This window comes from Lentzea albidocapillata (assembly GCF_000719115.1).
GTDB classification, from domain to species: Bacteria; Actinomycetota; Actinomycetes; order Mycobacteriales; family Pseudonocardiaceae; genus Lentzea; species Lentzea albidocapillata.
Genome location: NZ_JOEA01000031.1, coordinates 1 through 57,671 on the forward strand (window position 1 = coordinate 1; position 57,671 = coordinate 57,671).

44 protein-coding genes (1 of these 44 running past the window's edge) are annotated in these 57,671 nt (G+C 68.9%); 16 read left to right on the top strand and 28 right to left on the bottom strand.

Translation table 11 applies throughout. From position 1 onward, the window contains the following. Positions 1-609: 609 nt before the first annotated feature. The gene (gene tyrS / locus IG04_RS0138545; protein ID WP_030481698.1) at positions 610-1,884 is read right to left on the bottom strand and encodes a tyrosine--tRNA ligase; all 1,275 of its coding nucleotides are present in this window, start codon (positions 1,882-1,884) and stop codon (positions 610-612) included. Positions 1,885-1,951: 67 nt separating this feature from the next. Between tyrS and IG04_RS0138550 the strand changes: the two genes are divergently transcribed. Both IG04_RS0138550 and IG04_RS44615 read left to right on the top strand, forming a co-directional pair. After that, entirely contained in the window at positions 1,952-2,389 is a 438-nt protein-coding gene (locus IG04_RS0138550; RefSeq protein WP_144065432.1) for a hypothetical protein, read from the top strand. Between the two features lie 12 nt (positions 2,390-2,401). After that, complete coding sequence (locus IG04_RS44615; protein WP_051771690.1) at positions 2,402-3,445, top strand: toll/interleukin-1 receptor domain-containing protein; 1,044 nt, start codon at positions 2,402-2,404, stop codon at positions 3,443-3,445. On the opposite strand, the gene IG04_RS0138560 is transcribed toward IG04_RS44615, so the two are convergent. Genes IG04_RS0138560 through argC form a run of 9 tightly spaced genes read right to left on the bottom strand, consistent with a single transcriptional unit; the run spans position 3,437 to position 11,305 of the window. Then, the gene (locus IG04_RS0138560; protein WP_030481701.1) at positions 3,437-4,039 is read right to left on the bottom strand and encodes a DNA-3-methyladenine glycosylase; all 603 of its coding nucleotides are present in this window, start codon (positions 4,037-4,039) and stop codon (positions 3,437-3,439) included. The genes IG04_RS44615 and IG04_RS0138560 overlap by 9 nt on opposite strands. Further along, positions 4,029-5,420, bottom strand: a complete 1,392-nt coding sequence (gene argH, locus IG04_RS0138565; RefSeq protein WP_030481702.1) for an argininosuccinate lyase — start codon at positions 5,418-5,420, stop codon at positions 4,029-4,031. The genes IG04_RS0138560 and argH overlap by 11 nt, the downstream gene beginning before the upstream one ends. Positions 5,421-5,432: 12 nt before the next feature. Beyond that, positions 5,433-5,699: a hypothetical protein gene (locus IG04_RS49045; RefSeq protein WP_084401610.1), complete on the bottom strand. Its 267-nt coding sequence runs from the start codon at positions 5,697-5,699 to the stop codon at positions 5,433-5,435. Beyond that, positions 5,692-6,177: an arginine repressor gene (locus tag IG04_RS0138575; RefSeq protein WP_030481704.1), complete on the bottom strand. Its 486-nt coding sequence runs from the start codon at positions 6,175-6,177 to the stop codon at positions 5,692-5,694. The genes IG04_RS49045 and IG04_RS0138575 overlap by 8 nt, the downstream gene beginning before the upstream one ends. Beyond that, entirely contained in the window at positions 6,174-7,106 is a 933-nt protein-coding gene (gene argF, locus IG04_RS0138580; RefSeq protein WP_030481705.1) for an ornithine carbamoyltransferase, read from the bottom strand. Before argF ends, IG04_RS0138575 begins: the two co-directional genes overlap by 4 nt. Beyond that, entirely contained in the window at positions 7,103-8,236 is a 1,134-nt protein-coding gene (locus tag IG04_RS0138585) for an acetylornithine transaminase (RefSeq protein WP_051771714.1), read from the bottom strand. Before IG04_RS0138585 ends, argF begins: the two co-directional genes overlap by 4 nt. A 20-nt stretch (positions 8,237-8,256) precedes the next feature. Beyond that, entirely contained in the window at positions 8,257-9,126 is an 870-nt protein-coding gene (argB, locus tag IG04_RS0138590; protein ID WP_030481707.1) for an acetylglutamate kinase, read from the bottom strand. Then, positions 9,123-10,295 (bottom strand): bifunctional glutamate N-acetyltransferase/amino-acid acetyltransferase ArgJ, encoded by a 1,173-nt coding sequence (gene argJ, locus IG04_RS0138595; protein WP_030481708.1) that lies wholly within the window; start codon positions 10,293-10,295, stop codon positions 9,123-9,125. The genes argB and argJ overlap by 4 nt, the downstream gene beginning before the upstream one ends. Beyond that, positions 10,292-11,305 carry an N-acetyl-gamma-glutamyl-phosphate reductase gene (argC, locus tag IG04_RS0138600; RefSeq protein WP_030481709.1) on the bottom strand — a complete coding sequence of 338 codons (1,014 nt, stop codon included), beginning with the start codon at positions 11,303-11,305 and terminating at the stop codon, positions 10,292-10,294. The genes argJ and argC overlap by 4 nt, the downstream gene beginning before the upstream one ends. A gap of 118 nt (positions 11,306-11,423) precedes the next feature. Here argC and IG04_RS44620 point away from each other — a divergent pair, with 118 nt between their 5' ends. The 3 genes from IG04_RS44620 to IG04_RS0138615 all read left to right on the top strand — a co-directional run bounded on the left by IG04_RS44620 (position 11,424) and on the right by IG04_RS0138615 (position 15,205). Continuing rightward, positions 11,424-12,920: a sensor histidine kinase gene (locus IG04_RS44620; protein WP_159460480.1), complete on the top strand. Its 1,497-nt coding sequence runs from the start codon at positions 11,424-11,426 to the stop codon at positions 12,918-12,920. Further along, entirely contained in the window at positions 12,917-14,389 is a 1,473-nt protein-coding gene (locus IG04_RS44625; protein WP_051771695.1) for a sensor histidine kinase, read from the top strand. The genes IG04_RS44620 and IG04_RS44625 overlap by 4 nt, the downstream gene beginning before the upstream one ends. Before the next feature lie 174 nt (positions 14,390-14,563). Beyond that, entirely contained in the window at positions 14,564-15,205 is a 642-nt protein-coding gene (locus IG04_RS0138615) for a response regulator (RefSeq protein WP_030481712.1), read from the top strand. Here IG04_RS0138615 and sthA read toward each other — a convergent pair whose 3' ends face one another. Together sthA and IG04_RS0138625 are read right to left on the bottom strand one after the other, a co-directional pair. Continuing rightward, positions 15,206-16,621 (bottom strand): Si-specific NAD(P)(+) transhydrogenase, encoded by a 1,416-nt coding sequence (sthA, locus tag IG04_RS0138620; protein WP_030481713.1) that lies wholly within the window; start codon positions 16,619-16,621, stop codon positions 15,206-15,208. It abuts the gene before it with no gap. Positions 16,622-16,631: 10 nt separating this feature from the next. Continuing rightward, a complete protein-coding gene (locus IG04_RS0138625) occupies positions 16,632-17,636 on the bottom strand; it encodes a hypothetical protein (RefSeq protein ID WP_144065433.1) in 1,005 nt (334 codons plus the stop codon). Between the two features lie 146 nt (positions 17,637-17,782). On the opposite strand from IG04_RS0138625, the gene IG04_RS0138630 reads away from it, so the two are divergent. Then, positions 17,783-18,451 carry a DNA alkylation repair protein gene (locus tag IG04_RS0138630; RefSeq protein ID WP_030481715.1) on the top strand — a complete coding sequence of 223 codons (669 nt, stop codon included), beginning with the start codon at positions 17,783-17,785 and terminating at the stop codon, positions 18,449-18,451. 6 nt (positions 18,452-18,457) lie between these two features. Here IG04_RS0138630 and IG04_RS0138635 read toward each other — a convergent pair whose 3' ends face one another. From IG04_RS0138635 to pheS, 3 genes are all read right to left on the bottom strand, one after another. Further along, a complete protein-coding gene (locus tag IG04_RS0138635) occupies positions 18,458-18,955 on the bottom strand; it encodes a hypothetical protein (protein WP_030481716.1) in 498 nt (165 codons plus the stop codon). Between the two features lie 385 nt (positions 18,956-19,340). Then, positions 19,341-21,818 (bottom strand): phenylalanine--tRNA ligase subunit beta, encoded by a 2,478-nt coding sequence (gene pheT / locus IG04_RS0138640; protein WP_030481717.1) that lies wholly within the window; start codon positions 21,816-21,818, stop codon positions 19,341-19,343. A gap of 5 nt (positions 21,819-21,823) precedes the next feature. Further along, positions 21,824-22,891, bottom strand: coding sequence for a phenylalanine--tRNA ligase subunit alpha (gene pheS, locus IG04_RS0138645; protein ID WP_030481718.1), 1,068 nt, complete (start codon positions 22,889-22,891; stop codon positions 21,824-21,826). Between the two features lie 137 nt (positions 22,892-23,028). On the opposite strand from pheS, the gene IG04_RS0138650 reads away from it, so the two are divergent. Together IG04_RS0138650 and IG04_RS0138655 are read left to right on the top strand one after the other, a co-directional pair. After that, positions 23,029-24,798, top strand: coding sequence for an HSP90 family protein (locus IG04_RS0138650; RefSeq protein ID WP_245816339.1), 1,770 nt, complete (start codon positions 23,029-23,031; stop codon positions 24,796-24,798). Positions 24,799-24,800: 2 nt separating this feature from the next. Continuing rightward, entirely contained in the window at positions 24,801-27,503 is a 2,703-nt protein-coding gene (locus IG04_RS0138655) for a hypothetical protein (protein ID WP_030481720.1), read from the top strand. Here IG04_RS0138655 and IG04_RS0138660 read toward each other — a convergent pair. The 5 genes from IG04_RS0138660 to infC form a co-directional block, all read right to left on the bottom strand. Then, a complete protein-coding gene (locus IG04_RS0138660) occupies positions 27,500-28,381 on the bottom strand; it encodes a S41 family peptidase (RefSeq protein ID WP_036016750.1) in 882 nt (293 codons plus the stop codon). The genes IG04_RS0138655 and IG04_RS0138660 overlap by 4 nt on opposite strands. Before the next feature lie 36 nt (positions 28,382-28,417). Next, positions 28,418-29,260, bottom strand: a complete 843-nt coding sequence (locus tag IG04_RS0138665; protein ID WP_084401680.1) for a TrmH family RNA methyltransferase — start codon at positions 29,258-29,260, stop codon at positions 28,418-28,420. Beyond that, on the bottom strand, positions 29,257-29,646 hold the full coding sequence (gene rplT / locus IG04_RS0138670) for a 50S ribosomal protein L20 (protein ID WP_030481723.1): 390 nt from the start codon (positions 29,644-29,646) through the stop codon (positions 29,257-29,259). Before rplT ends, IG04_RS0138665 begins: the two co-directional genes overlap by 4 nt. A gap of 77 nt (positions 29,647-29,723) precedes the next feature. Then, a complete protein-coding gene (rpmI, locus tag IG04_RS0138675; RefSeq protein ID WP_030481724.1) occupies positions 29,724-29,918 on the bottom strand; it encodes a 50S ribosomal protein L35 in 195 nt (64 codons plus the stop codon). Between the two features lie 49 nt (positions 29,919-29,967). Next, entirely contained in the window at positions 29,968-30,579 is a 612-nt protein-coding gene (infC, locus tag IG04_RS0138680) for a translation initiation factor IF-3 (RefSeq protein WP_030481725.1), read from the bottom strand. 300 nt (positions 30,580-30,879) lie between these two features. Here infC and IG04_RS0138685 point away from each other — a divergent pair, with 300 nt between their 5' ends. After that, positions 30,880-31,221 carry a DUF1844 domain-containing protein gene (locus IG04_RS0138685; RefSeq protein ID WP_030481726.1) on the top strand — a complete coding sequence of 114 codons (342 nt, stop codon included), beginning with the start codon at positions 30,880-30,882 and terminating at the stop codon, positions 31,219-31,221. Here the strand turns inward: IG04_RS0138685 and IG04_RS0138690 are convergent. From IG04_RS0138690 to IG04_RS0138705, 4 genes are all read right to left on the bottom strand, one after another. Further along, positions 31,215-31,871 carry a hypothetical protein gene (locus IG04_RS0138690; RefSeq protein WP_030481727.1) on the bottom strand — a complete coding sequence of 219 codons (657 nt, stop codon included), beginning with the start codon at positions 31,869-31,871 and terminating at the stop codon, positions 31,215-31,217. The two genes, IG04_RS0138685 and IG04_RS0138690, sit on opposite strands and share 7 nt — an antisense overlap. Next, positions 31,868-32,458 carry a hypothetical protein gene (locus IG04_RS0138695; protein ID WP_030481728.1) on the bottom strand — a complete coding sequence of 197 codons (591 nt, stop codon included), beginning with the start codon at positions 32,456-32,458 and terminating at the stop codon, positions 31,868-31,870. Before IG04_RS0138695 ends, IG04_RS0138690 begins: the two co-directional genes overlap by 4 nt. 95 nt (positions 32,459-32,553) lie before the next feature. Continuing rightward, positions 32,554-32,913 (bottom strand): hypothetical protein, encoded by a 360-nt coding sequence (locus IG04_RS0138700; RefSeq protein ID WP_051771698.1) that lies wholly within the window; start codon positions 32,911-32,913, stop codon positions 32,554-32,556. Next, positions 32,914-42,591 carry a LamG-like jellyroll fold domain-containing protein gene (locus tag IG04_RS0138705; RefSeq protein WP_144065434.1) on the bottom strand — a complete coding sequence of 3,226 codons (9,678 nt, stop codon included), beginning with the start codon at positions 42,589-42,591 and terminating at the stop codon, positions 32,914-32,916. It abuts the gene before it with no gap. Positions 42,592-42,957: 366 nt separating this feature from the next. On the opposite strand from IG04_RS0138705, the gene IG04_RS44630 reads away from it, so the two are divergent. Continuing rightward, positions 42,958-45,021, top strand: a complete 2,064-nt coding sequence (locus tag IG04_RS44630) for a tachylectin-related carbohydrate-binding protein (protein ID WP_084401614.1) — start codon at positions 42,958-42,960, stop codon at positions 45,019-45,021. Between the two features lie 105 nt (positions 45,022-45,126). Next, positions 45,127-47,034 carry a tachylectin-related carbohydrate-binding protein gene (locus IG04_RS0138715; protein ID WP_030481732.1) on the top strand — a complete coding sequence of 636 codons (1,908 nt, stop codon included), beginning with the start codon at positions 45,127-45,129 and terminating at the stop codon, positions 47,032-47,034. Between the two features lie 59 nt (positions 47,035-47,093). On the opposite strand, the gene IG04_RS0138720 is transcribed toward IG04_RS0138715, so the two are convergent. From IG04_RS0138720 to IG04_RS0138730, 3 genes are read right to left on the bottom strand one after another with little or no spacing between them, the layout of a single operon-like run. Continuing rightward, positions 47,094-47,474, bottom strand: a complete 381-nt coding sequence (locus tag IG04_RS0138720; protein WP_030481733.1) for a RidA family protein — start codon at positions 47,472-47,474, stop codon at positions 47,094-47,096. Between the two features lie 11 nt (positions 47,475-47,485). Then, positions 47,486-48,232, bottom strand: a complete 747-nt coding sequence (locus tag IG04_RS0138725) for an IclR family transcriptional regulator (RefSeq protein WP_030481734.1) — start codon at positions 48,230-48,232, stop codon at positions 47,486-47,488. Continuing rightward, a complete protein-coding gene (locus IG04_RS0138730) occupies positions 48,233-49,198 on the bottom strand; it encodes a sugar kinase (RefSeq protein ID WP_030481735.1) in 966 nt (321 codons plus the stop codon). An 86-nt stretch (positions 49,199-49,284) separates the two neighbouring features. On the opposite strand from IG04_RS0138730, the gene IG04_RS0138735 reads away from it, so the two are divergent. The 5 genes from IG04_RS0138735 (at position 49,285) to IG04_RS0138755 (ending at position 56,277) form a co-directional block, all read left to right on the top strand. Continuing rightward, positions 49,285-50,577: an amino acid deaminase gene (locus IG04_RS0138735; protein WP_030481736.1), complete on the top strand. Its 1,293-nt coding sequence runs from the start codon at positions 49,285-49,287 to the stop codon at positions 50,575-50,577. 13 nt (positions 50,578-50,590) lie between these two features. Further along, entirely contained in the window at positions 50,591-52,174 is a 1,584-nt protein-coding gene (locus tag IG04_RS0138740; protein WP_030481737.1) for an N-acyl-D-amino-acid deacylase family protein, read from the top strand. Beyond that, the gene (locus IG04_RS0138745) at positions 52,171-53,568 is read left to right on the top strand and encodes a GntP family permease (protein ID WP_030481738.1); all 1,398 of its coding nucleotides are present in this window, start codon (positions 52,171-52,173) and stop codon (positions 53,566-53,568) included. The genes IG04_RS0138740 and IG04_RS0138745 overlap by 4 nt, the downstream gene beginning before the upstream one ends. A 4-nt stretch (positions 53,569-53,572) precedes the next feature. Further along, the gene (locus tag IG04_RS0138750) at positions 53,573-54,088 is read left to right on the top strand and encodes a hypothetical protein (RefSeq protein WP_030481739.1); all 516 of its coding nucleotides are present in this window, start codon (positions 53,573-53,575) and stop codon (positions 54,086-54,088) included. Between the two features lie 98 nt (positions 54,089-54,186). Continuing rightward, entirely contained in the window at positions 54,187-56,277 is a 2,091-nt protein-coding gene (locus tag IG04_RS0138755; protein WP_030481740.1) for an alpha-galactosidase, read from the top strand. A gap of 265 nt (positions 56,278-56,542) precedes the next feature. On the opposite strand, the gene IG04_RS0138760 is transcribed toward IG04_RS0138755, so the two are convergent. Beyond that, on the bottom strand, positions 56,543-57,671 hold the 3' portion of the coding sequence (locus IG04_RS0138760) for an FAD-dependent oxidoreductase (RefSeq protein ID WP_030481741.1). It continues 29 nt past the right edge of the window; the window shows 1,129 of its 1,158 coding nt (coding positions 30-1,158); its start codon lies beyond the right edge, outside the window — the gene reads right to left on this strand; it ends in the stop codon at positions 56,543-56,545.

Consider the following 57,671-nt stretch of genomic DNA (forward strand, 5'->3'; position numbering starts at 1 on the left):
CCGCCAGCGTTCGTCCTGAGCCAGGATCAAACTCTCCAATAAGGATTGTGTTGATCGCTCCAGACGGAAAATGTCTGGCATCTATCTTCTCAAAGGAATTACCTCGACGAGAGGTAATTCATATATTACTGGCTGTGTTTCGGCACGCTGTTGAGTTCTCAAAGAACACGCGCACACCGCAGCTAGTCTCCGAAGAGAGTTGCTTCCGGGGCTGTGTCGTACTTAAGCTTGGTTATTGAAACTTCCGACGCCCTTGGCCTCTGAGCTCAGACGAGCTACCGGCTGGGTCTTCATCGTTTCCAGATCACCCACTCTACCACACTCGGTGGAAGCTTGGTTCGTGATCCGTGTCGCGCTCCGTTCCGGTGTTCCCGGCCCGTTCCTCGCTGACATGGAGAAAGTTACACGCACGCCAACGGGGGGTCAAATCGGGGGCAACCCAGCCGCCCGCGATCTAGAAACCGCAGGTCAGCAGCCCCGTACAGGACCCTCCGACCACGCTATCGCAGCCGAAACCCGTACACACTGTGACCGCGATCACATCCAGAAACATCGAAGGCCGCCGGTCCCAGGTGGGACCGGCGGCCTTCTAGGACCAGAACAGGCAGGTCAGAGCTCTACCTGCACGCTCGCGTTGTTGCGCTTGCCGCGGCGGAGCACCAGCCACTTGCCGTGGAGCAGGTCGGACGACGCCGGCTTCCACTCCTCGTCGGTCACCTTCGCGTTGTTCACGTAGGCACCGCCCTCGTTGACCGTCCGCCGCGCGGCACCCCGGCTCTCGGCCAGGCCCGACGCGATCAGCAGGTCGACGATCGTGGGTTCGTCCGCCAGCCGCACCTGGCCCTTGGGCGCCTCTGCCAGCGCCGCCTCCAGCACCGACGCGTCGAGATCACGCAGTTCGCCCCGGCCGAACAGCGCCGACGACGCGAGGATGACCTGCTGCGTCGCGCGCTCTCCGTGCACCAGGTCGGTGAACTCCTGCGCGAGACGCTTCTGGGCGGCGCGCTGGTGCGGCGCCTCCGCGGTCTGCTTCTCCAGCTCGTCGAGCTCCTCACGCGTGAGGAACGTGAACAGGCGCAGGTAGTTCAGCACCGTGACGTCGTCGACGTTCACGAAGTACTGGTACCAGGCGAACGGCGAGGTCATCTCCGGGTCGAGCCACACGCTGCCGCCGCCGGTGGACTTGCCGAACTTGCGCCCCTCGGCATCGGTGACCAGCGGCGCGGTCAGGGCGTGCACGTGCTTGCCCTCGACCCGGCGGATGAGGTCGACGCCGCCGACGATGTTGCCCCACTGGTCCGAGCCGCCGACCTGCAGCGCGGTGCCGTACTTGCGGTACAGCTCCAGGTAGTCGTTCGACTGCAGCAGCAGGTAGCTGAACTCGGTGTACGACATGCCGTCGCCTTCGAGGCGGCGCTTCACCGTCTCCCGCGACAGCATGACGTTGATCGAGAAGTGCTTGCCGACGTCGCGCAGGAACTCGAGCGCGCTGACCTGGCCCGTCCAGTTGAGGTTGTTCTCGACGACCGCGCCCGTGGGCGAGTCGTCGAAGTCGACGAACCGTTCCAGCTGGCCGCGGATGCGCTCCGCCCACTCGGCGACGGTGTCCAGCGAGTTCAGCGTGCGCTCACCGGTGTCACGCGGGTCGCCGATCATGCCGGTGGCGCCGCCGGCCATGACGATCGGCCGGTGGCCCGCCTTCTGGAAGCGCCTGAGCATGAGCAGCGGGACCATGTTGCCGGCGTGCAGCGACTTCGCCGTCGGGTCGAAACCGCAATAGAGCGTGAGCGGGCCGGCGTCCAGGTCCTTCCGCAGTGCGTCGAGGTCGGTGGACGTCGCGATCAGGCCGCGCCAGGACAGTTCGTCAAGGATGTGCTCGCTCACGGCTCTCATTGTCGCCTACCTGGTCCAACGGGTTTCGACCTGGTAGGCGGACGGGTATGCGGAGGCCATGACGGACCCACGTGACTCGGAGTTAGGCCGGCCGACCGAGCGCATGCCGCGCGTGGACGAACCGGTGGCCGAAGAGGTCGTCGAGCGCGACGACGACTACCGCAGGGTGCGGACGGTGCGAACCGTCTGCGCACTCATCGACATCGTGTGCTGGACGTTCGCCATCGTGCTGTTGGTGCACATCTTCCTGGTGATCGCAGGTGCGAACGCCACCAACGGGTTCTTCCAGTTCATCGCCGGCTGGGCGGACGGGATCACGCTTGGCCTTGACGGTCTCTTCACACCGGACAACGCGTCCGCGGCGACGCTCCTCAACGAGGGCCTGGCCGCTGTCCTGTGGCTGATCATCGGTGCGTTGCTCACCAACCTGATCACCCGCATCGCGTTGCCCTCCGGACATCGGCGCGCCTGGTACCGCAGGTCGGTGCGCCCCTAGAACAATGGCGGGGTGGCCGAGTACGAGTTCGACGTCGCCCCTTCGTTCGCAGAGCAGGACCGCGCCAAGGTCGAGCCGATCGTGCGACGGTTGGAGGACCTTGGCGTCAAGGTCTACTACGACGAGGACCAGCTCGTCGCGCGGTGGGGCCTCGACCTGATCGAACTCACCACGGAGACGTTGACGCACAAGGTCCGCTACGTGCTGATGTTCGCTTCACGGCACTACGTCGAGCACAAATGGGCACGGCACGAACGCAAGACCGCACAAGCGCGGGCTCTTGGGCAGCAGAACGAGTACCTGCTGCCCATCAAGCTCGACGACACCGAGGTACCTGGCCTGCTGTCCAGCATCGGTTACCTGGACCTCCGCGTGCACGACACCGAGGTGATCGCGCAGTCCGTGGTGCAGAAGCTCGCCCAGCACCGCGCCGAGTTCACCCCGTCGACCCCGATCACCCCCAAGTCGGTGGCCGCGCTGGTCAGGGAGAAGCCACGCGGCTGGGAGTACCTCCTCTACGCGACCGTTGTGGCGCAAGGACTCGCTGACCTCCAGCAGAAGTACCGCGAGCACTTTCTCCGCTACTCGCCGCGCAACGGCATCGTCGAGCACGGCAACGGCATCGACCTGATCCGCGACCGCAACGTGCTGCTGGGCGAGATCATCAAGGTCGCCGTGGAGTCCGTCTTCACCGCCGAGACCCAGGAAGCCGCGTTCGGCCGGTCGGGCGAGCCGGGCGACGCGGACCGGATCGTGCACCTCGGCGAACTGTTCGTGCGCACGTTCGCCGAGATCCTCGACTGGGCGCGGGGAATCCACGGAACCAGCTACGCGCACGAGCCCGCCCGTGCCGCCGCTCGGGTGCAGGCGCGGTTCGCGGACCGGCAACTGGAGGCGATGCACGCGGTGGCGCGGGATCTGCGCGAGGTGGCGGACACGCTGGTCGAGCGGTTGACCGCCGGGGAGCGGATCGACATGACGGTGCCGCTGGTGTTCGAGGTGGAGCCGGCGTTGGAGGTGGAGTTCAAGGCGGCGCTGGACAGGCTGTCACGCTGACGGGCGGCGCTTGCCGCCTCTCTTGTAGGTCGACACGGCCGGTGAGTCGATCCAGAACCGCCAAGGCACGTCCATGGCCACGGCGACACCCACGCGCGGACCCGCGTGCACCTTCGCCGCCGGTTCACCTGCGTACAACCGCACGGGCGAGTCGGCAGACGTCAGGTCGAGGCCGTTCTGAGAGCGGTCCAGCCCGAGGACCTTGCACAACCGTGCGGGCCCCTTGGCCAGTTCGGCGGCGGAACGCGAGGCAGGGCGGCGAGAGAAGGCGATGTCCTCACCCTCAACTACCTCGCCCGCGCGCAACAACACCGCGCCCGGTACGCCGTCGGTCAAGGACACGATGTTCGCGCAGAAGTGCATGCCGTAGACGAAGTAGACGTACAGGAAGCCGGCCGGGCCGAACATGACCTCGTTGCGCGGGGTCTTGCCGCGGTAGCAGTGGGACGCCGGGTCGTCGCCGCCCCGGTACGCCTCCACCTCGACGATGCGCACGCGCACGCCGCCGGCCTCCAGGTACGAACCGAGGAGGAGCTGGGCGGCATCGATCGGGTCGACGGCCAGCTCCTCCCTGGTCAGGAGCCTAGAACTCACGTGCGGAAGCAGCCTTTGCGGCGAGTGCGTCGAGCTGTTCGCGGACGCGGACGGGTGCCGTGCCGCCGTAGGCGTCGCGCGACGCGATCGAGCCCTCGACGGTCAGCACCGCACGGACCTCGGAGGTCAGAGCGGGCGAGATCGCGAGGAACTCGTCGTCGGTCAGGTCCTCCAGGCCGACGCCGCGGTTCTCGGCCGTGCGGACGCACGCGCCGGCTGCCTCGTGGGCCACGCGGAACGGAACGCCCTGGCGCACAAGCCATTCCGCGATGTCCGTGGCCAGCGTGAAGCCCGCCGGGGCCAGCGACGCCATGCGATCGACGTCGAACCGGAGCGTCGCCACCATGCCCGCGAAGGCCGGGAGCAGCAGTTCGAGCTGCTCGACCCCGTCGAACAGCGGTTCCTTGTCCTCCTGCAGGTCGCGGTTGTACGCCAAGGGCTGGGCCTTCAGCGTCGCGAGGAGTCCAGCGAGGTTGCCGATCAGGCGGCCCGACTTGCCGCGCGCGAGTTCGGCCACGTCCGGGTTCTTCTTCTGCGGCATGATCGAGCTGCCGGTGGACCAGGCGTCGTCGAGGACCGCGAACCGGAACTCGGCGGTGGTCCAGATGATGATCTCCTCCGCGACGCGGGAGAGGTTCACGCTGATCATGGCCAGCACGAAGGCCATCTCGGCGGCGAAGTCGCGGGAGGCGGTGCCGTCGATCGAGTTCTCGACCGGGGCGTAGAAGCCCAGGTCGGCGGCCACCTTCGCCGGGTCCAGTCCCAACGAGGAACCTGCCAGGGCGCCCGAGCCGTACGGCGAGAACCCGGCGCGCTTGTCCCAGTCGTGCAGGCGGTCGACGTCGCGCAGCAACGCGTGGGCGTGCGCCAGCAGGTGGTGCGAGAGCAGCACGGGCTGGGCGGACTGCAGGTGCGTGCGGCCCGGCATGACGGCACCGAAGTGCGTCTCGGACTGCTGAGCCAGCGCGTCCACGACGTCCAGCACGCCGGACGCCACTCGACGAGCCGCGTCGCGCAGCCACATGCGGAACAGCGTGGCGACCTGGTCGTTGCGGGAACGGCCGGCGCGCAGCTTGCCGCCGAGCTCGGTGCCGGCGCGGTCGATCAGGCCTCGCTCCAGTGCCGTGTGGACGTCCTCGTCCTCCAGCACCGGGGTGAACGCGCCGGACTCGACGTCGGCGAGCAGCTCGTCCAGTGCCTTCTGCATGCCGGAGAGCTCCTCGTCCGACAGCAGACCCGCGGCGTGCAGCACACGGGCGTGCGCGCGCGAACCCGCGATGTCGTACGGCGCGAGCCGCCAGTCGAAGTGCGTCGACAGCGACAGCCGCGCCATCGCCTCGGCCGGTCCCGACTCGAACCGGCCACCCCACAAAGAACTCATCACACGCAACTTTCAGCTAGCGAAGTCGTAAAGCGATTCTTCCGAACGGGCGACGAGACCGACCACGCGCCCCTCGTACAGCGCGACGTCGACCTCGCCGGAACCCGACGGCAAGGCCATCCGCGCGACCCGCACCGCGACCGAGCCCAGACTGGACCTGACGACGCCGGCGCGGAAGTTGAGCTCGCGGACGGCCTCGGCGACGGAGACGGTCTCGCCGTCCACCGCCACCGGAACGCCCGCGTCGAACGTCAGAACGGCGTGCACGGGCTCATTCATCGACGGAACCGGAGGCCAGCGCGGTGATCCGGTCGGCGAGCTCCGCTCCGGTCATCGGCTCGCGGGCCACGACCAGGATCGTGTCGTCACCCGCGATCGTGCCGACGACCTCGTGCAACGCCGCGCGGTCCAGCGCGGAGGCCAGGAACTGCGCGGCGCCGGGCGGAGTCCGCAGCACCGCGAGGTTGCCGGAGAAGTCCGTCGACACCAGCAGTTCGCCCAGTACGCGGACCAGGCGCGTCGTTCCGCCCTGGACGCCGCGCACGGGACTGCCGTCCTCCGGGATCACGTAGACCGGCGCACCGCCGTCAGGGCCGCGCAGCTTGACCGCGCCGAGCTCGTCGAGGTCGCGCGACAACGTGGCCTGCGTGACGTCGATGCCTTCCGCCGCAAGCAGTTTCGCGAGCTCGGACTGGCTGCGCACGGCACGCTGCGACACCACCTCGACGATGCGACCCTGGCGGGCGGTGCGAGTCATGACGACTGCTCCAGCAACCACACGAGCAACGCCTTCTGGGCGTGCAGCCGGTTCTCCGCTTCCTGCCACACCAGCGACTGCGGGCCGTCGAGCACCTCGTCGGTGATCTCCCAGCCACGGTGCGCGGGCAGGCAGTGCAGCACAGTCGAGTCCGGCTTGCCCGTCGCTTCCAGCAAAGCGGCGTTCACCTGGTACGGGCGGAACGGGCCGACGCGGTCCTTGCCGTCGTTCTCCTGCCCCATCGACGTCCAAGTGTCCGTGACCAGCACGTCCGAGCCGTCGACCGACCCACGCGGGTCGTTGATCAACGCCACCGAACCGCCGGTCTCGGCGGCGCGCTTCTTGGCGTCCTCAAGGAACTGCGGGTTCGGCACGAACGAAGCCGGCGCACCGATGCGAACGTGCATACCTGCCGTGGCACCGCCGAGCAGCAGCGAGTGCGCCATGTTGTTGGCACCGTCGCCCAGGTACGTCAGCGTCAGACCGGCCAGCTTGCCGTAACGGCGGCGGATCGTCTGCAGGTCCGCGAGCACCTGACACGGGTGGAACTCGTCGGTCAGCGCGTTCACCACGGGAATGCGCGACACGGAGGCCATCGCCTCCATACGGGCCTGGGCGAACGTCCGCCACACCACGGCGTCCACGTACCCGGACAGGATCCGCGAGGTGTCCTCGATCGTCTCCTCGCGGCCCAGCTGCATCGACCGGCCGTCGATGATCACCGGGTTGCCGCCGAGCTGCGCGATGCCGACCTCGAACGACAACCGGGTGCGCGTGGAGTTCTTCTCGAAGATCACGGCGACGGACTTGGGGCCCGCCAACGGCTTCGCGGTGAACCGGTCCGCCTTGTACGCGTCCGCGAGGTCGAGAACGGCCGCCTGCTCCTCGGTGGACAGGTCGTCGTCGCGCAGGAAGTGCCTCGGGCTCACGGCGTCTCCTCGAAGAAGGTGGGGAGCGCGGCGACGAAGGCCTGCGCGTCGGACTCCTCCAGCACGAGCGGCGGGGCGAGCCGCAGCACGTCGGGCTGGATCGGGTTGATCAGGTAACCGGCCTTCTGCGCGGCCGCTGCAGCCTTCGCCGAGACCGCCTCGCGCAGCGTGATGCCGAGCAGCAGGCCGGCTCCCCGGACGCCGGAGATCGCGGGGTGGTGCAACGCCTCCACACCCGCGGCGATCTCCTTGCCCACGGACGAGACGTGCTCCAGCAGGCCTTCCGAGGCGATCGTGTCGAGCACCGCGAGCCCGGCGGCGCAGCACACCGGGTTGCCGCCGTACGTCGTGCCGTGGTGACCCGGCTTGAACAGCTCCGCCGCCGCGCCGAAGCCGATCGTGGCGCCCAGCGGCAGGCCGCCGCCGATGCCCTTGGCGAGCGTCATGACGTCCGGCACGATCCCGGCCTGCTGGAACGCGAACCACGTGCCGAGGCGGCCGATACCGGTCTGCACCTCGTCGAGGATGAACAGCGCGCCGTGCTCGGCGGTGATCCGGCGGGCCTCCTGCAGGTAGCCGGCGGGCGGCACCATGACGCCCTGCTCGCCCTGGATCGGCTCGACGATGAACGCCGCCGTGTCGTCGTCGATCGCGGCCTCAAGTGCCGCCACGTCACCGAACGGGATGTGCGAGACGCCGGGCACGAGCGGTGCGAACGGCGCGCGCTTCGGTTCCTGGCCGGTGAGCGTCAGCGCGCCCATGGTGCGGCCGTGGAACCCGCCGATCGTGGACACGACCTTGGTGCGGCCGGTGAGGCGCGCCATCTTGAGCGCGGCCTCGTTGGCCTCGGCGCCGGAGTTGCAGAAGAAGACCTTGCCGGGCTCGCCTGCGATGTCCAGCAGGCGTTCGGCGAGCTTGAGCGCGGGCTCGTTGACGTACAGGTTGCCGGTGTGGCCGAGCTTCGCGATCTGCGTGGACACCGCCTCGACGATCGCCGGGTGCGCGTGGCCCAGGGCGTTGACGGCGAGGCCGGTCAGCAGGTCGACGTAACGGTTTCCGTCCGCGTCCCACACATGCGCGCCCTCACCTCGCTCCAAAACCAGCGAAGGTGTGCCGTAGTTGTCCATCATGGACTGTTGCCACCGCGTGGTCACTTGTCCCCCAAGACCATGGTTCCGACACCTTCAGTGGTGAAAACTTCGAGCAAAACGCTGTGGGCCAGCCTGCCGTCGATCACGTGCGCCTGCGGGACACCGCCGCGCACCGCGCGCAGGCAGGCCTCCATCTTCGGCACCATGCCACTTTCCAGGTCCGGCAGGATCTTCTCCAGCTCGGAGGCCCGGATCTGGTTCAGCAGCGACGAGCGGTCGGGCCAGTTCGCGTACAGGCCTTCGACATCGGTCAGCACGACCAGTTTCTCGGCGCCCAGGGCGACCGCGAGAGCGCCTGCTGCCGTGTCCGCGTTCACGTTGTGCGGCACGCCGTGGATGTCCGGCGCGACCGACGACACGACCGGGATGCGGCCCGCACGCACGATGTCGAGCACCGCGTCCGGGTTCACCTCGGTGATGTCGCCGACGAGACCGATGTCGACCTCCTCGCCGTCCACGATCGCACCACGGCGCGTGGCCGTGAACAGATGCGCGTCCTCGCCGGAGATGCCGACTGCGTAAGGGCCGTGCTGGTTGATCAGGCCGACGAGCTCGCGCCCGACCTGCCCGACCAGGACCATCCGCACGACGTCCATGGCCTCCGGCGTCGTGACGCGCAGGCCGCCGCGGAACTCGCTGTGGATGCCGAGCCTGTCCAGCATGGACTTGATCTGCGGGCCGCCGCCGTGCACGACGACCGGGCGCAGGCCGCACAGCCGCAGGAACACCATGTCCTCGGCGAACGCCTTCTTCAGCTCGTCGTCGACCATGGCGTTGCCGCCGTACTTGACGACCACGAGCGCGCCGCGGAAACGCTCCAGCCACGGCAGCGCTTCGACGAGGACTGCCGCCTTCTCTTGTGCGTTCATGAGGAGTAAGCGCTGTTCTCTTCGACGTAGTCGTGGGACAGGTCAGTGGTGAGTACCGTGGCTTCGGCGTCGCCGACGTTGAGGTCGATGACGATCTCGATGTCGCGGCCCGACAGGTCGGCCTCGCTGCGGTCGCGGTCGCGGGTTCCGTTGCGGTACAACGACACGCCGTTGATCAGGATCTGCAGCACGTCCGGGTCGATCTCGGCGTCCGCGCGGCCCAGCGCCATCGCGATGCGGCCCCAGTTCGGGTCGCTGCCGAAGAGCGCCGTCTTCACCAGGTTGTCCTCGGCGACGGTCCGTCCGATGTGGACGGCCTCGGCCTCGGTGGCGGCCTGCCGGACGGTGATGCTGATTTCCTTCGTCACGCCTTCGGCGTCGCCCTGAAGCTGCTTGACCAGGTCGGCGGAGACCTCGGTCAGCAACGCGGTGAAGTCGTCGAACGAGGGCTCGACACCCGAAGCGCCCGAAGCCAGCACCAGCACGGTGTCGTTGGTGGACGTGCCGCCGTCGACGTCGAGCCGGTCGAACGTCCTTGAAGTGGCCAGGCGCAGCGCCTTATCCAGCGAGTCACCGGAGATCTTGGCGTCGGTGGTGATGATCGACAGCATCGTGGCCATGTTCGGGGCGAGCATGCCCGCGCCCTTCACGAACCCGCCGACCGACCAGCCCTGCTCGGACGCCTTCCACGACTGCTTCGGACGGCTGTCCGTGGTCATGACGCCGGTGGCGGCGTTGAGCCCGGCCTCCACCGAGGAGGCCAGTTCCTTCGCGGCGTTCTCGACGCCGGTCAGGATCTTGTCCATCGGGAGGCGCTCACCGATCAGGCCGGTCGAGCAGACCGCGACGTCGACGGCGCCGGTGCCGAGCACCTCGGCGACCTTCTCCGCGGTGGCGTGGGTGTCCTGGAAGCCCTCGGGACCGGTGCACGCGTTGGCGCCGCCGGAGTTGAGCACGACCGCGGTCAGGCGCCGGGACTGGATGACCTGCTGCGACCACAGCACCGGCGCGGCCTTCACCTTGTTCGTGGTGAACACACCCGCGGCGGCGTCGGACGGCCCGTCGTTCACGACGAGCGTCAGGTCGAGAGCACCGGATTCCTTGATTCCGGCGGCGATCCCGGCGGCCCGGAAGCCCTGGGGTCCGGTGACGCCCTTGTTGCGGTTCACGGAGCGACTCCAACGGTCGAGAGGCCGGTCGTTTCCGGCAGTCCGAGAGCGAGGTTCATGCACTGGACAGCGGCACCGGCGGTGCCCTTGGCCAGGTTGTCGACGACGGCCACGACCACGAGCCGGCCGAGGTCGACGTCGACGGTGACTTGCAACTGGACGGCGTTCGAACCGAGAACGGCGTTCGTCGTCGGCCAGAGACCTTCGGGCAGGAGGTGCACGAACGGCTCGTCCGCGTACGCCTTCTCGTAGGCCTCGCGAACGTTTGCGCCAGCTTTGAGCTGCGCGGAACAGGTGGCGAGGATGCCCCGGGACATCGGCGCGAGCACCGGCGTGAAGCTGACCTTGATCGGCCTGCCCGCCGCCGCGCTCAGGTTCTGGGTGATCTCGGGCGTGTGGCGATGAGCGCCACCGACGCCGTACGCGCTGGCCGAGCCCATGACCTCGGAGCCGAGCAGGTTCGTCTTCAGCGACTTGCCGGCGCCGGACGTGCCCGACACGGCGACGATGACGACCTCGTCCTCGATGAGGTCGACGGCCGGGGCCAGGGCCAGTGAGGACACCGTCGGGTAGCAGCCGGGAACGGCGACGCGGCGTGCGCCGACGAGCGCGTCCCGCCCGTTGGGAAGTTCGGGCAGCCCGTACGGCCAGGTGCCGGCGTGCTCACCGCCGTACCACCGCGTCCAGTCGTCGGCGCTGGTCAGCCGGTGGTCGGCGCCGCAGTCGATCACGAGCGTGTCGTCGCCGAGTTGCTCGGCCAGCGAGGCTGAGTGACCGTGGGGAAGTGCGAGGAACACCACGTCGTGGCCCTTGAGGGTCTCGACTGTGGTGTCTTGTAGTTCTCGGTCGGCTAGCGGCAGGAGGTGCGGCTGGTGCTTGAGCAACTTGTCACCGGCGCTGCTGTTGGCCGTCAGCGCGCCGATCTCGATGTCCGGATGGCCCAGTAGCAGGCGGAGCAGCTCGCCACCCGCATACCCGCTGGCGCCCGCGACCGCGATCCTCACTGTCATACGCATGATTATGCACTGACATGCAAACTCACTCAACAGGGAGCGTGGCCACCTGGCCACCCGATCGGGGCCACCTGGCGCTGTGGGGCGCTGAGCGCGGTCGACCATGATGATCCGCGTGAACGTGAAGGTCCGCGACGGGCTGTGGACGGCTGCCGCCTTCCTGCTGGCCATGGTGACGCTGTTCGCGCCGCTCGGCAGACCCGTCCACTGGTGGCTGGTGCTGGCGTCCGCGCTGTGGGCGGCGGCGCTGGTGCCGATCAGCGCGCGCTGGCCGCGGTGGGCGATCGTGCTCACCGCTCCCCTCAACGGGGTCAACAACCTGCTCGCGATCGCCCCGACGTCGCTGGTGGTCTTCCGTGCGGCCCGGTCGGTCCGTTCGCAGGGGCAACTGTGGACGCTGATAGGCGTCACGGCGGTGCTGCAGGCGGCGTTCGGCGGCCTGCACTCGTGGCGGGCCGGCGACAGCTTCTCCGAATACCTGCTCGGCACGCTGTTCTCGGGCGTGTTCCTGCTGATCTTCCCCGCCGTGTCCGGGGCGCTGATCGGACGGCGCAAGCCGTTGACGCAGGTGCTGATGGAGCGCAACGACTACCTGGAACACGCGCGCGTGTTGACGGCAAGCACCGCTCGTTCGGCCACGCGCGCGCACATTGCCAGCGAGATGCACGACATGCTCAGCCACCGGCTCCGGCAGCTGACCGCGCACGCGGGCGCGCTGGAGCAGTCCGCCGCCGAACACGCCCCCGAACTGCGCGAGCAGGTCGAGCTGATCCGCAAGACATCGGCGGTCGCGATGGAGGAGCTGCGCGAGATCCTCGGCGTGCTGGGCACCTCCTCCGAACACGACGAGGACGCGGGCACGCGCGTGGACGTCCAACGACTCGTGGCGGCGTCTTCCGCGGCGGGCCTCTCCGTCTACCTCGACTGGTCAGGCGCTGATCTGGCCGATGCCGACGCACGCCTGCGCAGGGCTGTGCATCGGGTCGTGCGTGAGGGGCTCACGAACGTGCACAAGCACGCCCCGTCAGCCCGGACTCGGGTGGCTGTGACCGTTGCCGACAGGGTGCGCGTCGAGGTCGTCAACGGTCCCAGCGCGGCACCGAGGGGCGCCGGCACCCGGCGCGGGCTCATCGGCCTGGAGGAACGCGTCGAGCTGATCGGCGGGGTGTTCCTCGCCGGGGTACCGGCGGGCGGCGGGTTCCGGGTGTCGGCCGACCTGCCGTCACACCCCGTCGCGCAGGAGGAGACCGGTGCGGTGGGGGCGGTGGCCGAGGCGCCGCCGCCGATCACCGCCGAGGTCCTGACGATGCCGCGCGTGGTCGGCAGCGGCTGTCTGGCCACGCTCTCGCTGGTGCCGTCGCTCGGCACGGCGTTCGTGCTGCTCCTGGTCGCGGTCTTCAGCCGCAGCGAGATCAGCCCGGAGGAGTTCGAGAAGTTCCAGGCGTCGGTCACGCACGAGCAGGAAGTCACCGAGACGTTCGGGTTCGGCGTCCCCTCGGACCACGCGGGGTGCTACCGCTACCACGTCGCGGGCTCGGACGACCGCGACTTCGAGGTCTGCTTCGACCGGAACAGCGGGCTCATGACCACGAAGAGGGAGCTCGCCCGATGAGGTACGTCTGGACGCTGCTCGCGTTCCTGGTCGGCCTGGTGCCGCTGATCGCCCCGCTGGCACCGGTCCCCCATCCCGCGCTGACCGTCGCGACCGCGCTGTGGATCGCCGCGCTGGTGTGGATCGCGCCGGACAGGCCCGAGTGGGCGCTGCTGCTCACCGCGCCGCTCTTCGCGGTGAACAACCTGTGGGCACAGGCCATCACGACGATCGTGGTCTTCACCGCGTGCCGCCGCCTGCCGCGCCTGGGCCGGTTGTGGGCGCTGCTCGGGATCATGACGCTGCTGCAGTCCGCGTTCAGCCAGTTCCAGGAGAGCTACCGGAGCATGCCGCTCTGGGAGGCCGTGGCCGGCGCGATCATCGGTTCGGTGTTCTTCGTGCTGTTCCCCGCGGTCTCGGGCATGCTGCTGGGCCGCCGCAGGCCGATGGTCCGGCTGCTGCAGGAACGCAACGAGTACCTCGAACGCGCCCGTGCCCTGACCGCCGCGTCCGCCCGTGCCGACGAACGCGCGCACATCGCCGGCGAGATGCACGACATGCTCGGCCACCGGCTCAGCCTGATCTCCATCCACGCCGGGGCACTCGAGCTCACGACCGCCCGCAAGGCTCCCCAGCTGCACGAGCAGGCCGAACTGATCCGCACCACGTCGTCGCTCGCGATGGCGGAACTGCGCGAGATCCTCGGCGTGCTGCGGACGAACCCCGAGCCCGAGTCGCTCGACGAGGACACCGGCACCCGTTCCGACATCGCCGCGCTGGTCGAGGGTTCCGGGCTCGCCGCGACGCTCGACTGGTCCGGCGACGACCTGCACGGCGCCGACCAGCGCACCCGCCGCGCGGTGCACCGGGTGGTCCGCGAGGCGCTGACCAACGTCGCCAAGCACGCGCCGTCCGCCCGCACGCGGGTGCAGGTCGCGGTCCAGGCGGGCCGTGCCCGCATCCAGGTGGTGAACGGCCCGTCGCCGGCGACGCCCGGCAGGGGCACCCGGCGCGGCCTGATCGGCCTGGAGGAACGCGTCGGGCTGCTCGGCGGGTCGTTCAGCGCCGGCCCGCCGGTCGAGGGCGGTTTCCGGGTGGCGGCGGACGTGCCGCTGAACCCACCGGCCCAGGCGGACCTGACCGCCACCGAGGCCGTGGAGGTGCCTCCCCCGCCCGCCGCCGAGGTGCTGACCGTCCCGCGCGTGCTGGGCGGTGGCTGCCTCGGGTTGCTGACGCTGCTGCCGATCGCGGGCGCGCTGATCGTGTTGCTGCTCTTCGCGTTGTTCAACCCGACGCAGATGAACGCGCCGTACTTCGACTCGTTGCGGGTGGGCGTCACGGCTGAAGGGGACGTGTACGAGGAGTTCGGCCTCGGGCAACTCGGCGTGGACGGGTGCTCGCGGTTCCGGACGTCGCACAACCCCGACCTCTCCTACAAGCTGTGCTTCCGCGACGGCAGGTTGTCCTCGAAGGAGCAGGAGCGCACGTAGGGCCTGTCTCGAAGTCTGGTTCGATGAGAGTCGCGCTTGAGGTGGTTCCTGGTGGTGCGGCCGGACGGCCCGCATACCGGTGTTGTATGTGGGTTGTCCGGCCGTGCCACCAGGGGCCGCCTCGGGCCCGGCTATCGCGGACCAGACTTCGAGACAGGCCCTAAGCTGCTGGGCGTGATCCGAGTTCTCATCGCCGACGACGAAACGCTCATGCGGGCCGGCATCCGGCTGATCCTCGAGAACGACCCCGAGATCACCGTGGTCGCCGAGGCGAGCGACGGCAGGCAGGCCGTCGAGCTGACCCTGAAGCACACGATCGACGTCGCGCTGCTCGACATCCGCATGCCGGGTGGTGACGGGCTCAAGGCCGCCGAGCAGATCGCGACGAGGACCAGCGTCGTCATGCTCACGACGTTCGGCGAGGACTCCTACGTGGCCCAGGCGCTGAAGGTCGGCGCGACCGGGTTCCTGCTCAAGGACACTCCGCCGCAGGAGCTGATCAACGCCGTCCGCAAGGCCGCGCGGGGCGAGCCGATCCTGGCCCCGCAGATCACCAAGCGCCTGATCGAGAAGCACCTGACCGCACCGAACGACGGTTCGGAGGCGCGCCGCAAGATCGACACGCTCACCGAGACCGAACGGGGCGTGCTCAAGCTCGTGGGCGAAGGGCTGTCCAACACCGAGATCGGCGAGCAGCTCTTCATGGCGACCGGCACGGTGAAGGCGCACATCAGCCGGATCCTGCCCAAGCTGGCGTGCTCCAACCGCGTGCAGGCCGCCATCGTGGCCCACGACGCCGGCCTCACCCGATCGTGATCACTGGGTCGTGAAGCGGTCCAGTGCGCGGATCTTGTTCGTGGCGTCCAGGGCCGCGACCTTGTAGGCCTCGGACAGCGTCGGGTAGTTGAAGACCGTGTCGACCAGGTAGTCGACCGTGCCGCCGCAGCCCATCACGGCCTGGCCGATGTGCACGAGGTCCGTGGCGCCGGTGCCGAACACGTGCACACCGAGGATCTTCCGGTCCACAGTGGACACCAGCAGCTTCAGCATGCCGTACGCGTCGCCGACGATCTGGCCGCGGGCGAGCTCGCGGTACCGGGAGATGCCGACCTCGTAGGGCACCGCGGACGACGTCAGCTCGGCTTCGGTGGCGCCGCAGTAGGAGATCTCGGGGATCGTGTAGATGCCGATCGGCTGCAGCGCGGTCAGTTCGTGCACCGCCTCGCCGAACGCGTGGTAGGCGGCCAGCCGGCCCTGGTCCATCGACGTCGCGGCCAACGCCGGGAAGCCGATCACGTCGCCGACGGCGTAGATGTGCTCGACCGGCGTGCGGTAGTGCTCGTCGACGGACAGGCGGCCGCGGTTGTCGGCCTCGATCCCGGCGGCGGCGAGGTTCAGCTTCTCGGTGGTGCCCTGCCGGCCCGCCGAGTACATGACGGCGGCGGCCGGGATGCGCTTGCCGGAGGCCAGCGTCGTGATGGTGCCGCCCTTGGACACCTCGACGTTCACCACCTTCTCGCCGAAGCGGAACGTGACCGCCTGGTCGCGCAGGTGGAACTTCAGCGACTCGACGATCTCGGGGTCGCAGAAGTCCAGCATCTTCTCGCGCTGCTCCACGACCGTCACGCGGGTGCCCAGGGCGGCGAACATCGAGGCGTACTCGATGCCGATCACGCCCGCGCCGACGACCACTAGCGACGCCGGGATCTCCTGCAGTGCGAAGACCTCGTCGGAGTCGAGGATCCGCTCCTCGTCGAAGTCCACCACGGAGGGACGGGCCGGCGTCGTGCCGGTCGCGATGACGATGTACTCGCCGGTGATCGTGGTGTGGTCGCCGCGGTGGCTCCCGTCGACGACGACGGTGTGCTCGTCGGCGAACCGGCCCCAGCCGTTGAGGAGGTCGATGCCGTTGCGGTGCAGTTGCGCGCGCACGACCTGGACCTCGCGGCCGATCACGTGCTGCGTACGGGCCATCAGGTCGGTGATCGTGATGTCCTGCTTGACGCGGTAGCTGGCGCCGTACAGCTCGCGCTGGCTCATGCCCGTCAGGAACATGACGGCTTCGCGCAGGGTCTTCGACGGGATGGTGCCCGTGTTCGCGCAGACACCGCCGACCATCTCCTGCTTGTCGATGATCGCCACGCGCTTGCCCAGTTTCGCACCCGCGATCGCCGCCTTCTGGCCGCCAGGGCCAGAGCCGATGACGATCAGGTCGTAGTCGTACGGCGTCATGGTCGACACCCTACTTCGACGGCTGCGATTCCACTCCGGAACTGCTGAACGGCAGCAGATCCAGCAGGCGGCCGGTGGCCCGGTAGTCCGCGACCCGCTCGGCGAACGGCCGCTGCACGATCCTGTGCACGGCGTCCCTGCCCAGCCGCTCGTAGGCGGGCACCGTGTCGTTGCTCAGGAAGTCCCAGCGCGCCACCCGGTCCGCGTAGTTGAACGCGGGCAGCGGGCCGCCGAACAACGGCCGGTACTGCGCCGGCGTCTTCCCGCCGGGCACGGGCATCGGCCCGGCGACCGTGATCGCGTACGTGACCATCTCGCCGGGCGGCAGCAACCGGGCCCGCATCCGGTCGAACTGGCCGGCGATCACCAGGTTCTGCTCGCGTGACGAGAACTCCATGACCGCCTGCGCCGGGTCCGCCCACGCCGCCGTGGTGTCCGCGTCGATGATGCCCGCGTCGCGCAGTTCCTCCACGGCCTTGATGCCGCCGTGCAGGTAGGCGGCGTGCATCGCGCCTAAGTCCATGAAGATGTGCTTCTGCATGGACATCAGCATCGACGAGAACCAGCGCAGTTCCGGGACCGTGCCGAGGTCGAGCATTCCGGCGGCGAAAGCGGGCGCGCCGATGTTCGCGAAACCCATCCACCGCAACGTGTCCGGGTGCGTCAGGTAGAGCTTCGCGTAGAAGTCGTAGACGGCGAAGATCACCGCGCGGTTGGAGTCCGCGGAGCGCTGCGGGTCCCACTCGGCCAGGTTGACGCCCGCGTCCTCGGCGGCACGCACGATCCAGTACTGCCACAGCAACGCCCTGAACCTCGCCGGCGCGATGCCCTTGGCCCGGTATCCGGCCAGCGCCTGCTCGATCGCGGCACGGTCGGACGGCAGGTCGGGGTGCACTCCACCCCGCTGTTCGCCGTTTCCGTTCACCAGCGGCAGATCCAGGTAATCCACCGTGTCCGCTTTGGTAGCACCCATGCTGCCGAGCACGAGCGCCGCCACGACCATGAGCACGCGCATGAACGCGAACTGTATCCGGATCAAGCACCCTTTCCGTTCACATGAGCACCCGGTCAAGTGATGTTTTGCGCGTTCGTTAGGACTTCCGGTACCGATGGGGCCATAAATCCCAACAGGGCTACTCCTTATGCCTATAACGTTTGGGTGTGACTCTTGAGGTTTCCTTGATCGAGGCGGTTCGAGCGGGACTCGAGGAGCGCGCGGATCCGGTGAAAGCACTGGAGATGCAGGCGTACATGAAGTCCGGCATGCCATTCCTGGGCGTGCAGAAACCGGGACGGGTGGCACTGCTGAAGTCGCTGCCCCAGTTGCACGACCGGGACAAGTGGCTACACGCCATCCAGACGTTGTGGCGCGAGGCGACCTATCGCGAGGAGCGCTACATCGCGTTGTCACTGAGCGGTGATCGCCGATTCCAGTCCGTCGATCTGCTGCCGTGGTTCGACGAGATGATCGTGACCGGCGCGTGGTGGGACTACGTCGACGAGATCGCGTCGAAACGCGTCGGGCCGTTACTGCGCTCGACGCCTGACGTCGTGCGGCCGTTGATGCTGAAGTGGTCCGTCGACGCGGACAGGTGGCGCCGCCGGACGTCGGTGATCTGCCAGCTGGGGTTCAAGGGCGCGACCGACGTGGAACTGCTGACGGCGTGCGTCGACGCCAACGTGGACGATCCCGACTTCTTCCTGCGCAAGGGGATCGGCTGGGCGCTGCGGGAGTTCGCGAAGACCGAGCCCGGCTGGGTGCGCTCGTTCGTCGAGGCCCGGCCGGGGCTGTCGCCGTTGTCACGGCGCGAGGCGTTGAAACATCTCTAGGGCCTGTTAGCCGTGTTTCGCGCGACCCGAGTAGGTGAGCGGGAAGACGAGCTCGGCGCACGCCGCCGGGACGTCGGCAGCGACCTCGACCTTCATGACGACCTCGACCGCACCTCCCGCGGGGATCTCCACGACGTCGGTGAGCGGCACGACCGTCAGCACGCCGGACGGGCAGCCCTCGACGCGCTGCTGGGTGCCGTCGAGCGGCTGACCGGGCACCGCCGACAGGCTCTCGACGATGATGACGACCGGGTTGGGGTTGGACAGCCGCACCTTGCGCTGGCCCACGGCACCCGGCTTGAGCTCCACGGGAGCGCCGGAGATGTCGTTGATCTCGAACGGCTTGAGCTGCTGCATGCCCGACTCGCCGCTGCTCACGGAATACGCCATCGCCGGCAGTTGCTGCTTGGGCCACGTGAGGTGCATGGCCGCCACGACCGCGGCGCCGACCATGAGGATCGTCAAGGACACGGCGATCTCAAGGCGCGGACCCAGACTACGCATGGCGCAACTCTCCAGAGTTGTTGCTCCCAGGCGGTGGGTTCGCCTCTAGCTCCCCACCGGACCGGCGACCATACTCGCCCGGTGGTTCATCGCTTCGCCCCTCGGCCCTGGCGGGCCGCGCCGCCAATCTTGGAGAAGCTTCACGTACTGCGCAAGCGTCTGACGGGCGCCGATTTCCCCTTGTAATGAGGGACTTTTGGCACCTTGACAGCTACGCAGGGCTACCACCTGCTGATTTGACCCCAAATCCCGACTTCCGGGACTCAGCCGATCGAGCGAACTTGCCCATCGGTTTTTCCGTACCACGACCCCGGTTTGTGCACGCGGGGAGCTTTCGTGCGCTGTGAACGCACGGAAGCTCCCCGCGTGCCGTCAGCCAGCAGGGTCAGGTGCGGAGTGCGGCGCCCAGGCGTTCCGCGGCGGCGGCGACGGCGGCGTCACGGGCCGAAGTCGCCTCCTCCACCGTCAGCGTGCGGTCCGGCGCGCGGAAGCGCAGCGAGTACGCGAGCGACTTCTTGCCCTCGCCCGCCTGCTCACCCGTATAGACGTCGAACAGGCGGATGTCCTCCAGCAAGTCGCCCGCGGACGCGCCCAGAACCTCGGACACCGACTGCACCGGCACGGAGGCGTCGACGACCAGCGCGACGTCCAGCAGCACCGGCGGGTACGCCGACACCATCGGGGCCGGGCGGTGGTCGTCCAGCGGCAGCGCGTCGAGGTCGAGCTCGAACGCCACGGTCCGCTTGGGCAGGCCGAGCGCCTCGATCACCTTCGGGTGCAGCTCACCGGCGTGGCCGACGGGCCAGTCGCCGACCCGCAGCTCGGCACAACGGCCGGGGTGCCACGGCAGCAGGTCCGACGCCACGACGCGCAGCTGCACGCCGTAGGCCTGAGCGGCGCGGCGGGCGGCCTCGACGGCGTCCGACCAGTCGGCTGTGCGGCCCTTGCCCCACCAGCCGGCCAGTTCGCGGTGGCCCGTGAGCACACCGGCGACGTGCAGCGGCTGGTGCGGCAGCGCGGCCAGCAGCGAGGCCACCTCGGCCTCGGTCGGCCGGCGGTCCACGCCCAGCGACGGCACGGGCACCTGCTGGGCGCGCGGCAGCGTCACCTGGGCGATGTTGTAGAGCGAGACGTCCTTCGCACCACGGGCGAGGTTGCGTTGGAGGGTCTCCAAGAGGCCCGGCAGCAGCGTCGTCGCCAGGACGTTCTTGTCCGCCTCCAGCGGGTTCAGCACGCCGACCGTGTTGCGCCGGATGTCGTCCGCCGGCAGGCCGAAGGCGTCGAACACCGACGGGTCGATGAACGGGAACGGCTTGACCTCGACGAACCCGTCCTCGGCCAGCGTGCGCCACACCGTGCGGCGACGGCGCTGCTGCTCGGTCAGGCCTCGACCGGCCGGAGCGGGCGGCAGCACCGACGGAATCGTGTCGTAGCCCTCCAGGCGCAGCACCTCCTCCACCAGGTCGGCGGGCTGCACGAGGTCGGAACGCCACGTCGGCGGCACGGCCGTGACGATCGTCTGGCCCTCCTCCGAGGTGGTCACCGACACCTGGCAGCCGATCTGGCCGAGACGGCGGGCCGTGACGCCCCGCGCGTAGCGGACCCCGGCGATGCGGTCCGGCAGGTCGATCGGCATCGACACCGGCTCGGGCAGCGCGGGCACGCCCACGTCCGTGCGGCCGGGCCTGATCTGGCCCTCGGCGTAGTGGTTGAGCAGCTTCGCGGCCCGCTCCAGCGCGACGGGCGCGAGAGCCGGGTCGACGGTGCGCTCGAAGCGCTTCGCGGCCTCGGACGGCAGCTTGTGCCGGCGGACCGTGCGCGCGATGGACGCCGGGTCCCAGTTCGCGGCTTCCAGCAGGATGTCCGAGGAGTTGTCACCGACCTCGGTCGACGCACCGCCCATGACACCGGCCAGCGAGATCACGCCGGAGTCGTCGGCGATCACGATGTCGTCGGAGTCGAGTGCGCGGACCTGGTCGTCCAGCGTCGTGAGCTTCTCCCCCGCCAGCGCACGGCGGACCGTGAGCGCGCCGGACAGGGACGCCGCGTCGAACGCGTGCAGCGGCTGGCCCAGTTCGAGCATCACGTAGTTCGTGATGTCGACCGGCAGCGAGATCGAGCGCATGCCCGCGAGCATCAGGCGGCGGCGCATCCACCACGGCGTCGGCGCCGTCGGGTCGACACCGGTGACGCGGCGCGCGGCGAACCGTGAGCAGCCGGGACGGTCCTCGATGTGGACCGGCCACGCCTCGCCCTCGGGCTCGGGGATCTCGACCACGCCGGGGTCGCCGAACGGCACGTCGAGCGCGCAGGCGATCTCGCGGGCGAGGCCGCGGACCGAGAACGCGTAGCCGCGGTCCGGGGTCGGCGCGAGCTCGATGACACTGTCGTTCAGGCCGAGCAGCTCCAGCGCGTCGTCGCCGGGCTGCGCGGTGCCGGTGGGCAGCACGAGGATGCCGGAGTGGTCGTCGCCGATACCGAGCTCGTCGGAGGCGCAGATCATGCCCTGCGACACGCGGCCGTACGTCTTGCGCTCGGAGATCGCGAAACCACCCGGCAGCACGGCGCCGGGCAGCGCGACGACGACCGAGTCGCCCTCGACGAAGTTCGTGGCACCGCAGATGATCTGGTTGACCTGTTCCGGGCCGACCTCGACCTTGCAGTAGCGGATCGGCTTCTTGAACTCGGTGAGCTCCTCGATCTCGACGACGCGACCGGCGACGATCGGGCCGGTCACGGGACCGAGCGGGCTCACCTCCTCGACCTCGATGCCGATGCGGGTGAACGCCTCGGCGAGTTCGTCGGGCGTGGGGACTTCGTCGAAACCGAGGTGTTCGACCAGCCAGCTGACCGGGACGCGCATCCGGATCAGGCCTCCGTTCCGAAAGGCTGGGTGAAGCGGACGTCGCCCTCGACCATGTCGCGCATGTCGGGAAGACCGTTGCGGAACTGCAGGGTGCGTTCCAGGCCCATGCCGAACGCGAAGCCGGAGTACACGTCCGGGTCGACGCCGGTGGCGCGCAGCACGTTGGGGTTGACCATGCCGCAGCCGCCCCACTCGACCCAGCCTGCGCCGCCCTTCTTCTCCGGGAACCACACGTCGACCTCGGCCGACGGCTCGGTGAACGGGAAGAAGCTCGGGCGCAGGCGGGTCTTCGAGTCCTCGCCGAACATCGCGCGGGCGAACGCGTCGAGCGTGCCCTTGAGGTGGCCCATCGTCAGGCCCTTGTCGACCGCGAGGCCCTCGACCTGGTGGAACACCGGGGTGTGCGTCGCGTCGAGCTCGTCGGTGCGGAACGTGCGGCCGGGGCACACGACGTACACCGGCAGCTCGCGGTCCAGCAGCGTGCGGGCCTGCACGGGCGAGGTGTGCGTGCGCAGGACCAGCTGCGAGTCACCCGGCGCGACGTAGAACGTGTCCTGCATCGAGCGGGCCGGGTGGTCCTTGCCGAAGTTCAGCGCGTCGAAGTTGAACCACTCGGTCTCGAGCTCGGGGCCTTCGGCGATCTCGTAGCCCATGGCCACGAAGACGTCACCGATGCGCTCTGCGAGCGTGGTGATCGGGTGGCGCGCGCCGCGCGGGAAGCGGTCCCAGGGCAGCGTGACGTCGACGGACTCCTCGCGCAGCACCCGCTCGTCGCGCTCGACCTGGAGCACGGCGAAGCGCTCGTCGAACGCGGTCCTGATCGCGGACTGCGCCTCGTTCACCCGCTTGCCGGCCTCGGCCTTGGCCTTGGGGGGCAGGGCACCGATCTCGCGGCGGGCCAGCAGCACGGGCGACCGGTCACCGAGGTGGCCGGGCTTGACCGCGGCCAGCGCCTCGAGGTCGGCTGCTCCGTCGAACGCCTCGCGCGCCTTCCGCACGGCCGCGTCGAGGTGCTCGGCTGACAGCGCCGCGACCTGCTTCGGGTCGTACGGGTCGTTGGCTCCGGACATGGTTTGTGGACAGCTCCCAGTTTTGACGCACACGGGGGACTACTCGGTAATCAACAGGCCGATCCTAGTCGGTGCGCTGTTGACCGCTCCGGAGCGTTCCGTTAAAGAGCGGCACCGGCCCCTCGATCGTCCCTAGGATGGGCGGCATCATGTCGCACACCTTCCGCGTCGACCTGCGCGGCATCATCGACCTGCTCAGCCATCACCTGTACAGCAGTCCGCGCGTCTACGTGCGGGAACTGCTGCAGAACGCCGTCGACGCGATCACGGCGAGGCGTGAGCTCGACCCGTCCTGCCCCGCCGGCATCACGATCACCTGCGGTCCGGCGCTGACGATCACCGACACCGGCGTGGGGCTCACCGAGGACGAGGTCCACGAGCTGTTGTCCACGCTCGGCCGCACGTCGAAGCGGGACGACCTGGGGTTCGCCCGCGAGGGGTTCCTCGGGCAGTTCGGCGTCGGCATGCTGTCGTGCTTCCTCGTCGCCTCGTCCGTGACGGTGATCACGCGGTCTGCTCGGGGCGGCCGGGCCGTGCGGTGGGAGGCGGACTCCTCTGGCAACTACACGGTGTCCGAAATGGACACTGCGGACGGTGTGCCGGTCGGGACGAGCGTGATGCTGACTGCTTCGCGTGGCAACGAACACTGGCTCGAAGCCGACGTCGTGCGGCCTCTGGTGAGCGACTACGGCGATCTACTGCCGGCCGTCGTGACGCTGGACGGCGCCCAGGTCACCCGCGGCGAACGTCCGTGGGACGACGAGGACGCCGACCTTTCCGGCTACTGCGAGCAGGTCTTCGGATTCAAGCCCTTCGAGGCGATCCCGATCGAGGTCGAGGCGGCGGGACTGACCGGTGTCGCGTTCGTGCTGCCGTCCGGTGTGCACCCCGGCACGCGCCAGACGCACCGGGTGTACCTGAAGCGGATGCTGGTCGGCGACAACGTCGAGGGCCTGCTGCCGGACTGGGCGTACTTCGTGCGGTGCGTGGTCGACGCGTCCGCGATCCGGCCCACGGCGTCACGCGAGTCGCTCTACCAGGACGAGATGCTGCTGGCGGTGCGCGAGGAACTGGGCGAGCAGATCCGCGACTGGCTGATCCGGCTGGACGCGATCGAACCGCGCCGGGCCGGTGAGCTGCTGGCCGCGCACCACCTGGGCATCAAGTCGCTGGCGCGCTCGGACGACGAGATGCTGCGGCTGGTCGAGCGGTGGCTGCCGTTCGAGACGACCGAGGGCGCGATCCCGTTGCGGCAGTTCAAGCGCAAGCACGGCGCGATCCTCTACATCCCGGACGTCGACGAGTTCCACCAGCTCGCGCCGGTCGCGGCCGCGCAGGGGCTGGGCCTCGTGAACGCCGGCTACGCCTACGACATGGAGCTGCTGAATCGGCTGAGCGCCCTGGACGGTCCTGCCGTCGCGCGCCGGGTCGCGCCGTCGGAACTGCTGGCGGCGCTGGCCGATCCGGAACCGGACATCGAGACGGCGCTGCGGCTGCGGCTCTCCGAGGGCGCGGCGGCGCTGGACCGGCACGACTGCGACGCGGTGATCCGCGACTTCGACCCGGTCTCGTTGCCCGCCCTGCTGATCACCAACGCGGAGCAGCAGCGCAAGCTCGACACCGAGCAGACGGCGGAGGAGGTGACGGACCCGTTGTGGGCGGAGCTGCTCGGGCAGCTGACCGCGGGCTCCGGAACGTCTCGTCCCGAGCAGCTGGTCCTCAACTGCCGCAACCCGCTGGTGCAGCGACTGGCACGGCTGAAGGACCCGGCTCTGGTGGAGCTGACGCTCGAATCTCTTTACGTGCACGCCGTTCTGCAGGCTCGGCGAGCGATGCGACCGAAGGACACGGCGGCGCTGAACCGTTCGTTCCTGGAACTGCTGGACCGCGCCGTTGGGGGTAAGTGAACATGGCCGACTTCACCGCCGAGGACGCCGAACGGGCGTTCCTGGAGGCGTACAACATGCCCACGGGCATGCCGAAGCACGAGGCGCTGGAACGGGCCGCGCGCATGTCCGACGCGCTCGGGCACCTGCCGCTCGGCGTCTCGTGCCGCACCGCGCTGATCGACTCGGCGTACTACCTGTCGCGCTACGACCTGATGCTCGCGCCGTTCGCGTGGGTACGGGCCGCCGAGGAGAAGGACCCCGAGGCGTTCAACGAGTACGAGGTCCACTCGCTGAACTGGGCGCACAAGTGGATCGCGACCGGGCTGCGCCGCGACCCGAAGTTCTCGCTGGAACAGCTGCAGGCCGTGATCGGTCAACTGGCGGACCGCTACGGCAAGCTCGGTTTCTCGGTGCAGCCGGTGCACGGCGCCCGCGCCGAGTACGCCTACCACGTCGGTGACATGACAGGCCTCGCCGAGCAGCTCGGGCGCTACCTCGCCACGGAGCGCGGGCCGATGGCGGACTGCGAGGCCTGCGTGATCGAGGAGCAGGTCTGGATGCTGGCGCGCCTCGGCCGTCACCAGGAGGCCGCCGCGCACGGCTGGGAGGGCCTGTCGGGCGACTCCGGCTGCGCCACGCAGCCGCAGGGCATCCTGTCCGCGCTGCTGTGGCCGTTGCTGGAGATCGGTGAGCTGGAGAAGGCCGCGCACGCGCACACCACGGCGTACCGGTTGATCAAGGACGACGAGATCACCTCGTACGTGCACGAGCACATCCGGTTCTGCGCGCTGACGGGCAACCTCGCGCGCGGCGAGGACATCCTGCGCCGCTCGCTGCACAAGGTGACGGGCGTGCAGCTGCCGGCCGACGAGATGTCGTTCGCGGAGTGCGCTTCCGTGCTGCTGCAGCGCCTTCCGGCCGACACGGTGTTCGAGGTCCCCGCGGTCGGTTCGCGGACGGCCGCCGAGCTCCTCGACCGGCTGTCGAAGCGGGCCCTGCAGCTCGCGAGGCAGTTCGACGAGCGCAACGGCACGCCGGCGTGGCTCGACCGGATCACGAAGTCGCTGGAGCAGAAGGACTACCCGGCGGTGGAGCTCGCGGTGCCGGTCGCGCCGGTCATCGCGCCCGCCGAGGAGTCCGTCGTGTTCGGCGACCCGGTGGAGATCGCCGAGTCGATGGTGACGCTGTACGAGCAGGGCGACTTCGTGAAGGCGCGGCGGATGCTCGACTCGCTGCCCGCGGACATGGACTCGTTGCTACCGCCCGATCTCGCGGCGCACGCGGGCATCCGGCGGATGACGACCGGGCTCGTGCCGTTCGACCCGGCGGTGTTCGACGGGCTGCTGACCGCGTTGCCCGCCGACCTCGCGCTGCGTTACCAGGCGAGGCTCGCGATGGGGCTGCCGGATGGCCAGGCGCTCGCCGAGCGGTGCCTGGCCGAGGCGACGACGGACTACACGCGGACGGTCGCGGCACTGTCGCTGGCGGAGCTGTACGACGACGCGCACGCGCACGAGCAGGCGAACGAGATGATCGCGCTGGCGTCCTCTTTGGACGTTCCGGAACTGCGTGGCCGGGTCGCGGTCGAGACGGCCGAGCACAAGGCGCGGCAGCAGGACCTCGAAGGCGCGTACGCGGACGTCCTGGCGGTCATGGCGGGCGAGATCCCGTTGAACGCCCGGTTCGAGGGCTACCGGCTGCGGTTGCGGCTGGAGACGTTGCTGCACAAGGTTCCCGAGGCGGTGGCGACGGCACGGGCGTTCGTGTCGGCGTTCCCGCTGCCGGAATCCGCGGAGGCCCGCTGGTACCAGGTCGCGACGATCCAGGAGCTGGACCAGGAAGGGGCCTGCCTGGGCGATCTGCGCGAGGCCGTGGCGATCTCCCGCGTACACCTCTCCCCCGGCCACACCGCGCACTTCTGCTTCGCGCTGAGCGGCGGCTACGTGCAGACGGACCGGTTCGTCGAGGCCGCCGAGGTCCTGGAGGAGTCGTTGCGGCTGCTGCAGGAAGGCCAGGAGGACCTGCGGCTGCAGGTGGTGTTCCGGCTCGGCCAGGTGTGCCGCAAGCTGGGTGAGCTCCCGGCGGCCGAGCGCTACCTGCGTGAGGCGGCCGAACTGCTGCCGCCCGAGGAGACGGGGCGCCGGGCGTTCCTGCTCGACGCGCTCGCCTCGGTGCAGGGCCGGCTGGACAAGCACGACGAGGCCATCGCGTCCTGGCGCGCCGGCGCCGCGTTGTGGCAGCAGGAGGGCAACCTCTCGGAGGCGATCGGCTCGCTGGTCGAGCTGGCGTCGAGCCTGCCCGACGACGAGATCACCGAGACCCGTGCGGCCGTGAACGACGCCGAGGCGTTGCTGCCGTCGCTGGACGAGCCGAACGAGGTCACCCGGCGCCAGGCCGAGATCGCCGCGATCCGCGCCTGGGTGCACGGCCAGACCGGTGAGTTCGCGCTGGCGATGAAGCAGTACCGCGACGCCGAGGCGCTGGTGGTGTCGCTGGGCGACGAGGGCTGGCGGGTGTTCGTCGTGCTGAAGGCGGCGCACGTGCTGCTCATCGCCGACGACGCGGAGGGAGCGGAGGCCGAGGCACGCCGGGCGGCATCGCTGCTGCCCGACGACAACCAGGCCGGGAACGTGCTCTCGATGTTGTCGGAGGCGTTGCGGCGCCAGAACAAGCCTTCCGGCACCGATCCACTGGTGCGCGAGCTGACCGCCCGGCTGGACTAGTTGTTTGAGGTCGCCTTCTCGTAGGCGACCTCGAACGCCTTCTCCGCGGGTACCTCGATGTGCGGGACGACTCCGACGCCCTCCCAGTTGGTGCCGGAGATCGGGTTGATGGCGCGGCCGTTGGGCACCGCGGACTTGAGGTGCGGGCCGACCCGGTAGCGGTCGCCGGGGTGGGCGCCGCCCCTGGTGGTCTCGCCGATGAGCGTGGCGCGCTCGTTCTGCTGGAGGTTGTAGCTCAGTTCCTCGCCACCGGAGAACGTGCGGGCGCTGGTGAGGACGTAGACGGGCTTCGTGCCGCCGAACTTCGGGCCTGGCACGTGCGGCAGCGTCCAGAACTGCTGGGTGGAGTCTTCCGGGCGGTTGTAGATGTCGTTGAGGTGCACGGGTTCGTCGAACAGGTAGCTGCAGACGAGCGCGACCGTGTGCGGGTCGCCGCCGACGTTGCCGCGCAGGTCGATGATCAACGCGTCGGTGTGCGCGATGAGGTTCATCGCCGCGACGATGGCGGGGGTGGCGATCTCGGCGTCGTGCAGCAGGCGGATCTCGAGCAGGCCGACGTTGCCTTCGAGCCGCTCGACCCTGCGGATGCCGAACGCGTCGAGCTCGGCTGCCTTCTTGTTCGCCACCGGGTCCCAGGCCGAATCCCGGCCGGTCTCGGGGACCTCCTCCGCGCTGTAGAGCAGGCGGAGGTGCTTGTCGCCGTTGACGCTCTGCAGGTCCGCGGTCACTCTGGCCGCGAACTCCTCATCGTCCACATCGGAGTACGCACCCTCGTCGAGACGGGCGCGGACGACCTTCGCGATCTCGTTGGCCGTGTCCGGAAAGACGTAGTAGGAGGCGAGCTGGAAGCACAGGGTTTCGATCTCTGGTTCGCGCACGGGCGCACAGTAACCGCGCGCCCGTGGCCCGTCAGCTCAATTCCGCTGATCCCGCGCGGAGGCGTAGAGGCACACCGCGGCGGCCGTCGCGAGGTTCAGGCTCTCGGCGGCGCCGTACAGCGGCACCTTCAGCGAGGTGTCCAGCTTCGCGACGACGTCGTCGGGCAGGCCGTGCGCCTCACTGCCGAAGACCCACGCGGTGGGCTGCTCCAGTTCGCCGTTCGCCGATGCCTCGACCAGGTCCTGCTTCGCGTAGCCGTCGGCGGCCACGAGCCTCAGCCCGGCCTGGCGGCAGGCGACGAAGACCTCGTCCGCGTTGCGGGAACGAGCGATCGGCAGGTGGAAGAGCGAGCCGGTGGAGGCGCGCACGCACTTGCCGTTGTGCGGGTCGACCGTGTCGCCCGCGAAGATCACCGCGTCCGCTCCGGCCGCGTCGGCCACACGCGTGACGGTGCCCGCGTTGCCGGGGTCGGAGACGCCATGGAGCACGGCGACGAGGCGCGGGGTGCCCTGCAGGGCTGCTTCGAGCGACTGCGGGACCGCGTCGCACACCGCGACGATGCCCTGGGGCGTCACGGTTTCCGACAGCGATTCAGCGGCCTTGTCGGTGACCTCGCTGATCCGGATGCCTCGCTCGGAGGCGCTCTGGAGCAGTTCGGCGTTGCGTTCCGCCGCCGTCGCCGTGACGAACAGTTCGTGCACCTCGCCGCCCTGCCAGGCAAGTGCCTCGCGCACGGCCTGGGCGCCCTCGACGAGGAAGCGGCCTGCCTTGTCGCGGCCCTGGCGGCGGGTCAGGTGGCGAGCAGCAACGACCCGAGGTGTCCGTTCGGTGAACGGATCTGCCTCGGGTCGGTTGCTGTCGCGAGGGTGCTGGCTCAGGCCAGGTCCCCGGCAGGAGCGTTCACGTCGGCCGGGAGCGCCTTGCGGGCGATCTCGACGAGCGCCGAGAAGGCGTTGGCGTCGTGGACGGCGAGGTCCGCGAGGATCTTGCGGTCGACCTCGACGCCGCCCAGGCGAAGACCCTGGATCAGGCGGTTGTAGGTCATGCCGTTCGCACGGGAGGCAGCGTTGATGCGCTGGATCCACAGCTTGCGGAAGTCGCCCTTGCGCGCACGGCGGTCGCGGTACGCGTAGTTGAGCGAGTGGAGCACCTGCTCCTTGGCCTTGCGGTACAGCCTCGAGCGCTGGCCGCGGTAACCGCTCGCCAGCTCAAGGGTGGTACGGCGCTTCTTCTGGGCGTTTACAGCCCGCTTGACGCGTGCCACGGGTCCATCCTGTCGATCTCATGGGGAACCGGAGTCGGGGTCCGGATCCCGAATTAGCTAGGGGGTGTCGAAGCGGGTCAGAGACCGAGCAGCTTCTTGATGCGCGGGGCGTCGTGCTCCGACACAACCGCGGTGCCGCTCATGCGACGCGTCACCTTGCTGGACTTCTTCTCCAGGATGTGGCGCTTGCCGGCCTTCTCCCGGAGGATCTTGCCGCTGCCCGTGACCTTGAAGCGCTTCGAGGTCCCGCTGTGCGTCTTGTTCTTCGGCATTTCCGTCCTCGTCTCGTGCTACCCACCGGGTCGGGGGCGGGCGTGCGTCCTACGCCTCGTCCGAAGCGGTGTCGTCCGCCTCGGGCGCATCGTCGTCCTGCTTGACCACGCGCGGCTTGATGTTCTTGTGCGGCGCCAACACCATGATCATGTTGCGGCCGTCCTGCTTGGGGTTCGACTCGACGAAGCCAAGCTCCGCGACGTCCTCCGCCAGCTTCTGCAGAAGCCTGTAACCGAGTTCCGGGCGCGACTGCTCGCGGCCGCGGAACATGATGGTCACCTTGACCTTGTTCCCGTGCGACAGGAAGCGGGCCACGTGGCCCTTCTTCGTCAGGTAGTCGTGCGGGTCGATCTTCGGGCGGAGCTTCTGCTCCTTGATGACCGTCAGCTGCTGGTTCCGACGCGACTCGCGAGCCTTCTGCGCGGTCTCGTACTTGAACTTGCCGTAGTCCATGAGCTTGCAGACCGGCGGGCGAGCCTGAGCGGCGACCTCGACGAGGTCGAGATCCGCTTCTTGCGCGAGTCGGAGCGCGTCCTCGATGCGAACGATCCCGACCTGCTCACCATTCGGCCCGACCAGACGAACTTCCGGCACCCGGATGCGGTCGTTGATGCGCGGCTCGGTGCTGACGGGTGCACCGCGGTTCGAGGGACTTGTCATTCACGTCCTTTGAGACTCGGTTGCGCCAAAAAACAAGAGCCCCGTCACCGTCTCCCGGTGAAGGGGCCCGCTTCCGACCGATCGCACCTCAGGACTACGGGCACCCGTGTGCCAGTGACCTGGAGGACCGGACCCGGCCACCTCAAGAAGCGGTGAACGCGGGTGGGAGCGGGGCTCCACTTGCCGCTCTCGCACTAACGAGAGCTGGTCGCGTCCGAAATACTAGCAGACGCTCTTGTCAACCCCCGAATCGCGGGCCTGTGACGTCGGTCGTCCGCGGGGACTTGCTTGAATGTAGCCGTGACCGATCCGCTTGAAGACAGCATCCGTGACCTGGGCGATGTCCCCAGCATCGAGGTGATCAGCCGGGCCGCGGTGATGCTGCTGTCCGCCGCCGCGGAGCGCCTGGGCCTCGCCGACCCGGACCCCGACAACTCCCCGCGCCGCGACCTCGACGAGGCCCGCCGCCTGATCACCGGCCTCGCCGGCCTGGTCACGGCGACCTCCGAGTACCTCGGCCCGCACGCCGCTCCGTTGAAGGACGGCCTGCAGTCGGTGCAGCGCGCGTTCCGCGAGGCCTCCGTCGTGCCGGACGAGCCCGGCCAGGGCCCGGGCGAGAAGTTCACCGGTCCCGTCTACTGATCCGCTCGCACGACGACCGGCTCCCACGGCTCGGCCTTGACCTGGAACACCGCGCTCGCCCGTTGCCCGGTAGCGGCCCGGAAGGTGATGGCCGAGCCGTTGTGGAGCGGACCCACCTCGAGGTGCTCGGCCGGCGGCTCGTCGTACTGGGAGAGCCCGAGCACGCGACTGCCCGGCACCACGGACACCGTGAGCTGCTCGATGACGGCGGGCCCGCCGAAGTAGCTGAGCCGGAACTCGTCGGGCGCGCCGGGCGTGATCGCGAACGTCGGCATGCCACTACGGCTGCGTGCGGCCGCGAGAACCTCGACGAACTCGTTGATCCGCGCCGTCGCCTGCTGAGCGGTGACCTGGGCCTCGTCGGCCAGCATCCGCGACGCCGTGGCGGCTTCCGCGGCCTTCCCGACAGCCTCCTCGGCCTTGGCCGCCACCTTCTTGGCTTCCTCCGCCGCGGCCTTGGCCTGCAACGCACTGGCCGTGGCCTGCTCGACGGCCTTCCGCGCGGCCTGCGCCTCCTCCTGAGCCCTGCTCGCGGCGTTCTGCGCCTCCTTCGCGGCCGTCTGCGCGAACTTGGCCTCGCGCGCCTGCCACAAGGCGACAGCGGTGGCGCACATGGCCACCACCGCGGCGATCACCGACAGGACGATCATGCCTTCACCCCCACCGAGGCCAGCTGACGTCGTGCCAACTCGTCGATCACGTCAGTGTCCCCCGTCCGCCACGCCACGGCGGGATCACCGTCGAACTTGCTCAACTGCCTGGAGCTGAGGCTTGTGAGCGCTCTCAGAGCCAGCAGGTCAGGCTTGTCGCGCAGCCGAGCGGTGTCGGCCGCCTTGCGGGCGTATTGGAGCCGGAGCGGCAGCCAGGTGATGAGCAGGAAGAGGACCGGGATGACAACGATGGCGGCGGCAAGCCAGAAGGCGCTGTCCTGGACCACGCTGATCTGCGCATTACCAGCGCTGGTCAGGGTTTCGCCGGCCTTGGTGCCGTTGCCCAGCGCGCCCGCCAGGTCCTCGCCCACGAAGGGCACGCCCTTGGCCTTGGCCGCCGCGTTGGTGAAGACGTCGCGGATGTCGCCGCCCGCGTTGACCAGGCCGTCTCCCGGGGCCCTGAGTTCCAGGACCCAGTCGTGGGCGGTGGTGGCCACCCAGATCCAGGTGGCTACCCATGCCGCGGCTAGTAGGTCGGCGATCAGCTGACGCGTGAACCTTGCCGGTCTGTCCGCGTACCACTTCATGTCGCGGATGGTGCCACGCGACCGTTCAGGCGTCGATGATCACGTGGCGCATGCCGCGGGCGTGCGAATCGTTGCTCGTCGCACGCCCGCGCCGGCTACTCCTGGGTGAAACTCTGCGGCAACACGCCGCGCCGCCACAGCCGATCGAGCGTGTCGAATACCTTCAGGGTCGATTTGAAGTCACGCCAGCCGTCGGGATCCACTTCCCGCCACCGGTCGTGGATCACCAGACCGCGCGGGTATCCGCCAGTTGATGCAAAGAAGGTCCCGCAACTGGCGCACCACATGTGGTTCATCAAGGTAGGTTGCCCAGCCCGTGCGGACTTCCGCACGTAGAACCGCACCGACATCTGCCCGCAGGCCGGACACTCACGCTCGTTCTGATCCTCCAGGACGCTCGGACCCCGGAAAAGGATCGCAAGCTCTTCCTGGCTGAAGTTCCGGCGGCGCACCAACTACCTCGACCTCCTTGTCCTTCTTTCGAACTTGTCCGCCATCTTCGCTCCGTACTCCTCGGGGTACTTCTCGCCCATGTGGATGCCGTACAGCTTGAACTGCCGATGGTGCTCGATCTCATGGAAGATCGTCTCCACTGCGAACCTCATGCTCGTGAGACCCGAGTCTGCGATTTCGATGATCGGACGGCCCCTCGGCCCAAACTTGGGCGTACCGCTCCCGTCATGCGGGCTGTTGCCATGTGCACCGTTGGCACCGTCATCGATCATCCCCGGAACGTGGACGATGTCGTAGCCGCTGATGCTCATTCCAGCACGGCCAAGTGCCATCTTCAGCTGCTTGATGCTGACCGCTGCCCCGCGCTTACCACCGGGCGCGGACTGCGGATCAACGGACTCGCCGTTGTCGTCAGCGGTACCGCACCTGAGATCCTGGTTGTGAACGAGGACGTCAGCAGCGGCAGCCTTTCCAGGACCACCGGCACCCACGTAGTACGTGTGCAGCCCATCAACCGTGAGGTTGTAGACAAGCCGCCCACCCGAGAACGTCCGAGTCCCGGTAACAGTCGCCGACCGGTTGTCAGCAGTCAGGAACTGGTACCCAGGCAGGATGTCCTGAGCCTCACGCCACCCGAGCCCCTGCACCCAGAACGGGTGCTCGTCGCTCACCGAGATCTTGCCGGTCCCGGTCTCGGAGGCGATGTCGAGCTGGTGCACCGACGCATCCGTCAGGTACTCACGGACGTCGGTGATCTCCTTGGCAGCGGTCTCACCGGTGGTCGGATCGGTGGCCAGCACGACGTCACCGACTCGAAGGTCCCGGATGAGCTTGCGCGTCCCGTCCGCCATCAACACCGGGGTGTCACCGGTGAAGCTGTTCTTGGCGGTCGGGATCGGGCAGGAAGCCCCGGCCCCGTTGCGCCCCTGAGCGCCCGAGTCCTTGGCCTTGTCGTTGCCCCGCTTCTTGTTCGACCCGAACAGCCCGATCAGATCCCCGAGCCCAGGCACCTGACTGTTGGCGAAGTCCGAGACCACCTGCTCGCCCACGGACTGCACCACGGACACACCGGGTTTGATGATCGTGGCCTTGATCGTGTCCCAGACCTTGTTGACGTCCTGGACGTTCTCGGCCACCGCCGACACGAGCCGGGACGGCATGTTCGCCGAGGAGGACACGAGGTCCTTCATGGCGATCTTCGGCTTCAGGGCGGCCTGCAGGATCGGCATCGCGTTGTTCTTGACGGCGTGGGCGATCGCGGCCTTGGCGCGGGCCGTCACCGCCTTCATCGCCGCTAGCCGGGCTGCCGCGGCCGCTGCGGCCGCCGCGGCCTTGCGAGCTGCTGTCTGTGCTGCCTCGCGGGCCGCTGTCTTGGCCATGTCGCCCGCGTTGCGGCGGGCGGCGCCTGCCAGGTCGTCGCCGTACTTGCGGCCTGCGCCTGCCACGTCGTCGCCGTACTTCCGGCCCGCGCCTACGACGTCGTCGCCGTACCTGCGCGCGCCGCCGAGGACGTCGTCGCCGTACTTGAAGAGGTACTTGGCGCCCTTGGCGAGTTTGCCGAACGGGACGAAGTTCGAGGCTGCCCACAGGAAGTTGCCGAGGCTCGGCTCGCGGATGAAGTTCGCGATGTCGTTGTAGCCGGAGACTTCCTTGACAACCTCGAGGCCGACCTTGGCGACGGACTTGACGCCGTTCCAGACCTTGCCCCAGTTCGGCCAGTGGCCGTCGGGGTCGATCATGTCGAGCGGGCGGCCCGCGCCGTAGGTGTAGCGGTTGAACAGCACGGAGGCGCCGGACGAGGCCGAGACCGTGTCACGCGAGGCGAAGGAACCGGTGTTCGGCTGGTACCAGCGGGCGCCCATGTTGACCTGGCCGGAGTCCGGGTCGGTCCAGTCGCCCTGGTAGCCAACGGAACGCTTCGTGCCCGACGAGGCGATCTGCTTGCCGAACGGGTCGTAGGCGGTCGAGTCCTGCATGCCCGCCTGGGCCGGGTCGAAGCCGCCCACCAGGTCGCCGTGCTTGTCGGTCACGGCGACGCGCTTGTCCGTGCCCTGCTGCAACGACAGCAGCTCGCCCGACGCACCGCGGCCGAAGGTCGAGTCGCCGTCGGACACCGGGTCGATGTCGGTGCCGGCGTACTTGAACTGCTTGGTGTTGCGGGAGACCACGCGGTCGAAGCCGTCGTAGGCGTACTGCGTCTGGCCCACGGCGATCATCCGGTCGAAGGCGTCGAAGGAGAACTTCTCCTCGAAGCCGGACGACGTGCGCGACAGCATCGCGCCGGACGGCGAGTACCTGTAGGTGTAGTCGCTGTCGGACTTCAGCCTGTTGCGCTCGTCGAAGACAGCGGTCTTGGCTCCGGCCTTCGTGCGGTTGCCGGAGGCGTCCCACGCGTAGTCGGTCGTGACGCCGCCGACGGTCCACGACTTCAGGCGGTTCGCGTAGTCGTAGGTGTAGGTGTTGTCACCCGAACCCGCGAGACCCGACGTCACCTTCCGCGTGAGGCGGTCGTTGTTGTCGTACTCGTAGGCCAGCGACGAGACGACGGCGCCGGAAGTGCCGTCCTTCATCACGTCGGACTTCATCCTGCCGAGCGGGTCGTAGTCGACGTCCCGGCTGCGGCTGGCGCCGTACTGGACCTTCGAGACCTGACCGGCCGCGTTGTAGCTGAACACCTGGCCGGTGCCGGTGATGCTGTCGGTCGCGGTGTGCAGGCGGCCCTTGTCGTAGGTGAAGCGGGCGGTGCCGGAGACGTCCGTCCTGGTCTTCATCCTGCCGAGCTCGTCGTACTCGAACGACGAGTCGCCCGACGGGCCGTTCGCGGTGAGCATTCCGCTGCGGTCGTTGTAGGTGAAGATGTTCTTGCCGCCCGGCGCACCGGATTCCAGCAGCCTGCCGACCGGGTCGTAGGCCTGGGTCCGCTCGGCCGAGGCCACCTCGGTGCCGGAACCGGTCTCCCGCACGACGCGGTTGAGGAAGTCGTACTGCCGTTCCCTCGTGACTCCGCCGGGCGCCACCATCTTCGCGACGTTGCCCGTCGCGTCGTAGGTACTCGTCCACGTCCGGTCGGCCGCGTTCGGGTGAGCCTCGGTCGACGGTTCGACGACCGATTCCGGCAGCGACCACGAGTTGTAGGTGGTGACGAACTTGTTGCCACGGCCGTCGGTGTAGCGGGTCCGCTGGCCGGCGGCGTCGTAGCCGAACGAGGTCGTGATGTTCTCGGTGTCCGAGATCGGTTCGACCTGCTGGGTCATCCTGCCGAGCGCGTCGTAGGTGAAGCGCGCGGTCTTGCCCATCGCGTCCGTCGCGGTCTCGACGTTGCCCGCCGCGTCGTGCGTGTAGGACGTGCGGCGCTGGATCGCTCCGGCACCGTCGAGGCTGAACTGGCCCTTCATCCGGCCGGCCGCGTCGTAGCTCACGAAGCTGCTGCGCCCCATGGCGTCCTGCTGCCACACCTGGCGGCCGGAGCCGTCGTACCCGAACTTCGTCGTCACGTTCGCCGGGTCGGTGGACGTGATCCGCTGACCGAGCGCGTCGTAGGTGAACCTCGTGACGTCGTTGTTCGGCGCGGTGGCCTTCACCAGCTCGCCGGCGTCGTTGTACTCGAACGACGTGGTGAACGCGGCGGCGACGGGCCTGCGCTCCAGCACCGACGACGTCACCTGGCGGCCCAGGTCGTCGTAGGTCGACTCGGTACGCGCACCCGTCGGGTCCGTCGCCGAGAGCTGCTCACCCTTGTGCGTGTAGGTGTACTTCCACACGCCGCCGACCTCGGTCGGCGCGTCCGCCTTCGGGTCCTGTCGCTCGACCATGCGGCCGAGCTGGTCGTAGCGGAACCTGGTGACGGAGCCACGCGGACTGGTCGTCTCCACGGCGTTGCCCGCGGCGTCGTACCTGGTCGACGTGACGGCCTTGATCGGCGTGGTCGTGCCCGGTGCCACGTAGTCCGGCAGTTCCACCCGCAGCGGGCGGCCGTTCTTGTCGTAGAACCGCTTGGTGATCTGGCCGTTCTCGTTCTTCGACTGGACCTCGTTGCCGAAGGTGTTGAAGCCGACCACGTTCTCCGGCCTGGCGTCGACCGCCGCCGCGCCACCGGTCTCCACGGCCACGGCAGGCTGCTTGACCCGGACCTGGCGTTCCTGCTCGTCGTAGGAGAACTCGGTGGTGAAGCCGCGCGGGTCGGTCTCCGACACCATCAGGCCGCGCCGGTCGTAGGCGCGCGTCGTGCTCAGCGACTGCGCGCCGAACTTGATCCCCTCGGTGAGCAGGTTGCCGACGCTGTCGTAGGTGTAGTCGACGACCTCGCTGGTGGCCGCGCTCATCCCGCCGGTGTTGGAGGCCTGGCCCGACTTGACGATCTGTTTGACGAGACCGTTCGCGTCGTAGGTGTAGAGAGTCGTGCGCCCCAACGCGTTCGGATCGGCGACGATCTGCTCGACCTGGTTCTTGGTGTTGTACCTGTACGTCGTGACGCGGTCGCCCGCACCCTTGCGGGTCAGGACGTTGCCCGCGGCGTCGTAGGTGTTCTCCTCCAGCAACTTCGCCGACTTCGTGCCGTCGGCGTTGCGCACCTCGGCACGCGACCGGAACAGCAGGCCGTTCTGGTAGTAGTCGTACATCGTCTTGCGGCCCATGGCATCCGTCTGCCACACGAGCCGGCCGCCGAGGTCGTAGGTGTACGACTCCATCACGATCATCTGACCGTTGTCCGCGGGCTCGGCGGTACCGATGCCACCGCTGATCGGCTTGCCGTGGAAGCCGCGCATGCGGACCTCGGCGAGCTTGTTGCGGGCCGTGTAGGCGTATTCGACCTTGGTGCCCAACGGGTCCACCACGGACGTCCGGTTGCCGAACACGTCGTAGGCGTACGAGGTCGTCGCGCCCTCGGCGTCGGTGACCGAGCTCTGCCGGCCGCGGTCGTCGTAGCCGTAGGCGATCGTCCTGGTCTCGTCGCCACCGGTCAGGTCTGCGATGTCGATCCGCTCGGGCAGGCCGTCGGCGTTGAACGTCGTCCTGGTGTGCCTGGTGTGCTTGGCGTTCGTCACCGCGTTCGTGACGGCGGCGTCGGTCACCTCGACGGGCTTGTTCCGCCCGTCGTAGAGGAACTTCGTCTCCAGGCCGGCCGGGTACTCGTCCGAGATCTGCTTCTCGCTGATCTTGCGGCCGATCAGGTCGTACCGGTATTCGGTGGTGATGCCGTTGGCACCTTCCGCACGCGGCGGTTCGGTGACGGAGAACAGGTCGCCGTTCGCGTGGTACAGGTACTCCGTCTTCTTGCCGCGACCATCCGTCGTGCTCAACAGCAGGCCGAGGGGAACGTCGACGCCGTTCGCACCCCTCCTGTCTCCCAGTTCGGCGTACCTGTGCACGACGGTCGAGCCGTCGGGCATCTTCTGCTCGAGCAGATCGCCGCGAGTGTTGTACGTCGACGAGGTCAGGTACGTGTTGTCGCTCGCACTCGCCGAACGCGCGTCACGGGCGGTGAGCTGCTTGTCGATGCGCGGATCGGTGTCGTTCACGTTGCCGGCGGCCGGCTTGTGATACGTGAAGTACTCCGTGTCGCACTGGGTCGACGTCCGGCATGTCTTGCGCGACACCACGTTGCCGCGTTCGTCGTGCTTGAGCTCGACCTGGTGGCCGTTCTCGTCGGTGATGACGTGCTGGAAGCCGCTCTCGTCGTAGTCGTAGGTGCGGACACCTAGCCCCTGGACGGGACCGCCGATCCAGTTCGGGTTGTTGCCCGTCTTGCCACCGCAGTAGGTCGGGCTGCCGTCGGGGTTCGGCGTCGGGGCGGTGGTGCACGGCGGCGCCGCCGTCGGGGTGGTCGGCACGACGGACGGGTCCGCCCTGTCCTCGTGCCGCACGCCGATGCCCAGCGGGGCGACGAACCTGATGATCCGGCCCTTGATCGGGTCGTAGTCGAAGAAGTGCGACCTCTTGCCGGGGTCGGTCACCTCGATCGAGCGGACCAGGTTCTTGATCGAACGGCCCGCCGCGTCCTTCTCCTCGGTGCCGGAGACCTGCGGCAGACCCAGTTTCCAGGTGCCGCCGTTCTCGTCGGTGTACTCCGAGATGCGGTCGTTCGTCGTGTCGTAGGCGAGTTCCGCGGCAACACGGCCGCTCGGCATGATGACCTTGGTCAACTGGTCGGAGTGCTCACGCGCGGCGTAGTGCTGCTTGACCGCGGCCTCACCCAGCGGGTGCTGGTAGAGCGCGACCTCGTCGATCTGGCCGTTGAAGAACTTCTTGCCCTCGTTCGGCCACCAGCCGTGCGGCGCCCAGTCGGCGGGACCGACGGCGTGCGCGGCGCCGATCTGACCGAAGTTCAGCCTGCTGTCGTCGATCTCGGCACCGGTGATCTCGCCGACCTTGGCGCCGTCGAGGTACATCGTGGTGACCGCGAGCGAACCGGTGAGCACGACGTGGTGCCACTGGTCGTTGTTCACCGCGGTGGCGCTGGTGATCGGCGAGACCCTGCCGTGCCAGAACTGGCCGCGCAGCTTGCCGTCCTTGTCCACGTACAGGACCGGGACGGCGCCTTCGGGGTTCTGGTCGAACGGCTTGTGCTGGAAGCCCATCAACGGGCCACCGGTCGTGGTCTTGAACCACAGCTCGATGGACAGGTCGCGGCTCTTCTTGATCGCGCCGTCGGGCAGCTTGACCAGCGAACTGGTGCCGTTGAACCCGGTCGCCCTGTCCGGGCTGCCGGCGAGCGGACCGGCGTGGTCGCGCGTGGTGTTCCTGTGCTCGCCCCAGTCCTTGGTCAGGTTGGTCGCGACCTGGCTGACCGCCGCGTTGCCGGCCGGCTCACCGAGCCGCCAGTAGGAGTCCGGCTTCGAGTCCATCACCGCGGACCGGTAGTGCGAGCCCTGGGAGTACTCGTACTGCGTGCAGGCACCGGTCGGGTCGCAGACCTTCGTCAGCTGGTCGCCGAAGTACTCGTAGGTCCACTTGATCGGCGTGCCACCGGTGGTCGGCGCGTCGGTCCGGACCTCCTTGACGTGCTTGCCCGAGTAGGTGAACCACAGTGTCCGGTTGCTGGTGCGGTTGATCGCGCGCTTGAGCAGCCCCGTGATGCCGTAGTCGAACTCGACGAGCCTGGCGGCGTTGTCGTAGATCGACGCGATCTTGCCGTCGGAGCGGAACGTGTAGGTGGTGTTGGACTTGTCCACCAGCACGTAGTTCGACGACGCGACGTCCTGGTAGAAGGTCGCGAACCGGCCGGGCGGCGGATCGAAGCTGCCGTCCTCGTTGTTCTTGCCGAACCGCACCGCCTGGCCGTCGGGATACGTCACCACGACGTTGCCGGTGCCGTCGTTGTCCGGCACGACGCGCATGTCGTAGCGCGTCGACCAGCCGGCGCCGAACGCGAGGTCCTTGCGCGGGTCGAGGCTGTTGTAGGTGCGGGAGACCGTGAGTTCGGGGCCGGTGACACCGATGGCCGAGTCGACCGCGGCGGTGGTGTAGTTGCCGATCTGCGGGTCGAAGTCGAGGTCACCGGCACTGTAGGGCGCACCGCCCAGGTGCGAGGTGATGTCGGGCTGCGGCACCGCGGTCAGCAGCGCGCTGAACTCCAGCTTCTCGCTGCGCGTACCCGCCGGGTCGATCGCGAAGGCGCGCCAGTAATAGGTTTCGCTCCACTGCAACCATCCCTTCGGGACGGTCCAGGTGCGCGACTTCGACCTCGGCGAGATCCGGCAGCCGACGTTGACCTCGCCGGTGACGTCGTTCTTCTGGCAGACCTCGAACTCGTAGTCGATCGTCGTGTTCGGCGGGGCGTCCACGTCCACCGCGTCGGCCCACAGCTGCGGCGTCAGCACGGGCGAGGAGTGGCCGGCCGGCGGGTACTGCGCCTTGACGATCGGCGGCAGTTCGAACACCGTCAACGACAGGCGGGCCGGTGGGATCTGCTCGTCGGTGAAGAAGGTGTTGTTGTGCACCATGCTGAAGTCGAGCAGGTAGTCGCCCGGCTCCAGCTGGAACACCCTGGCGTCCAGTGTGATGCTCCCGCCCGGCGGGACGGTGACGCCGACCGGCAGATCGGCCGCCACGCGGGCGTCCTTCGGCTGGCCCGTCGCACTGAACGCGCGGTAGGACAGCTTGTAGCCCTCGGCCGCGCTCCACTGCCGGCCGCTCTTGTTCGTCACCGTGATCTTGACGGTGGGCTTCGGGTCCCCGCTGTCACTGGTGCGGTGCACCGGCGGCTCCGGCACGCCGCGGTCGATGCGGTAGCCGGCGTCGTACTGCGTGCTCGTGACGAACAGCCGCGGCGGGTTGGCCGTGCCCGCGCCCGCGAACAGCTTCCAGCCGGCGAGGGCCTTGACGGCCAGGCCGTTGTTGGCCTGTCCCTTCGTCCAGCCCTGCACCAGGTTCCGGCCGCCCTCACCGAGGTCGACGGCCTCCGGCCTCGGCGGACAGGCCGACTGCGACTGGCCGAGGCCGACGTAGCCATAGGCGAACGAGGCTCCGCCCAGTGCGCCGCCGGTGGCCAGCACCGCCGTCGTACCGCTGTCCCACGCCTGGTTCACCGGGTGCACGCTGATGGGCTGCGGCCGGCACGACGGCGCGTCGTAGTTCGACAGGTACAGCTGGGCGCCGAACACGCGGTGGTTGGCGATCCCGCTGGTGTTGAACTTCAGGTAGGTGGTGTAGCCGTCACCGGACTTGAGCGTCGACCCGGTCAGCGCGGACGAACCATTGGTCGAGATGGCGGGGCCGGCGTTCAGGCCGCTCACCGTCGGGTCGACGGCGATCGGGAACTGCCGGGCGCCGTCACGGATCCAGCCCGCGTCCGCCGTCATCCTCAGCGCCTGGCCGCCGTTGTGCGGCACCAGCTCGTAGGTGACGGCCGTCGACACCGCGCCGGCGGCGTCGGTCATGTCACCGGCGGGGATCCTGGCCTTGACGTTGCCGGCGTTGTCGCTCAGCACGACGGAGCCGTCGGCGATCTTGGCCTGCAAACCCTTGAGCTGCAACGGGAACAGCCAGCTCGTCGCCGCGTCGCGCGACGTCAGGACCAGCGTTTCCTTGACACCGCCCGAAGCGACGTCGAGCCGCAGGTCGGTGTGGGCCGCGACACCGGGGTAGGTGATGCCGCTGCCTTCGACGCGAGCCTTCGCCGCGCTCGTGCCCGCGAAGCCGAAGGACATCTCGTGGTCGCCGGACAGGCGCATGCGCACGAACGGCGATTCCGAGGCGGTGGCGTTGAAGCGGGTGTCCACGGAGTCCGCGGCGTTCCGGAAGCCGTCGCCGTCAGGAACGATCGTGGTGTCGATCGGCGCCCAGGAGCCGTCGGGGCGCTGGAAGTTCAGCGGCGACTGCGAGTACTCGGTGGTCTGGGTGCCGTCGGCGTTGCGGAAGGTGCGGGAGTTCGCGTCTCGTTTGGCCGCGTCCTCCTTGCTGCTCTGGGCGTTGAAACCCTTGAACCCGTTCGGCGCGTCGACCTGCTCCGCCTTGTTCGGCGGAGGCGTGGGTGCCGCCGGGAAGTTCGGCTGCGGGTGCTTGGCGAGCTCGGACTTCGGCATCGCGCGGTTCGCCGCACCGGTGCCCTCGGTCTCATGGGGCTGATCCGCCGCGGAGCCCCACTTCTGGTCAGGGGCGAGCTCGCTCGGATCAAGCGCGCCACCCGCGGCCCACTGCGGGATGAGCTGCAACGCCGAAGGCCCCACGGTGCCCGCCATCAGCACCATGATCAAACCTACGACGGCCGCGATTCTGCCTTTTCTAGAACGCGGAAAAAGCATGCGCGCACGCCAAAAACGGCCGCTGGCCATGGACCTACCCCCAGAAACCCTCTACGACAACAGCGCGTGTGAAATCGCCGTCAACCCCAGATGCCGACAGCTGAGCATCGTCAGGTCGCCAAGCCGGTGTCAAGAGCCAGAAGGCTTTCGGACACGTCAGGACAAGCAGCACGAGCGTGTGACGCGTTTGGGGCTGGCGATCTGCCGACCCGCTGAGCTACGGTCCGATTCGCAGACTGTGGTGCAGGAACGACGCCTACCGGCCCGTCGACTGTCCACATTGACTCGACTCTGGGGGAGTTAATGTCAACGCGTTCTACTCGCGCGCGCAGATCCGGGCTGGGTGCAGCCCTCGCCGGCGCGGTGGGCCTGTCCCTGATCGTGGCGCCAGGCGTCAACGTCGCGTCCGCCGCCTCGTCGCTCAACTGCAACTCCGCGGTCAACGTCGTCGGCGTCACCCAGCAGGGCACCGTCTTCCGGTACCCCCACCAGGAGCCCGAGAACGGCAACTTCGTCTGGGGCGCGAAGCAGGACGTCCCCAGCAGCGGCTGGCAGATCGGCCGTGCGCTCGCCGGCCCCGACGGCGTCGTCTACCACCTCGTCGGCGACAACCAGGGTGCCGCCTCCGGCGACCTGCGCCGGCTCCGGATCGTCGACACTCCAACGGGTCCGGGCTGGGCGACGATGCCCGGCGGCGGGCAGTACCGCTCCGTGGGCAACGGCTGGGCCCGGTACAGCCAGCCCGAGCACCGCAACAAGGTGACGGTCGACGAGAAGGGCCGGCTGTTCGAGATCAACGCGGACGGCAAGCTGAAGATGTTCGTCTGGGAAGGCGGTGACGACGGCGGCTGGACCGCGGAGACGGGTGGCGGCAAGGCCCTCGACACCGGCTGGGACCAGTACAACCTGATCGTCGCGGCCGGGGACGGCGTGCTGTACGCCCGCAAGCCGGACGGTCAGCTGTTCCGCTTCCGCTACGACGCCGCGGCCGACCGGTTCCTGCAGTACGGCCTGTACGTCGGGGCCGGCTGGAACATGTTCAACCGCGTCTTCTCGCCCGGCGGCGACATCCTCTACGGCACGTGGCCCGGACCGAACGGCCAGGGCGAGATGCTCTGGTACCGCTACCTCGAGGACAGCAACACCTGGGCGCCCGGCGACCCGAACACGAACCTCGGCAAGGTCGTCGGCACCGGCTGGTACAACGAGCTCGACGTCGTGGCCTACCCCGGCGACTGCAGGCTCGTCGGCTACCCGACCACGCCGCGGCCCGCGGTCCAGGCGAACTTCACCGCTCCGCTGACGCTGGTCGAGGGCACGACCGCGGAGAAGCTGGCGAACTACTTCTTCGTCAACGACCAGGGCACCCTGTATCACGGCAAACAGCGCCACTCCGGTGACCTGCTGCTGGTCGACCACCAGCCGTTGAACGGCTACACCAAGTACACCGGCCGGCCGGCGGCGGCCCTGAACACGGCCACCGCGGTGGGTTCGACCCTCGCCAACACGCTCGAAGTCCAGGCGCACAGCCATGAGGACGCCGAGACGCGCGGCAAGACCCAGGTGATCCCGAACGGCTACTTCCCGGCGGACGGCCCGGTGCTGCGGCACCGCGGTCACCTGGCCGGAGACTCCGTCCTGGCCAAGGGAAGTGACGGCCTGCAGTCGTCGTTCGGCGTCGGCGCCGAGGGACAACTCTGGTACCGCAAGCAGATCGCCGCGGACGGCCGCTTCACGGCGTGGCGCTCGCTCGGTGGCTCGGGCCTCACCTCCGACTTCGCGGTGGTGCCCAACGGCAGCTCGTTCGACGTGGTCGCACGGCACACCGACAACTCCGTCCGCGTCGCCCGCCTGACCGGCACGACGCTTGGCACGTGGACGAACCTCGGCGGCACCGACGTCAAGGGCAAGCCCGCGGCCGTGCTGCACGACGACGGCACGGTGCGAGTGCTGGTACGCAAGACCGACAACAAGATCTACACGCAGAAGCAGAACTCGGCGGGCTTCCCCGGCACGTGGACGGTCGTCGACGGCCTCGTCGCCGCCGGGTCCCCCACCGCCGTCGTCACCGCTAGCAACGCCGTCGAGGTCGCGGCGCGCGGCAACGACAACCTCATCTACACCACGGGCAAGAGCCAGGAGACCACCGGCTTCCGCGCCTGGGAGGTCCGCGACGTCCGGGAGGCCGCGACCGACCCGACGATGGTCCGCTGGAGCGACAACACCCTGCTGGTCGCGTGGCGCGACCCGATGGGCGAGGTCTACGCCTACCGCGGCACTTTCGGCCCGGCTCTCGCGCAGCGTTCGGCGACGGCGAGCACGGCCGGCACGGCACCGACCTACACCGGCGGCAAGACGAAGTCCTGATACTCCCCAAAGACCGTCCTCTGTGGAGCTTCCGCCACGGAGGACGGTCCTTCCCATGTCCACCGAAAGATCCGGGGAACCACTGTGAGAGCAAGAGGAATAGCGGTGGCGGCAGTCACCGCCGCAAGTCTTGTCACGCCCGCGCTCGCCACATCGGCGGTCGCGGCCGGCACGCTGTCCTGCCAGACGGCCGCGCCGATCTTCGTGCGGCACGCCGACAGCGGCCTGGAGCTCAGGGCGCACCAGGAACCCGAGAACGGCAATCCGGTCTGGAACGCCAACCGCGGCATCGGGTTCGCGTGGGACGGGCAGATGCACACCGGTCCCGGCGGCCGTACCTACGAGATCACGCCGGAGGGCGTGGTCAACAAGTTCTCCTGGAACGGCACCGGCTGGGATCACAACGGAACACCCGACACGATCGCCACCGGCTGGAACGGCTGGGGTGATGCTTCTGCCAAGACGCGGCTCACGATCGACGCGCGCGGCGACTTCTACGGCTTCCCGTCGGACAACGCGCTGCACTGGTGGCGTTTCGACGAGAACACCCGCATCTGGACCGAGCGGATCATCGACACGGGCTGGGGCAACAAGTACGACATGATCTTCGCCGACGGCGCGGGCGGCCTCTTCGCCCGCTCGACCGCCGGCGCGCTCTACCGCTACCAGTACGACGCCGACAGCCAGCGCTGGCTCGAGTACGAGCGCCGCGTCGGCGAAGGCGGCTGGGGCCAGTTCTCGGACGTGGCCTCCGTCGGCGGCGGCGTCTTCTACGCGCTGAAGGCCGACACCGGCCAACTGCGCTGGTACCGCTACCTCGGGGACGGCGCCTGGGCCACCGACGCGAGCAAGTTCATCTCCGACGGCTGGTCCTCCGCCTGGCAGATCGAGGGCGCGCCGGACGCGTGTCAGATCCTCGGCGGCAGCCCGGCGCCACCTGCCACGCCGACGCTGACCCCGAACTTCACCGCGCCCCTCGCCGCGTACCAGGGTGACGACAACCTGGTGAACTACTTCCTCGTCAACGCGGGCAAGTTGCTGCACGGCAGGCAGCGGCACACCGGCGACATCCTGCTGGTGGACCACACGCCCATCACCGGCCACGAACAGTTCACCGGCGAGGTCGGCTTCGGCGTCTACGGGGACGGCAAGCTGGAGGTCCAGGCCAACAGCACCGCGGACGCCGGGATCCGCGGCCGCACGCAGACGACCAAGAACCTGAACCAGTGGTCGACCGCCTTCACCGGCCTCGCGGGCAGGTTCGTCAGCAGCCCGGTGATCGTGAAGGACAAGGACAACCTGCTCGTCTCGTTCGGGGTCGACGCGTCCGGTGGTCTCTGGTACAGCAGGCAACTGGTGCTGTGGGGCGCGCCGGCGAAGAGCACTTTCGGCGCGTGGCGTTCGCTCGGCGGCTCCGGTCTGACCGCGGACTTCTCCGCGCTGCGCAACGGAAACACGATCGAGATCGTCGGCCGGTACGCGGACGGTTCCGTGCGGGCGAGCAAGTTCGACGGCACGACACTGGCCGCCGCACGCAGCACCGGCGTGACCGACGTGGTGGGCAAGCCCGCCGCCGTCGTGCACACGGACGGCAAGGTGCAGGTCGTGGTCCGGCGGACCGACAACAGGATCCACACCCAGCGGGAAGGCACCTCCGGCTTCCCCGGCACGTGGCAGCAGGTCGGTTCGCTGGTCGCCGCCGGTGCGCCCGCCGCGGTGCTGGCCGGTACCGGCAGCCTGGAGCTGAGCGCCCGTGACACCAACGGGTTCGTGAACACCACCGGGCAGTCGACGCCCTCGCTCCCGTTCCGCGCCTGGGAGATCCGCGACACCCACGAGGCCGGCACCGACACCACGATGATCAAGACGAACACCGGGGACGTCCTGCTCACGTGGCGCGACCCGATCGGCGAGATCTACACCTACCTCGGCTCGTTCGGCGCGACGCCCTCGGCTCGCAGTGCCGTCGGCGACTCCGGAGTGAGCTACACGGGAGGCAAGACCCGGCGCTGAGCTACCGGCAGCACGACGACGGCCCCGCCAATCGGCGGGGCCGTTGCCGTACAGCAGGATCAGTCGACGACGGCCAGCGCGTCGATCTCGACCAGCAGGCCGGCCGGGAGTCCGACGTAGACGGTCGTGCGAGCGGGAGCCGGGTCCGTCACGAACTCGCCGTAGACCTCGTTCAGCTCCGCGAAGTGCGCGGTGTCGGTGAGGTAGACGCGGATCATCACGACGTCGTCGATGGACGCGCCACCGGCGGCGAGGACGGCGTGCAGGTTCGCGAACGTCTGGCGCGTCTGCTCGGCGACGGTGGTGCCGACGATCTCGCCCGACTTCGGGTCGAACGCGACCTGTCCGGCCACCTGCAGGATGTTGCCCTTGCGGACACCCTGCGAGAAGCGGGCCACCGGCTGCGGAGCGTCAGCGGTCTTGATCTCAACCTTGGACAACGTAATTCCCCTTATCTTGGAACATAACCGCATTCGACTGATGCAGCTTCGGCGGTGGCGAGCAGGTCCGGCAGATGCGACAGCAGGCCCTCGTAGTCGAGCAGCACCTTCGGCACCGACATCGACACGGCCGCGAGCACCTCGCCCCGCGAGCCCTTGATCGGGGCGGCGATGCAGTGGATGAAGTCCTCGTGCTCGGAGTTGTCGACGGCGTAACCGTTGGTGCGCACGCGGTCCAGCTCGGCCAGGTACGCGGCCGGGCCGAGGATGGTGTTGTCGGTCAGGCGCGGGAACTCCATGCCGGACACCACCTTCTGCAGCGCGGGCCCGGGCAGGTCGGCCAGCAGGATCTTCGCCACGGCCGTGCAGTGCAACGGCGCGCGGCGGCCGATGCGCGAGTACATGCGCATCTGGTGCCTGGACTCGTACTTGTCGATGTAGATCACCTCACCGTCCTCGTAGGACGCGAGGTGGACGGTGTGGCCGAGGCGGGAGTTGAGGTCGCGCAACGCGGGCTCGGCGGCGCGGCGGACGTCGCGTTCCTCCAGGGCGCGGTTGGCGAGGTCGAACAGCGCCGTGCCGAGGCGGTAGTGGTGCACGCCGTCGCGCTGCACGAAGCGGTGCGACTCGAGCGTGCGCAGCAGTCGCAGCGTCGTCGACTTGTGGACGCCGATCACGCCGGACAGTTCGTCCAGCGTCTTCGGGCCCGTCGCGAGCTGGCTCACCAGGGTGAGCGCTCTGTCGAGACTCTGGCTCATTCACACCTCCAGGCGGGCGGACGCCCAGGTCTGCGGGTCGGCGTGCAGCAGCGGATCTGTCACGTCGTCCGGCAAAGGATCGCCGACGTCCTCGGCGGTGAGCAAAGCGGATGCCGCCTGCAGGTGCCCTGCGCGCAACCGCACCGACGGGGACTCCCCCGCCAAGGTAGCCGCGAGGAAGCCCGCCGCGAACGCGTCGCCCGCGCCGACCGGCTCCACGACCTCGACCTTCAGCGCCGGTTCGAAGTACGACGAACCGCCTTCGAGCAGCGTCGCACCGTCCGCGCCCTGCTTGACCACGAGCGACGCCGGGCCCGGCAGCAACTGCCGCAACCGGGCGGGGTCACCCGTGCCCCACACCAGTTCCGCCTCGTCGGAGCCCGCCAGCACGACGTCCGCCATGTCGGCGAGCTCACGCAGCACGCGCGGGTCGCGGTCCGCCCACAGCGCGGGCCGCCAGTTCAGGTCGAACGAGATCCGGAACCCGTGCCGCGGCCGGCGCAGCAGCTCGCGCATCATCGCGAGGCACGAGTCGGACAGGCCGGCCGTGATGCCACTGAGGTGCACGAGCTTCACCTCGCCGAGGCCCAGGCGGTCGATCATCTCCAGCCCCATGCCCGAGGCCGCCGAACCGCGCCGGTAGTAGCGCACGGGGCTGCCGTGCGGCGAGGCCTCCTTGACGTAGAGGCCGGTCGGGCGCGCCGGGTCGACCCGGACGCGGGACACGTCGACGCCGAAGCCGCCCACCGCGTCGAGCACCGCCAGCCCGAACGAGTCGTCGCCGACCGCGCTGACCCACGACGACCCGACGCCGAGGCGCGTCAGGTGCACAGCGACGTTGGACTCGGCGCCACCGACGGCCCTGTGCCAGGTTCGCACCAGATGCACGGGACCGGGTTCAGCCGGAACCATCATCACCATGGTCTCGCCGAGACACACGACACCGCCGACGTGATCGAACCGCATGCGCGCTCCAGAGGGTGTTCGTTGACGGCGGCGAGACCGAATGCTACACAACTCAGCATCACATCGCGCAATGGGAGTTGCAAAATATGCAACATCTGATGGAGATGGACCTCACGGCCGTCGCGGACATCAGGTCGGAACAGGTCAGCTGGCGCTTCAAGGGCCTGCCGTCGAGCACGTTCGGCTCGACCATCGGCGAGGTCGCCGGCCAGCGCCTCGACCTGTTCGGCGACGAGTTCGTCGGGCCGCTCGTCGTGCTGGACGCGGACGCGCTGGCACACAACCTGACAACGATGGCGAAGTGGTGCGACAACCACGGCGTCAAACTGGCACCGCACGGCAAGACGACGATGGCGCCGCAGCTGTTCCAGCGGCAGGTCGAGCACGGCGCCTGGGGCCTCACCGCGGCCAACGCGTCACAGCTGCGGGTCTACCGGGCGTTCGGGGTGAACCGGATCCTGCTGGCGAACCAGCTGCTCGACCCCGCGGCGTTGCGCTGGCTGGTCCGCGAGCTCGACAGGGACCCGGGCTTCGAGTTCAGCTGCTGGGCCGACTCCGAAGCCGGGGTCGCGCTGATGAGCGAGACGTTGCAGGAGCTGCAGCCGTCACGGCCGGTCGACGTGCTGGTCGAGCTCGGTGCCCCCGGCGGCCGGACGGGCGCGCGTGACCTGGAGACGGCGCTGGCCGTCGCGCGGGCGGTGGCCCAGAGCCCGGTGCTGCGGCTGGTGGGCGCCGGTGGCTACGAGGGCGCGCTCGCGCACGACGCGTCCGAGTCGTCGCAGTCCATTGTGGACCGCTACCTGACCGACCTGCGCACGCTCGTGCTGCGCCTGGCCGACGCCGGGCTGCTCGACGAGCTGGACACGGTGATCGTCACCGCGGGCGGCAGCGCGTACTTCGACCAGGTGGCGGCGACGCTGTCGCAGCCGTGGCCGATGCCGGTGACCCCGGTGCTGCGCAGCGGCGCGTACATCACGCACGACGACGGTTTCTACCGCGGCATCTCGCCGTTCGCGCGGACCGACGGCGTGGAGCCGTTCCGTTCCGCGCTGCGGGCCTGGGCCCAGGTGACGTCACGGCCGCAGCGCGACCTGGCGTTGCTGACGATCGGCAAGCGCGACGCGTCGTTCGACGAGGGCCTGCCGGAACCGCAGCTCGTCCGCCGCGGCGACGGCGCGATCGCCCCGCTGGCGGGGGCGAGGATCACCGCGCTGAACGACCAGCACGCGTTCCTCCAGCTCGGTGCCGAGGCCACGGTCCGTGTCGGCGACTGGATCGGGCTCGGTCTGTCGCACCCCTGCACCGTGTTCGACAAGTGGCAGCTGATCCCGGTCGTGCAGGGCACGACCGTGGTCGACCTGATCCGCACCTACTTCTAGAAGGAGTGCACTGATGGACGACGTCGTCCTGCGCGGACCACTGATCGCCGACGGCACGGGCGCGCCCGCCTACCAGGCGGATGTGGGGATCAAGGACGGCGTCATCTCGTCCATCGGGAACGGGGTGAGCGCCACGCGGTCGATCGACGCGGACGGGCTGGTGCTCGCGCCGGGGTTCATCGACATGCACTCGCACTCGGACCTGCGGGTCCTCGCCGAGCCCGACCACCTGGCGAAGGTCTCGCAGGGCGTCACCACCGAGGTGCTCGGCCAGGACGGCCTGTCGTACGCGCCGGTGAACGACGAGGTGCTCGCGACGTTGCGCGGTCAGCTCGCCGGGTGGAACGACGACCCGCCGGGCTTCGACTGGAACTGGCGCTCGGTCGGGGAGTACCTCGACCGGCTCGACCGCGGCATCGCGGTGAACGCCGCGTACCTGGTGCCACAGGGAACGCTGCGGATGCTGGTCGTCGGCTGGGACGACCGGCGGCCGACCGAGTCCGAAATGGACACCATGAGGTCCGTTCTCTCGCGGTCGCTCACCGAGGGCGCGATGGGCATGTCGTCCGGGCTCACCTACACGCCGGGCATGTACGCGGACACGTCCGAGCTCGTACAGCTCTGCGAGGTCGTCGGGCAGCACAACGGCTTCTACAGCCCGCACCACCGCAGCTACGGCGCCGGCGCGTTGGAGGCCTACGCCGAGATGGTGGACGTTTCGAAGCGCTCCGGCTGTGCGCTGCACCTCGCGCACGCGACGATGAACTTCCCGGTCAACAAGGGCAAGGCACCGGAACTGCTGGCGTTGCTGGACGACGCCATGGCGAACGGCGCGGACATCTCGCTCGACACCTACCCGTACCTGCCGGGCGCGACGTACCTGAGTGCGCTGCTGCCGTCGTGGGCCACGGAGGGCGGGCCGGAGAGGGCGCTGGCCAGGTTGTCCGATGTGGACACCCGCGAGCGCATCCGGGCCGAGATCGAGGAGACCGGGTCGGACGGCTGCCACGGCGTGCCGGTCGACTGGGACTCCATCGAGATCAACGGCGTCCGCAACGAGCGCAACGCGCACCTCGTCGGCTCCAGCGTGCTCCAGTCGGCGGCCCGGCTGGGACGCGCGCCGGGTGACCTCTACTTCGACGTGCTGGTCGACGAGCGGATGGGTACCTCGTGCCTCATGCACGTGGGCCACGAGGAGAACGTGCAGGCGATCATGAAGCATCCGGCGCACACCGGCGGCAGCGACGGGCTGCTGGTCGGCGACCGGCCACATCCGCGCGCCTGGGGCACGTTCCCCCGGTACTTCGCGCGCTACGTCCGCGAACTGGGCGTGCTGAGCCTGGAGGAGTGCGTCGAGCACCTCACCGGCCGCGCCGCCCAGCGTTTGCGGCTCACCGACCGGGGTCTGGTCCGCGAGGGCTACGCGGCCGACCTGGTGCTGTTCGACCCCGCGACGATCGCCGACACGGCGACGTTCGACGAGCCGCGACAGCAGGCAGCCGGCATCCCGTACGTGTTCTGCAACGGGGTGACGGTGATCGACGACGGAACCGCCACCGGCTCATTGCCAGGCCATTCACTCAGGAGCCGCCCGTGATCGACTGGTTGCAACACTCAACAGGGGGCTTGCTCACCCTCGCGGTAGTCAGCATCGCGGTGCTGCTGCTACTGATCATCAAGTTCAAGGTCGAGCCGTTCATCGCGCTGATCGTCGTCGCGCTGCTGGTCGCCCTCTTGGCGGGCGTGCCGGTGGAGACCCTGGTCGGGTCGGCGCAGAAGGCCTCGGACTCGTTGCTGGAGAAGGGCTTCGGCTCGATCCTCGGGCACATCGCCGCGATCATCGGTCTCGGTACGCTGCTCGGCGCGATCCTGGAAGCGTCCGGCGGCGCACAGGTCCTGATGGACAAGCTGATGCACGCGTTCGGCGAGAAGAAGGCGCCGGTCGCGATCGGTCTCGCCGGTCTGATCTTCGGCGTGCCGGTCTTCTTCGACATCGGCATCTTCGTGCTCGCACCGCTCGTCTACGTGGCGGCCAAGCGCAGCGGCAAGTCGATCGTGCTGTTCAGCATGCCTTTGCTGGCAGGCCTTTCGGTCATGCACGCGTTCATGCCACCGCACCCAGGGCCAGTGGCGGCGGCCGGTCTCCTGGGCGTGTCGCTCGGCTGGATCATCATCATGGGTCTCGCGGTGGCACTGCCGTCGTGGTTCGTCGGCGGTGTCCTGTACGCCTACTGGATCGGCAAGCGCATCAACGTGCCGGTGCCGGACGAGATGCTGGCGGCGGCCGAGCTGGCCCGTGAGGACAACGGCGATCGCGAACCGCCGTCGCTCGGCCTGGTGCTCTCGATCATCGGCCTGCCGCTGGTACTGATCCTCGCCGGCACGTTCGGCTCGATCCTGCTGACCAAGGGCACGCAGCTGTACTCGGTGGCGACGTTCTTCGGCACGCCCGCGGTGGCGTTGACGATCTCGGTGCTGCTCGCGTTCTGGCTGCTGGGTTTCCGGCGCGGCATGACGCGGGAGAAGGTCGCGGAAATGTCCGCCGCCTCGCTGAAGCCGGTCGCGATGATCCTGCTCGTCGTCGGTGCCGGTGGCTTCTTCGGCGCCGTGCTGGCCGCGACGGGCATCGGCAAGACGCTGGCGACCGAACTGTCCGGCATCGGCCTGCCGGTGATCGCGCTGGCGTACGTGATCAGCTGCGTCATCCGCATCGCGCAGGGTTCGGCGACGGTCGCGATCGTGACGACCGCGGGCATCGTGGCGCCGGTGCTGGCGGACCTGAACTACTCGCAGCCGCAGCTCGCGCTGGTCGTCATGGCCATCGCGTCCGGTTCGATCATCGCCTCGCACGTCAACGACGGCGGGTTCTGGATCGTGTCGCGGTACTTCGGGCTGTCGGTCAAGGAGACGCTCCAGTCGTGGACGGTCCTCGAGACCATCCTCTCGGTGGTCGGTTTCGTGGTCGCGGCGGTGCTCAGTCTGGTTGTCTGATCGGGTGTTTCGGAACCTGATCTGTCTGCTCGTGATCGCGGCGGTGGCGGGGTGCTCCTCGCCACCGCCGGTCGCGTCTCCGCCCTCGTCCTCCGCGCCGGACCCGGCAGCCGTGCAGGCGTGGGTCGACCAGGTCTGCGCCGCGGACGATCCGATCCTCGTCGTCAGCGCCGTGGTGGCGATGTCCCCGAAGTTCGCCCAGGGACAGCAGCCGACGGAAGCGGACCGTCCGGCCGTGATCGCCACCCTCACCAAGCTGCGCGACATGCACACGGAGTCGAAGACCGCGTACGACGCTATCGGGCCGTCGCCGTTGCCCCGTGGTGACGAGTTGGTCGCGGGACGTCGTAAAGGACTGGGCGAGATCGTGACGAAGCTGCAGGACTACCTGGACAAGGCGCGGTCGTTCCCTCCTCAGGGCCTTGACTCACCGCTCCTGCTGGCCGGCATCGACGCCATGACGTGGAAGCCGGAAGGCCCGAGTCTGAGTGATCTGCAGGCTCCGAAGTGCACGAAGTAATCGGACACAACTCAACATTCCCCAACGCTTGACAACACCCCGGCCGCATCTGAGGATCGGCACATTGTTCATTTGTGTTTGATGTGGACGGGGCCCGCATGAGCAACACGGAGGTCGTGCACCTGCACGACGACACCTCCAGCGTCGTCATCACCCTCGTGGGCGGGAGCCTGCCGGTCGTGACGCACTGGGGACGAACTCTCGGAGACCTCGGCCAGGCCGCGCTGCTGGGTCTGGTCGACGTCGTGTCGTGGACCAACCCGAACAACGCGCCGGACGCGCCGGTGCCGCTCGCGCTGCTGCCCGACGCCGGGGCCGGGTACGTCGGCCGTCCCGGACTGCGCGGCCATCGCGGCGGCGAGCACTTCGCGCCCGCGCTGACGGTGAGGTCGTTCTCCGGCGAGAACGGCTCGATCTTCCGTTACGTCGCGTCGGACGAGGCCGCCGGGCTGACCGTGACCGGCACCGTGGAACTGCTGCCGTCCGGCATGCTCCGGCTGCGGCACGTCGTCCGCAACGACGGCGAGACGCCGTATGCGCTGGAGGGCCTGGAAACCGCGCTCCCCGTCCCCTCTCAGGCCACCGAACTGCTCGACTTCACCGGACGCTGGAGCCGCGAGCGCGCGCCGCAGCGGCAGGCGCTGCAGTACGGGTCGTGGGTGCGGGAGAGCCGGCGGGGCCGTACCGGGCACGACGCGACCATCGGGTTGCTGGCCGGCACGCCGGGGTTCTCGTTCCGCGACGGCGAGGTGTGGGCGCTGCACGTGGCGTGGAGCGGCAACCACGTGACGTACGCGGAGAACCTCGTCGACGGCTTGCCCGTCCTGGGCGGTGGTGAACTCCTGCTGCCGGGCGAGATCACGCTGGCGGCGGGCGAGGAGTACGAGTCGCCGTGGCTCTACGCGGGCTACTCGTCCACCGGCATCGACGGCATCAGCGCCGCGTTCCACCAGCAGTTGCGGGAGCGTTCGTTGCGTCCGCGCCCGGTCGTGCTGAACACCTGGGAGGCCGTCTACTTCGACCACGACCTCGCGCGTCTCACCTCGCTGGCCGACACCGCAGCCGCCATCGGCGTCGAGCGGTTCGTGCTGGACGACGGCTGGTTCCGGCACCGCCGCGACGACTCCGCCGGCCTCGGTGACTGGTACGTCGACGAGACGGTGTGGCCGGACGGGCTGACGCCGTTGATCAAGCACGTCCGCGCGCTCGGCATGGAGTTCGGGCTGTGGTTCGAGCCCGAGATGATCAACACCGACTCCGACCTCTACCGCGCCCACCCGGACTGGGTGCTCGGACCGCGTCCCGGCGTGCTGCCGCCGCCGTCGCGCAACCAGCAGGTGCTGAACATCGCGCACCCCGAGGCGTACGCGCACATCCTCGACCGCGTCTCGTCGGTGTTGTCGGACAACGACATCGCGTTCGTGAAGTGGGACCACAACCGCGACCTGATCGGCTCGCGCGTGCACGACCAGACGGCCGCGTTCTACCGGCTGCTCGACGAACTGCGGCTCCGGCATCCGCACGTGGAGATCGAGAGCTGCTCGTCCGGCGGTGGGCGCATCGACCTCGGCGTGCTCTCCCGCACCGACCGGGTGTGGACGTCGGACTGCAACGACGCCCTGGAACGCCAGCTGATCCAGCGGTGGACCGGCGTGTTCCTGCCGCCGGAACTGATGGGCGCGCACGTCGGCCCCACGAAGTCGCACACGACCGGGCGCGTGCACGACCTGTCGTTCCGGGTGGCCACGGCGATGTTCGGGCACTTCGGGATCGAGTGGGACATCAACTCGGCCACCGACGAGGAACGGGCCGGGCTGCAGGCCGCGATCGAGTACTACAAGGACGTGCGGTCGTTGGTGCACACCGGTGTCACCGTGCACTCCGACCACCCGGACCCCTCGGCCTGGGTGCACGGAATCGTTGCCGGCGACCAGTCCGAGGCCCTGTTCGGGTACGTGCAGCTCGCGACCTCCGTGCAGAACAAGCCGCGCCGGGTGCGGCTGCCGGGACTCGACCCCGCGCGGACGTACCGGCTGTCGTTCGACGCTCCGGCCGGGCGGCCCAAGCTGATCCAGCGGCTGCCCGCGGACTGGAAGTCCGTGGAACTACCCGGTTCCGTGCTGTCGGAGGTCGGCGTCCAGCTGCCGGTGCTCGAACCGGAGCAGGCACTTCTGTTGCGCCTGAAGTAGGAAGAAGGTCCCGGCGGAATGTTCCCCGCCGGGACCTTCCTCTCCCCACTTACCGGCCGGCGCGACTTCCGTCGGCCTTGGTGGCCCACCGCGCCCTCTTGCTGCTGTGCCACCGGCTTGCTCTCCGGCGTCTCCGCACAGGCGGTCAGCGAGATCAACCCCAGCGCGACGACCGCAACACTCCTGCGGATCATCCTGAACCTCCTGGCTAGCGCCTCCGACGCCCATCACACGCAGAGCGAGCCAGAACGGTTCGAACTGATTTTCAGAACATCGCGCGCTTCAACGCGGGCACGGCGCTCGCCGTCCTGAGCACGGTCCTGAAGATCGTCCGCGCGACCGGGCCACCGTCGGCGAACTGGCGTGCGGCCTTGAGCGAGTCACGCACGGCCGCGAAGCCGTAGTCGTACATCTCCTTCTCGTACCTGGCGATGGCGTCACCACCTTCGGCGATGCACCGCGCGAGCAGTTGCGCGTCCCTGAGCGCGATGTTCGCCCCGATGCCCCTCATCGGCGTCATCGCGTGGACGGCGTCGCCGAGCAACGTGACGTTCGTCGGCTGCCAGCGTTCGATCGGCCTGGACGACCGGATGCGCCACTCGCTGATCGTCTCGGCGGGCGAGGTCGCGACGATCCTGGTCAGCTCGGGGCTCCACCGCGCGATCCTGGCGAGCACCTCGCGTTGCAGGTCCTGTCCATCGTGGACGGTCAGGTCCATGGCCGCGTAGGCCCACATCAGATAGGGCCGCGCGTTGTCGAACAACAGACCGTCGTCATCGGTCACGCCGAGCCCGTCGTGCGCGGCCAGGAACATGCCTGACCGCGACGTCGGGATGATCGTGTTGGCCCTGTCGACCAACTCCCGCGGCACCCAGTCGTTGTCGTCGAGGAACAGCTTCCCCGCGATCGCCGTGACGCCGATCTTCTCCGTGCCCGCGTGCGGCAGGTACTGCGCGCGCACCCGTGACCGGATGCCGTCCGCGCCGACCAGCACGTCGCAGGACTCGGCCGTGCCGTCCTCGAAGTACAGCTTGACGTCGTCGCCTTGCTCGTAGCGCTCGAACCGCTTGCCGAACCGGACGTCCAGCCCGTCGAGCAGCACCTGCCGGAGCGTGATCCGGCTGGCCGAGTAGTGCTTCTCCTCGTCCGGGTCGAGCACCAGCAGCGGCTTGAGCTGCTCGGTCAGGAACCCGAACCCGTTGCCGTCCGTCCCCGCGCTCCGTTCGAACCGCTCCCAGTTCGCCGCGGGTAAGCACTCCTTCAAAGCAGCGGCACCGTGCGGGTTGATGTGCACCCGGTACCCCTGCAGGCGATCCGTGCGCGAGAGGTCGCGCTCGTACACCTCCACGTCCACGCCGGCCCTGCGCAATCCGTGCGCCAGGCACAGCCCGCCG

Excerpts from the sequence above, each read along its gene's own strand:
- IG04_RS0138550 (WP_144065432.1), top strand. The coding sequence starts at position 1,952 with ATGACGGACCCACGTGACTCGGAGTTAGGCCGGCCGACCGAGCGCATG.
- argH (WP_030481702.1), bottom strand. The coding sequence starts at position 5,420 with ATGAGTTCTTTGTGGGGTGGCCGGTTCGAGTCGGGACCGGCCGAGGCG.
- IG04_RS49045 (WP_084401610.1), bottom strand. The coding sequence starts at position 5,699 with ATGAATGAGCCCGTGCACGCCGTTCTGACGTTCGACGCGGGCGTTCCG.
- IG04_RS0138575 (WP_030481704.1), bottom strand. The coding sequence starts at position 6,177 with ATGACTCGCACCGCCCGCCAGGGTCGCATCGTCGAGGTGGTGTCGCAG.
- IG04_RS0138585 (WP_051771714.1), bottom strand. The coding sequence starts at position 8,236 with ATGATGGACAACTACGGCACACCTTCGCTGGTTTTGGAGCGAGGTGAG.
- argB (WP_030481707.1), bottom strand. The coding sequence starts at position 9,126 with ATGAACGCACAAGAGAAGGCGGCAGTCCTCGTCGAAGCGCTGCCGTGG.
- argC (WP_030481709.1), bottom strand. The coding sequence starts at position 11,305 with ATGACAGTGAGGATCGCGGTCGCGGGCGCCAGCGGGTATGCGGGTGGC.
- IG04_RS44625 (WP_051771695.1), top strand. The coding sequence starts at position 12,917 with ATGAGGTACGTCTGGACGCTGCTCGCGTTCCTGGTCGGCCTGGTGCCG.
- sthA (WP_030481713.1), bottom strand. The coding sequence starts at position 16,621 with ATGACGCCGTACGACTACGACCTGATCGTCATCGGCTCTGGCCCTGGC.
- IG04_RS0138625 (WP_144065433.1), bottom strand. The coding sequence starts at position 17,636 with ATGCGCGTGCTCATGGTCGTGGCGGCGCTCGTGCTCGGCAGCATGGGT.
- IG04_RS0138635 (WP_030481716.1), bottom strand. The coding sequence starts at position 18,955 with ATGCGTAGTCTGGGTCCGCGCCTTGAGATCGCCGTGTCCTTGACGATC.
- pheT (WP_030481717.1), bottom strand. The coding sequence starts at position 21,818 with ATGCGCGTCCCGGTCAGCTGGCTGGTCGAACACCTCGGTTTCGACGAA.
- pheS (WP_030481718.1), bottom strand. The coding sequence starts at position 22,891 with ATGTCCGGAGCCAACGACCCGTACGACCCGAAGCAGGTCGCGGCGCTG.
- IG04_RS0138650 (WP_245816339.1), top strand. The coding sequence starts at position 23,029 with ATGGGCGGCATCATGTCGCACACCTTCCGCGTCGACCTGCGCGGCATC.
- IG04_RS0138655 (WP_030481720.1), top strand. The coding sequence starts at position 24,801 with ATGGCCGACTTCACCGCCGAGGACGCCGAACGGGCGTTCCTGGAGGCG.
- rpmI (WP_030481724.1), bottom strand. The coding sequence starts at position 29,918 with ATGCCGAAGAACAAGACGCACAGCGGGACCTCGAAGCGCTTCAAGGTC.
- infC (WP_030481725.1), bottom strand. The coding sequence starts at position 30,579 with ATGACAAGTCCCTCGAACCGCGGTGCACCCGTCAGCACCGAGCCGCGC.
- IG04_RS0138690 (WP_030481727.1), bottom strand. The coding sequence starts at position 31,871 with ATGATCGTCCTGTCGGTGATCGCCGCGGTGGTGGCCATGTGCGCCACC.
- IG04_RS0138695 (WP_030481728.1), bottom strand. The coding sequence starts at position 32,458 with ATGAAGTGGTACGCGGACAGACCGGCAAGGTTCACGCGTCAGCTGATC.
- IG04_RS0138705 (WP_144065434.1), bottom strand. The coding sequence starts at position 42,591 with ATGGCGGGCACCGTGGGGCCTTCGGCGTTGCAGCTCATCCCGCAGTGG.
- IG04_RS44630 (WP_084401614.1), top strand. The coding sequence starts at position 42,958 with ATGTCAACGCGTTCTACTCGCGCGCGCAGATCCGGGCTGGGTGCAGCC.
- IG04_RS0138725 (WP_030481734.1), bottom strand. The coding sequence starts at position 48,232 with ATGAGCCAGAGTCTCGACAGAGCGCTCACCCTGGTGAGCCAGCTCGCG.
- IG04_RS0138730 (WP_030481735.1), bottom strand. The coding sequence starts at position 49,198 with ATGCGGTTCGATCACGTCGGCGGTGTCGTGTGTCTCGGCGAGACCATG.
- IG04_RS0138735 (WP_030481736.1), top strand. The coding sequence starts at position 49,285 with ATGCAACATCTGATGGAGATGGACCTCACGGCCGTCGCGGACATCAGG.
- IG04_RS0138740 (WP_030481737.1), top strand. The coding sequence starts at position 50,591 with ATGGACGACGTCGTCCTGCGCGGACCACTGATCGCCGACGGCACGGGC.
- IG04_RS0138755 (WP_030481740.1), top strand. The coding sequence starts at position 54,187 with ATGAGCAACACGGAGGTCGTGCACCTGCACGACGACACCTCCAGCGTC.